This is a genomic window from Amycolatopsis sp. NPDC051373, from assembly GCF_040689465.1.
Lineage (GTDB): Bacteria > Actinomycetota > Actinomycetes > Mycobacteriales > Pseudonocardiaceae > Amycolatopsis.
Genome location: NZ_JBFBAE010000006.1, coordinates 291,184 through 346,502, shown reverse-complemented (window position 1 = coordinate 346,502; position 55,319 = coordinate 291,184). Strand labels below are relative to the sequence as shown.

67 protein-coding genes (1 of these 67 running past the window's edge) are annotated in these 55,319 nt (G+C 69.0%); 56 read left to right on the top strand and 11 right to left on the bottom strand.

Annotated elements, in window-relative coordinates:
- From AB0383_RS14180 to AB0383_RS14160, 5 genes are all read right to left on the bottom strand, one after another.
- Positions 1-636, bottom strand: the 5' portion of a protein-coding gene (locus AB0383_RS14180) for a hypothetical protein (RefSeq protein ID WP_366187304.1). The gene continues 864 nt to the left of window position 1, outside the view; only the first 636 of its 1,500 coding nucleotides appear in the window; the start codon lies at positions 634-636; the stop codon falls past the left edge of the window.
- On the bottom strand, positions 637-1,794 hold the full coding sequence (locus AB0383_RS14175; protein WP_366187302.1) for a hypothetical protein: 1,158 nt from the start codon (positions 1,792-1,794) through the stop codon (positions 637-639).
- Between the two features lie 16 nt (positions 1,795-1,810).
- The gene (locus AB0383_RS14170) at positions 1,811-2,134 is read right to left on the bottom strand and encodes a hypothetical protein (protein WP_364183412.1); all 324 of its coding nucleotides are present in this window, start codon (positions 2,132-2,134) and stop codon (positions 1,811-1,813) included.
- A complete protein-coding gene (locus tag AB0383_RS14165; RefSeq protein WP_366187299.1) occupies positions 2,131-2,697 on the bottom strand; it encodes a YbaB/EbfC family nucleoid-associated protein in 567 nt (188 codons plus the stop codon). Before AB0383_RS14165 ends, AB0383_RS14170 begins: the two co-directional genes overlap by 4 nt.
- 182 nt (positions 2,698-2,879) lie before the next feature.
- A complete protein-coding gene (locus AB0383_RS14160) occupies positions 2,880-3,368 on the bottom strand; it encodes a GNAT family N-acetyltransferase (protein WP_366187297.1) in 489 nt (162 codons plus the stop codon).
- A 141-nt stretch (positions 3,369-3,509) separates the two neighbouring features.
- Here AB0383_RS14160 and AB0383_RS14155 point away from each other — a divergent pair, with 141 nt between their 5' ends.
- The 40 genes from AB0383_RS14155 to AB0383_RS13960 all read left to right on the top strand — a co-directional run bounded on the left by AB0383_RS14155 (position 3,510) and on the right by AB0383_RS13960 (position 28,406).
- On the top strand, positions 3,510-3,668 hold the full coding sequence (locus AB0383_RS14155) for a hypothetical protein (RefSeq protein WP_220246074.1): 159 nt from the start codon (positions 3,510-3,512) through the stop codon (positions 3,666-3,668).
- Positions 3,669-4,038: 370 nt separating this feature from the next.
- The gene (rpsL, locus tag AB0383_RS14150; protein WP_003102113.1) at positions 4,039-4,413 is read left to right on the top strand and encodes a 30S ribosomal protein S12; all 375 of its coding nucleotides are present in this window, start codon (positions 4,039-4,041) and stop codon (positions 4,411-4,413) included.
- Positions 4,413-4,883, top strand: coding sequence for a 30S ribosomal protein S7 (gene rpsG / locus AB0383_RS14145; protein WP_220246075.1), 471 nt, complete (start codon positions 4,413-4,415; stop codon positions 4,881-4,883). The genes rpsL and rpsG overlap by 1 nt, the downstream gene beginning before the upstream one ends.
- 63 nt (positions 4,884-4,946) lie before the next feature.
- Entirely contained in the window at positions 4,947-7,046 is a 2,100-nt protein-coding gene (gene fusA, locus AB0383_RS14140; RefSeq protein WP_364183403.1) for an elongation factor G, read from the top strand.
- Positions 7,047-7,172: 126 nt separating this feature from the next.
- On the top strand, positions 7,173-8,366 hold the full coding sequence (tuf, locus tag AB0383_RS14135) for an elongation factor Tu (protein ID WP_086675505.1): 1,194 nt from the start codon (positions 7,173-7,175) through the stop codon (positions 8,364-8,366).
- Positions 8,367-8,789: 423 nt separating this feature from the next.
- Entirely contained in the window at positions 8,790-9,095 is a 306-nt protein-coding gene (rpsJ, locus tag AB0383_RS14130; RefSeq protein ID WP_003102098.1) for a 30S ribosomal protein S10, read from the top strand.
- A gap of 31 nt (positions 9,096-9,126) precedes the next feature.
- On the top strand, positions 9,127-9,783 hold the full coding sequence (rplC, locus tag AB0383_RS14125; protein WP_220246078.1) for a 50S ribosomal protein L3: 657 nt from the start codon (positions 9,127-9,129) through the stop codon (positions 9,781-9,783).
- Positions 9,780-10,469, top strand: coding sequence for a 50S ribosomal protein L4 (gene rplD, locus AB0383_RS14120; RefSeq protein WP_220246079.1), 690 nt, complete (start codon positions 9,780-9,782; stop codon positions 10,467-10,469). Before rplC ends, rplD begins: the two co-directional genes overlap by 4 nt.
- Complete coding sequence (rplW, locus tag AB0383_RS14115) at positions 10,466-10,777, top strand: 50S ribosomal protein L23 (protein WP_220246080.1); 312 nt, start codon at positions 10,466-10,468, stop codon at positions 10,775-10,777. Before rplD ends, rplW begins: the two co-directional genes overlap by 4 nt.
- Before the next feature lie 15 nt (positions 10,778-10,792).
- The gene (gene rplB, locus AB0383_RS14110; protein WP_354878480.1) at positions 10,793-11,629 is read left to right on the top strand and encodes a 50S ribosomal protein L2; all 837 of its coding nucleotides are present in this window, start codon (positions 10,793-10,795) and stop codon (positions 11,627-11,629) included.
- 18 nt (positions 11,630-11,647) lie between these two features.
- Positions 11,648-11,929, top strand: a complete 282-nt coding sequence (gene rpsS / locus AB0383_RS14105) for a 30S ribosomal protein S19 (RefSeq protein ID WP_153035997.1) — start codon at positions 11,648-11,650, stop codon at positions 11,927-11,929.
- A 31-nt stretch (positions 11,930-11,960) separates the two neighbouring features.
- Positions 11,961-12,380 carry a 50S ribosomal protein L22 gene (gene rplV / locus AB0383_RS14100; RefSeq protein ID WP_220246082.1) on the top strand — a complete coding sequence of 140 codons (420 nt, stop codon included), beginning with the start codon at positions 11,961-11,963 and terminating at the stop codon, positions 12,378-12,380.
- On the top strand, positions 12,380-13,234 hold the full coding sequence (gene rpsC, locus AB0383_RS14095; RefSeq protein ID WP_220246083.1) for a 30S ribosomal protein S3: 855 nt from the start codon (positions 12,380-12,382) through the stop codon (positions 13,232-13,234). Before rplV ends, rpsC begins: the two co-directional genes overlap by 1 nt.
- 3 nt (positions 13,235-13,237) lie before the next feature.
- A complete protein-coding gene (gene rplP / locus AB0383_RS14090) occupies positions 13,238-13,657 on the top strand; it encodes a 50S ribosomal protein L16 (RefSeq protein WP_004558864.1) in 420 nt (139 codons plus the stop codon).
- Positions 13,657-13,902: a 50S ribosomal protein L29 gene (rpmC, locus tag AB0383_RS14085; RefSeq protein WP_220246084.1), complete on the top strand. Its 246-nt coding sequence runs from the start codon at positions 13,657-13,659 to the stop codon at positions 13,900-13,902. The genes rplP and rpmC overlap by 1 nt, the downstream gene beginning before the upstream one ends.
- Complete coding sequence (gene rpsQ / locus AB0383_RS14080) at positions 13,899-14,177, top strand: 30S ribosomal protein S17 (RefSeq protein ID WP_220246085.1); 279 nt, start codon at positions 13,899-13,901, stop codon at positions 14,175-14,177. The genes rpmC and rpsQ overlap by 4 nt, the downstream gene beginning before the upstream one ends.
- A 73-nt stretch (positions 14,178-14,250) precedes the next feature.
- Positions 14,251-14,619, top strand: a complete 369-nt coding sequence (gene rplN / locus AB0383_RS14075; protein WP_004558867.1) for a 50S ribosomal protein L14 — start codon at positions 14,251-14,253, stop codon at positions 14,617-14,619.
- 3 nt (positions 14,620-14,622) lie between these two features.
- Positions 14,623-14,937: a 50S ribosomal protein L24 gene (gene rplX, locus AB0383_RS14070; RefSeq protein WP_204091700.1), complete on the top strand. Its 315-nt coding sequence runs from the start codon at positions 14,623-14,625 to the stop codon at positions 14,935-14,937.
- A gap of 1 nt (position 14,938) precedes the next feature.
- Positions 14,939-15,502: a 50S ribosomal protein L5 gene (rplE, locus tag AB0383_RS14065; protein ID WP_220246086.1), complete on the top strand. Its 564-nt coding sequence runs from the start codon at positions 14,939-14,941 to the stop codon at positions 15,500-15,502.
- 4 nt (positions 15,503-15,506) lie between these two features.
- A complete protein-coding gene (locus tag AB0383_RS14060; protein ID WP_220246087.1) occupies positions 15,507-15,692 on the top strand; it encodes a type Z 30S ribosomal protein S14 in 186 nt (61 codons plus the stop codon).
- 82 nt (positions 15,693-15,774) lie between these two features.
- A complete protein-coding gene (rpsH, locus tag AB0383_RS14055) occupies positions 15,775-16,173 on the top strand; it encodes a 30S ribosomal protein S8 (protein WP_220246088.1) in 399 nt (132 codons plus the stop codon).
- Between the two features lie 16 nt (positions 16,174-16,189).
- Positions 16,190-16,729 (top strand): 50S ribosomal protein L6, encoded by a 540-nt coding sequence (gene rplF / locus AB0383_RS14050; protein WP_220246089.1) that lies wholly within the window; start codon positions 16,190-16,192, stop codon positions 16,727-16,729.
- Positions 16,726-17,133, top strand: coding sequence for a 50S ribosomal protein L18 (gene rplR, locus AB0383_RS14045; RefSeq protein WP_364183395.1), 408 nt, complete (start codon positions 16,726-16,728; stop codon positions 17,131-17,133). The genes rplF and rplR overlap by 4 nt, the downstream gene beginning before the upstream one ends.
- Positions 17,134-17,164: 31 nt before the next feature.
- Positions 17,165-17,812, top strand: coding sequence for a 30S ribosomal protein S5 (gene rpsE, locus AB0383_RS14040; protein ID WP_155548876.1), 648 nt, complete (start codon positions 17,165-17,167; stop codon positions 17,810-17,812).
- A 1-nt stretch (position 17,813) separates the two neighbouring features.
- On the top strand, positions 17,814-17,999 hold the full coding sequence (gene rpmD, locus AB0383_RS14035) for a 50S ribosomal protein L30 (RefSeq protein WP_364183392.1): 186 nt from the start codon (positions 17,814-17,816) through the stop codon (positions 17,997-17,999).
- Positions 17,996-18,442, top strand: coding sequence for a 50S ribosomal protein L15 (gene rplO, locus AB0383_RS14030; protein WP_354878493.1), 447 nt, complete (start codon positions 17,996-17,998; stop codon positions 18,440-18,442). The genes rpmD and rplO overlap by 4 nt, the downstream gene beginning before the upstream one ends.
- Before the next feature lie 618 nt (positions 18,443-19,060).
- Complete coding sequence (gene secY / locus AB0383_RS14025) at positions 19,061-20,368, top strand: preprotein translocase subunit SecY (RefSeq protein ID WP_220247338.1); 1,308 nt, start codon at positions 19,061-19,063, stop codon at positions 20,366-20,368.
- Entirely contained in the window at positions 20,365-20,919 is a 555-nt protein-coding gene (locus AB0383_RS14020) for an adenylate kinase (protein ID WP_364183388.1), read from the top strand. The genes secY and AB0383_RS14020 overlap by 4 nt, the downstream gene beginning before the upstream one ends.
- Positions 20,920-20,963: 44 nt before the next feature.
- A complete protein-coding gene (gene map / locus AB0383_RS14015) occupies positions 20,964-21,740 on the top strand; it encodes a type I methionyl aminopeptidase (RefSeq protein ID WP_366187286.1) in 777 nt (258 codons plus the stop codon).
- A gap of 329 nt (positions 21,741-22,069) precedes the next feature.
- Positions 22,070-22,291, top strand: coding sequence for a translation initiation factor IF-1 (gene infA / locus AB0383_RS14010; RefSeq protein ID WP_004558881.1), 222 nt, complete (start codon positions 22,070-22,072; stop codon positions 22,289-22,291).
- 38 nt (positions 22,292-22,329) lie between these two features.
- Positions 22,330-22,443, top strand: coding sequence for a 50S ribosomal protein L36 (rpmJ, locus tag AB0383_RS14005; RefSeq protein ID WP_004558882.1), 114 nt, complete (start codon positions 22,330-22,332; stop codon positions 22,441-22,443).
- A gap of 204 nt (positions 22,444-22,647) precedes the next feature.
- Positions 22,648-23,028 (top strand): 30S ribosomal protein S13, encoded by a 381-nt coding sequence (rpsM, locus tag AB0383_RS14000; RefSeq protein WP_204091690.1) that lies wholly within the window; start codon positions 22,648-22,650, stop codon positions 23,026-23,028.
- Positions 23,025-23,210 carry a hypothetical protein gene (locus AB0383_RS13995; protein WP_354878502.1) on the top strand — a complete coding sequence of 62 codons (186 nt, stop codon included), beginning with the start codon at positions 23,025-23,027 and terminating at the stop codon, positions 23,208-23,210. Before rpsM ends, AB0383_RS13995 begins: the two co-directional genes overlap by 4 nt.
- 18 nt (positions 23,211-23,228) lie before the next feature.
- Positions 23,229-23,636 (top strand): 30S ribosomal protein S11, encoded by a 408-nt coding sequence (rpsK, locus tag AB0383_RS13990; protein ID WP_004558885.1) that lies wholly within the window; start codon positions 23,229-23,231, stop codon positions 23,634-23,636.
- Positions 23,637-23,659: 23 nt separating this feature from the next.
- On the top strand, positions 23,660-24,265 hold the full coding sequence (gene rpsD / locus AB0383_RS13985) for a 30S ribosomal protein S4 (protein ID WP_326568113.1): 606 nt from the start codon (positions 23,660-23,662) through the stop codon (positions 24,263-24,265).
- 107 nt (positions 24,266-24,372) lie between these two features.
- Complete coding sequence (locus AB0383_RS13980) at positions 24,373-25,446, top strand: DNA-directed RNA polymerase subunit alpha (RefSeq protein ID WP_220246098.1); 1,074 nt, start codon at positions 24,373-24,375, stop codon at positions 25,444-25,446.
- 43 nt (positions 25,447-25,489) lie between these two features.
- Entirely contained in the window at positions 25,490-26,059 is a 570-nt protein-coding gene (gene rplQ / locus AB0383_RS13975; RefSeq protein WP_366187281.1) for a 50S ribosomal protein L17, read from the top strand.
- A gap of 73 nt (positions 26,060-26,132) precedes the next feature.
- On the top strand, positions 26,133-26,969 hold the full coding sequence (truA, locus tag AB0383_RS13970) for a tRNA pseudouridine(38-40) synthase TruA (RefSeq protein ID WP_366187279.1): 837 nt from the start codon (positions 26,133-26,135) through the stop codon (positions 26,967-26,969).
- 11 nt (positions 26,970-26,980) lie between these two features.
- On the top strand, positions 26,981-27,619 hold the full coding sequence (locus AB0383_RS13965; RefSeq protein ID WP_366187277.1) for a class I SAM-dependent methyltransferase: 639 nt from the start codon (positions 26,981-26,983) through the stop codon (positions 27,617-27,619).
- A gap of 112 nt (positions 27,620-27,731) precedes the next feature.
- A complete protein-coding gene (locus tag AB0383_RS13960; protein WP_366187275.1) occupies positions 27,732-28,406 on the top strand; it encodes an alpha/beta hydrolase family protein in 675 nt (224 codons plus the stop codon).
- Between the two features lie 58 nt (positions 28,407-28,464).
- Here the strand turns inward: AB0383_RS13960 and AB0383_RS13955 are convergent, their stop codons facing one another.
- Positions 28,465-29,184, bottom strand: coding sequence for a hypothetical protein (locus AB0383_RS13955; RefSeq protein ID WP_220246102.1), 720 nt, complete (start codon positions 29,182-29,184; stop codon positions 28,465-28,467).
- Positions 29,181-30,419, bottom strand: a complete 1,239-nt coding sequence (eccE, locus tag AB0383_RS13950) for a type VII secretion protein EccE (RefSeq protein WP_366187272.1) — start codon at positions 30,417-30,419, stop codon at positions 29,181-29,183. The genes AB0383_RS13955 and eccE overlap by 4 nt, the downstream gene beginning before the upstream one ends.
- 534 nt (positions 30,420-30,953) lie before the next feature.
- Between eccE and eccB the strand changes: the two genes are divergently transcribed.
- Genes eccB through AB0383_RS13935 form a run of 3 tightly spaced genes read left to right on the top strand, consistent with a single transcriptional unit; the run spans position 30,954 to position 34,090 of the window.
- Positions 30,954-32,594: a type VII secretion protein EccB gene (gene eccB / locus AB0383_RS13945; protein WP_364183366.1), complete on the top strand. Its 1,641-nt coding sequence runs from the start codon at positions 30,954-30,956 to the stop codon at positions 32,592-32,594.
- A 54-nt stretch (positions 32,595-32,648) separates the two neighbouring features.
- Positions 32,649-32,978, top strand: coding sequence for a hypothetical protein (locus tag AB0383_RS13940; protein WP_364183364.1), 330 nt, complete (start codon positions 32,649-32,651; stop codon positions 32,976-32,978).
- Positions 32,975-34,090 carry a WXG100 family type VII secretion target gene (locus AB0383_RS13935; RefSeq protein ID WP_366187269.1) on the top strand — a complete coding sequence of 372 codons (1,116 nt, stop codon included), beginning with the start codon at positions 32,975-32,977 and terminating at the stop codon, positions 34,088-34,090. The genes AB0383_RS13940 and AB0383_RS13935 overlap by 4 nt, the downstream gene beginning before the upstream one ends.
- 67 nt (positions 34,091-34,157) lie before the next feature.
- On the opposite strand, the gene AB0383_RS13930 is transcribed toward AB0383_RS13935, so the two are convergent.
- Positions 34,158-35,819, bottom strand: coding sequence for a S8 family serine peptidase (locus AB0383_RS13930; protein WP_364183359.1), 1,662 nt, complete (start codon positions 35,817-35,819; stop codon positions 34,158-34,160).
- Positions 35,820-35,827: 8 nt separating this feature from the next.
- Positions 35,828-37,195 (bottom strand): type VII secretion integral membrane protein EccD, encoded by a 1,368-nt coding sequence (eccD, locus tag AB0383_RS13925; RefSeq protein WP_364183356.1) that lies wholly within the window; start codon positions 37,193-37,195, stop codon positions 35,828-35,830.
- A gap of 404 nt (positions 37,196-37,599) precedes the next feature.
- Here eccD and eccCa point away from each other — a divergent pair, with 404 nt between their 5' ends.
- The 5 genes from eccCa (at position 37,600) to AB0383_RS13900 (ending at position 45,004) form a co-directional block, all read left to right on the top strand.
- Positions 37,600-41,610, top strand: a complete 4,011-nt coding sequence (gene eccCa / locus AB0383_RS13920; protein ID WP_364183353.1) for a type VII secretion protein EccCa — start codon at positions 37,600-37,602, stop codon at positions 41,608-41,610.
- A 58-nt stretch (positions 41,611-41,668) separates the two neighbouring features.
- Positions 41,669-43,717, top strand: a complete 2,049-nt coding sequence (locus AB0383_RS13915) for a type VII secretion-associated protein (protein ID WP_366187266.1) — start codon at positions 41,669-41,671, stop codon at positions 43,715-43,717.
- Between the two features lie 10 nt (positions 43,718-43,727).
- Positions 43,728-44,093 (top strand): hypothetical protein, encoded by a 366-nt coding sequence (locus AB0383_RS13910; RefSeq protein ID WP_220246109.1) that lies wholly within the window; start codon positions 43,728-43,730, stop codon positions 44,091-44,093.
- Between the two features lie 244 nt (positions 44,094-44,337).
- Positions 44,338-44,661, top strand: coding sequence for a WXG100 family type VII secretion target (locus AB0383_RS13905; protein WP_220246110.1), 324 nt, complete (start codon positions 44,338-44,340; stop codon positions 44,659-44,661).
- Positions 44,662-44,719: 58 nt separating this feature from the next.
- Positions 44,720-45,004: a WXG100 family type VII secretion target gene (locus tag AB0383_RS13900; RefSeq protein ID WP_364183346.1), complete on the top strand. Its 285-nt coding sequence runs from the start codon at positions 44,720-44,722 to the stop codon at positions 45,002-45,004.
- Between the two features lie 149 nt (positions 45,005-45,153).
- On the opposite strand, the gene AB0383_RS13895 is transcribed toward AB0383_RS13900, so the two are convergent.
- A complete protein-coding gene (locus AB0383_RS13895) occupies positions 45,154-45,984 on the bottom strand; it encodes a DUF4333 domain-containing protein (RefSeq protein ID WP_366187263.1) in 831 nt (276 codons plus the stop codon).
- A gap of 22 nt (positions 45,985-46,006) precedes the next feature.
- Positions 46,007-46,897, bottom strand: coding sequence for a hypothetical protein (locus AB0383_RS13890; RefSeq protein ID WP_366187261.1), 891 nt, complete (start codon positions 46,895-46,897; stop codon positions 46,007-46,009).
- A gap of 269 nt (positions 46,898-47,166) precedes the next feature.
- Here AB0383_RS13890 and rplM point away from each other — a divergent pair, with 269 nt between their 5' ends.
- From rplM to AB0383_RS13850, 8 genes are all read left to right on the top strand, one after another.
- Positions 47,167-47,619 (top strand): 50S ribosomal protein L13, encoded by a 453-nt coding sequence (rplM, locus tag AB0383_RS13885; protein WP_220246114.1) that lies wholly within the window; start codon positions 47,167-47,169, stop codon positions 47,617-47,619.
- 50 nt (positions 47,620-47,669) lie between these two features.
- The gene (gene rpsI, locus AB0383_RS13880) at positions 47,670-48,140 is read left to right on the top strand and encodes a 30S ribosomal protein S9 (protein ID WP_364183552.1); all 471 of its coding nucleotides are present in this window, start codon (positions 47,670-47,672) and stop codon (positions 48,138-48,140) included.
- 442 nt (positions 48,141-48,582) lie between these two features.
- Complete coding sequence (glmM, locus tag AB0383_RS13875) at positions 48,583-49,920, top strand: phosphoglucosamine mutase (RefSeq protein ID WP_364183337.1); 1,338 nt, start codon at positions 48,583-48,585, stop codon at positions 49,918-49,920.
- A gap of 134 nt (positions 49,921-50,054) precedes the next feature.
- Positions 50,055-50,366, top strand: a complete 312-nt coding sequence (locus AB0383_RS13870; protein WP_364183334.1) for a hypothetical protein — start codon at positions 50,055-50,057, stop codon at positions 50,364-50,366.
- On the top strand, positions 50,363-52,975 hold the full coding sequence (locus AB0383_RS13865; RefSeq protein ID WP_366187258.1) for a hypothetical protein: 2,613 nt from the start codon (positions 50,363-50,365) through the stop codon (positions 52,973-52,975). The genes AB0383_RS13870 and AB0383_RS13865 overlap by 4 nt, the downstream gene beginning before the upstream one ends.
- A 23-nt stretch (positions 52,976-52,998) precedes the next feature.
- Positions 52,999-53,457, top strand: coding sequence for a hypothetical protein (locus AB0383_RS13860; protein ID WP_364183328.1), 459 nt, complete (start codon positions 52,999-53,001; stop codon positions 53,455-53,457).
- Positions 53,458-53,579: 122 nt separating this feature from the next.
- Positions 53,580-53,879 (top strand): hypothetical protein, encoded by a 300-nt coding sequence (locus AB0383_RS13855; protein WP_364183325.1) that lies wholly within the window; start codon positions 53,580-53,582, stop codon positions 53,877-53,879.
- Positions 53,876-55,261: a hypothetical protein gene (locus AB0383_RS13850; RefSeq protein WP_366187255.1), complete on the top strand. Its 1,386-nt coding sequence runs from the start codon at positions 53,876-53,878 to the stop codon at positions 55,259-55,261. Before AB0383_RS13855 ends, AB0383_RS13850 begins: the two co-directional genes overlap by 4 nt.
- The last annotated feature ends 58 nt before the right edge of the window (positions 55,262-55,319 follow it).

Sequence of the window (55,319 nt, the reverse complement as noted above, 5' to 3'; positions counted from 1 at the left end):
CAGCCCGAGGTCGGGCTTCAGCCAGCCGAACGAGTTCCGGGTGATCCGGGCGTCTTCCAGAGGAGTGAAGTGCTCCGGCTCGGACGCCCCGGTCCGCGGCGAGATCACCAGCGCCGGCACCTTCGGGATCCGCAGCTGCACCGATGAGTTGATCGAGTCGATCTGCTCGGCCACCTTGGCGATCGCGGCGCCCCGCTCGTTCGGGTCGACCGGGTCGCTCGAGTACTCGCTACCCAGGACCCGGTGGCCCTGCTGGTCGAACTCGACCGTCGTGCGCACGGGACCGGGGTCCGGGTGGTCGAGCGCCACTCCGCGGCCGCGGTGGGGGAGCACGCCGAACGTCTGCTTCCTGGTCGAGCCCGCGATCCGGGCGATCCACGTGCGCTGCCGCCAGCCTCGCCACACCACCAGGGCGGCGAACGCGACCGGGAACGCGATCCAGACCAGCTGGGGCACGAAGCTGCCGGTGCCCGCGGAAAGCCAGTACAGCGCCGTTGCGGAGAACGTCACGCCGCACAGGGCGTACAGCACGGTCGCGGCCACGCCGCTGCGCCGTTCAAGCCGGCCGGCGAGCCACAGCAGCACGAAACCCAGCACGAAACCGCCGACGACGAACCACGGTTCGAACAGGTCCATCTACTGGTCCATGTCCAGGTTCTCGCGGGTGTCCTCTTCGGAGTGGTAGCCGGCCGCGTCGCTCCCGCCGCGGGACTTCAGGATGTCGCGGGTGTTGTCGACCGCCTTGTTGACGAAGTCGAAGCCGGCCTTGCCGCTGTAGGCCGAGCCCTTGTCGAGATCGCCGAGCTTTACGCCGGTCACCCCCTTGAGGGCCTCTTCGCCACCGGCCTTGAGCGAGTCCTTCAGCGCCTCGACCGTTGCCATGCCGCGGGAGTTCGTCGCCGAGGCGATCGCGCCGGTGGCGGCCTTCTCCATGCCGGGCGTCATGCCGGGGGCGCCCGACGGGGTGAGCTTGCGGCCCTGCTTGATCAGGTCGTCGGTCCACTTCGAGAGAAAGGTCATGAACTTCTGGAGCAGCTCGCCCAGCTTCCCCAGTTTCGAGGTGATCCTGGTGAACGCACTGGCCGCTTTGGCGATCGAGGCGGTCATCGCGGCGGCGACCGACGAGCCGAGGCTCACGATCGAGGCGGCCAGCGCCGGCAGCCAGATGTAGATCAGCCAGCTGACCAGCTCGCTGATGATCGCCTTCACGACCTCTTCGATGACGGTCATGACCATCGACCACATCTGGAGCGTCTCGCCGACCCCGCCCGTGGTCGAGCCGATGCCCTTGATGCCCTCGGAGAACTGGTCCAGCGAACTGCGGGCCGCGTTGCCGCCGTCGCCCTGCCAGGTCCGCAGCTCTTCCTTGCCCTTCTTGGCGAAGTCGTCGCCGAGCTTGACGAAACCGACACCGATCTCGCTGAAGTTGCCGGCCGCCTCCTTGAGCGCCGGGCCGTCGCCCGTCACGAAGTGCAGCGCGTCCTGCAGCGGCGAGATCAGCTCCAGGAGCATGTTCAGGCCGTTGCTGACCAGCCAGCCGACGGGGTCGAGCGCGAAGCTCGCCACGTCCACCGCGGCGCCGGCGACGAAGCCCGCGCCGTCCTGGAGCATCTGCCCGGTGGCCGCCGCGAACTCGCCGGCGTCGTCGGCTTCGCTGAAGCCCTTGATGCCTCGTTCGACGCCCTCGACCCCCTTGCCGATGATCGGCGCCTTCTTGGCGGCTTCGTTGGCGTCGTGGAGGAAACCCTCGTCCTCGTGTTCCAGCTTGACGCCGTCGGCGATGCTGTCGGCCATTTCGGTCTCCCCCTGCTCAGAGCGGTCCGTCGATGTTCGCCTTGAACTTGCCGAAGGTCACGACGGTGTCCTTCTCGTGGCCGTCGTAGATCTCCGCGGCCTGGTTCACTTTCCCGCCCAGCGTGTCGACGCCGGTTTTCATCAGTTCGAGCATCTGGCGGAGGTCCTCGAGCTTGCTCGTGTACGTCTGCTTCACCGCCAGCCCGATCAGGCCCCACGACTTGTCCGTGACGTCGGCCTGGCTGACGAGATTGCCGAACTTCGTCGCCTCGTCCTTGTAGTGCGGCAACGTGCCGGAGGCGTAGGTCTTCAGGATCTGGGGGTCTACGTCGTGGCTCATCGGTCCTCCTCGTGGTCCCACAGGCGCCGGACGCCGTCTTCGGCGGGGCGGACCGGGGGAGGCGGCGGGGCCGCGGCCGGGGGCTCGTCGCGGCGCAGGATGTCGCCGTGTTCGAGGTCTTCGTCCGTGAGCCGGCGCGGGGCCGGCTGCGCCTCCGCGGCTTTGGACTTCAGATCTTCGGCCGTGGTTCCCATGGCTTCGGCCTGGGCTTCGAGGACCTGGCCGGACACGTCGAGGCCGAAGGCGGCGCCCACGTGCGCGTCGACGATGCCGGCCTGCTTCAGCGTGGCGTCGGCGACGGCGCGGTGCAGCGTCGCCAGGATGGCCGACGCCAGCTGCTGGGGCTGTTGCTTGAGGGCGTCGGCGGTGAGCCGGATGTCCTTCACCGAGCCGCCGGCGCCCGCGACGACCGTGATGGCGCGGTCGGGCGACATGGCGGTGGCCTCGAGGGCGGTCACCTCGTCCTGCATGTCGCCGACTTTGGCGAAGCTCGCCTCGGCCTGTTTGATCTTGCTCTGGAACTTCTCGAACTCGGCGACGAGACGATCCATCTCAGCCGACACGGCGGCCCCCTCACGTGCACGACGGGTGTGCGGACGTGCGGATTATGCCGCTTCTGTCGCGTTCGCGCTGCGGAGTCGTGAATGTTTTCCCAAAAGGGACGACGGCGTCGTCCTTGTGCCCGGCTGCCCGTAGTGGTCCGTTGTGGATGAACAAGATCCAGTGTGGACGGAGCGGAACCGTTTCACCCCAGCGACTTCGAGAACCAGTGCTCCGCGTACTTGTCGTCGTTGAACGGCTCGACCTCGACGTAGCCCACCCGCGCGTACAGCGCCCGCGCCTCGACGAGGTCGTGGCGGGTGTCGAGCCGCAGCACCTCGGCGCCCAGCGCCCGTGCCGCCTCCTCGGCCGCCGCGACGAGGCGCGCGCCGCCGCCCCGGCCGCGGTGGGCCGGGCGCACGTACACCTTCGTGAGTTCGTTCAGCCCCGGCCGCACCACGCGGGTGCCGGCACAGCCGGTCACGGTGCCGTTCGGCAGGCGGGCGACGAGGAACGCGCCGGTCGGGGCCACGAGGTCGTCGCTGGGCGCCTCGGCCAGCGCCTGGTCGACCTCGGCGTCGGTGGCCGGGCGGCCCCAGTAGCGGCTCGCGACGTCCGTGAGGTATTCGCGCAGGATCGCGCGCGCGTCGAAGTCGTCGACGGAGATTCGCGTGATGGTCCAGTTCGCGGTCACCGAATCATCGTGACCTGTTCGTCCACTGGTTAACCGGCAAGTCGATCACCTCCGGAAAGCGACGTTCGGTCCCCGTGTGTCACCCGTTCGTGGAAATGGGTAGCGTGCGAGCCGCAGGGAAACCGACTTGAGGAGTGCGTGATGGACGGCAACGGCACCGCCGACCGGCCTGAAGAGGGGCAGAAGGACACTAAGGGGAGCCACGCCGCGCCTGAGGGGGCCGGCGTTCACCCGCTGATCGATTTGTCGCGCGACCCCCACCCGGGGCGGCCCGACCACGCGAAGCCGGACGAGGAATAGCCGAGGAATAGGGGGGACGTCTGTCACGTTGTGGATGATGGGTCTTCCGCGCGGCTCTGGCCGCAGAGCCCTCATCTGGGGTTACGATGGGCGGTCACCGTCAGTTCGGACCCCCCGCCCGGACCGGTCGTCAAGTGGCCGGGTATCTTTGGAGACCGTGCCCGGCAGGCGTCGGGCCGCTCCGCGTGCCGTACGGCATGAGCGGGGTGCTCGCGCACCCGGTTCACCGGCCTCGTCCACGTGGGGTTCCGACGGAAAACCCCTTCGGGAAAGTACCGGTCGAGAGACCGTGACGCGGGCCGACACGCCCGACCGCGGGGGCCGGTGAAGACACGAAGAAGCAGCAAGAACGCGACAGAAAGCTGGTCCATTGCCCACGATCCAGCAGCTGGTCCGCAAGGGCCGCCAGGACAAGGCTGCCAAGCAGAAGACCGCGGCCCTCAAGGGGAGCCCGCAGCGTCGTGGCGTGTGCACCCGCGTGTACACCACGACCCCGAAGAAGCCGAACTCGGCGCTGCGCAAGGTTGCGCGTGTGAAGCTGACGAGCGGCATCGAGGTCACGGCGTACATCCCCGGTGAGGGCCACAACCTGCAGGAGCACTCGATGGTGCTCGTGCGCGGTGGTCGGGTGAAGGACCTGCCGGGCGTTCGCTACAAGATCATCCGCGGTTCGCTCGACACCCAGGGTGTGAAGAACCGCAAGCAGGCGCGCAGCCGCTACGGCGCGAAGAAGGAGAAGAGCTAATGCCCCGCAAGGGTCCGGCCCCGAAGCGGCCGCTGATCTCCGACCCGGTCTACGCCTCCCCGCTGGTCACCCAGCTGGTGAACAAGGTGCTGAAGGACGGGAAGCGGTCGCTGGCCGAGCGCATCGTGTACGGCGCGCTGGAAGGCGCTCGCGAGAAGACCGGCACCGACCCGGTCGTCACGCTGAAGCGCGCGCTCGACAACGTGAAGCCCACCATCGAGGTGAAGAGCCGCCGGGTCGGTGGCGCCACCTACCAGGTGCCGATCGAAGTCAAGCCCAACCGCTCCACCACGCTGGCGCTGCGTTGGCTGGTCTCCTTCTCGCAGGCTCGCCGCGAGAAGACCATGATCGAGCGGCTGCAGAACGAGCTGCTCGACGCGAGCAACGGTCTTGGCGCCAGCGTCAAGCGCCGTGAAGACACGCACAAGATGGCCGAGTCCAACAAGGCCTTCGCGCACTACCGCTGGTGATGACCGCCCGGCTGCCGATCCAAGCCATGCCGGGCCCCACGTTCGAGACAGGGGAACACTCTCGTGGCACGTGAAGTGCTGACCGACCTGAACAAGGTCCGCAACATCGGGATCATGGCGCACATCGACGCCGGTAAGACCACCACCACCGAGCGGATCCTGTTCTACACCGGGATCAACTACAAGATCGGTGAAGTCCACGACGGCGCCGCCACCATGGACTGGATGGAGGAGGAGCAGAAGCGGGGTATCACCATCACCTCGGCTGCCACCACCACGTTCTGGGCCGATCACCAGATCAACATCATCGACACCCCCGGGCACGTCGACTTCACCGTCGAGGTGGAGCGCTCGCTCCGCGTGCTCGACGGCGCCGTGGCCGTCTTCGACGGCAAGGAAGGTGTCGAGCCGCAGTCCGAGCAGGTCTGGCGGCAGGCGGACAAGTACGAAGTTCCGCGCATCTGCTTCGTCAACAAGATGGACAAGCTGGGTGCCGACTTCTACTTCACCGTGCGCACCATCGAGGAGCGCCTCGGTGCCCGGCCGCTGGTCATCCAGCTGCCGATCGGCGCCGAGAACGACTTCGAGGGTGTCGTCGACCTGGTCCGCATGAAGGCGCTGACCTGGCGTGGCGAGGTGAGCAAGGGCGAGGACTACTCGGTCGAGGAGATCCCGGCCGAGCTGGCCGACCGCGCTGCGGAGTACCGCGAGAAGCTCGTCGAGGCCGTCGCCGAGACCGACGACGCCATGATGGAGAAGTTCCTCGAGGGCGAGCAGCTCACGGAAGCCGAGATCAAGGCCGGCATCCGCAAGCTCACCGTCGCGCGCGAGGCGTACCCGGTGCTCACCGGCTCCGCCTTCAAGAACAAGGGCGTGCAGCCGATGCTGGACGCGGTCATCGACTACCTGCCGTCCCCGCTGGACGTGCCGGCCGTCGAGGGCACGCTGCCGGACGGCGAGACCCCGGTCCTGCGCAAGCCGTCGGTCGACGAGCCGTTCGCGGCCCTCGCCTTCAAGATCGCCGCGCACCCGTTCTTCGGCAAGCTGACCTACATCCGGGTCTACTCGGGCAAGGTCTCCGCGGGCACCCAGGTCGTCAACGCGACCAAGGAGCGCAAGGAGCGCATCGGCAAGCTCTTCCAGATGCACTCCAACAAGGAGAACCCGGTCGAGGAGGCCCAGGCCGGCCACATCTACGCGGTCATCGGCCTGAAGGACACCACGACCGGTGACACGCTGGCCGACCCGCAGAGCCCGGTCGTGCTCGAGTCGATGACCTTCCCGGATCCCGTTATCCGCGTGGCCATCGAGCCGAAGACGAAGGCCGACCAGGAGAAGCTGTCGCTCGCGATCCAGAAGCTGGCCGAGGAAGACCCCACCTTCCAGGTCCAGCTCGACGAGGACACGGGCCAGACGATCATCGCGGGCATGGGCGAGCTGCACCTCGAGGTGCTGGTGAACCGCATGAAGTCCGACTACAAGGTCGAGGCGAACATCGGTAAGCCGCAGGTCGCCTACCGCGAGACGATCAAGAAGACGGTCGACAAGCTCGACTACGTGCACAAGAAGCAGACCGGTGGTTCCGGCCAGTTCGCGAAGGTCATCGTGAAGCTGGAGCCGCTCGAGACGACCGACGGTGCACTCTACGAGTTCGACAACAAGGTCTCCGGCGGCCGCGTGCCGCGGGAGTACATCCCGTCGGTCGACGCGGGCGGGCAGGACGCCATGCAGTACGGCGTGCTGGCCGGCTACCCGCTCGTCGGGTTGAAGTTCACCTTGTTGGACGGCGCGTACCACGAGGTCGACTCTTCGGAGATGGCGTTCAAGATCGCCGGTTCCATGGCGATGAAGGAAGCCGCGAAGAAGGCCGGCCCGGTCATCCTCGAGCCGATGATGGCCGTCGAGGTCACGACTCCCGAGGACTACATGGGTGACGTGATCGGTGACCTCAACTCCCGCCGTGGCCAGATCCAGGCCATGGAGGAGCGCGCCGGTACCCGTGTCGTCAAGGCAGTGGTACCGCTGTCGGAGATGTTCGGTTACGTGGGCGACCTGCGGTCTCGCACCCAGGGTCGCGCGAACTACTCCATGGTGTTCGACTCCTACGCCGAGGTTCCCGCGAACGTCGCGAAGGAAATCATCGCGAAGGCGACGGGGGAGTAGTTCCCCCGCGCTCGCGGGCATAAGGAACACTCCTGAACGTCCGCAGCAAAGACGAGAAACAATCAGCGGTTGGCAGCCACGCCGGCCGGTGAGCACAAAGCGAAATCAGTCCAGGAGGACATTCCAGTGGCGAAGGCGAAGTTCGAGCGGAGCAAGCCGCACGTCAACATCGGGACCATCGGTCACGTCGACCACGGCAAGACCACGCTGACCGCGGCGATCACCAAGGTTCTGCACGACAAGTACCCGGAGCTCAACGAGTCGCGTGCGTTCGACCAGATCGACAACGCGCCCGAAGAGCGCCAGCGCGGTATTACGATCAACATCTCGCACGTCGAGTACCAGACCGAGAAGCGTCACTACGCGCACGTCGACGCCCCCGGTCACGCGGACTACATCAAGAACATGATCACCGGTGCCGCCCAGATGGACGGCGCGATCCTGGTCGTGGCCGCCACCGACGGCCCGATGCCGCAGACCCGCGAGCACGTGCTGCTCGCCCGCCAGGTCGGCGTGCCCTACATCGTGGTCGCGCTGAACAAGGCCGACATGGTCGACGACGAGGAAATCCTCGAGCTCGTCGAGCTGGAGGTCCGCGAGCTGCTGTCCTCGCAGGAGTTCCCGGGCGACGACGCGCCGGTCGTGCGCGTGTCGGGCCTGAAGGCTCTCGAGGGTGACGAGAAGTGGGCCGAGGCTGTCCTCGAGCTCATGACCGCTGTCGACGACAACGTGCCGGACCCGGTGCGCGAGCTCGACAAGCCGTTCCTCATGCCGATCGAGGACGTCTTCACGATCACCGGTCGCGGCACTGTCGTGACCGGCCGCGTCGAGCGTGGCGTGGTCAACGTGAACGAAGAGGTCGAGATCGTCGGCATCAAGGAGAAGTCGACCAAGACGACTGTCACCGGTGTCGAGATGTTCCGCAAGCTGCTGGACCAGGGCCAGGCGGGCGACAACGTCGGCCTCCTCGTCCGCGGTATCAAGCGCGAGGACGTCGAGCGCGGCCAGGTCGTCGTGAAGCCGGGTACCACCACCCCGCACACCGACTTCGAGGGCCGGGTCTACATCCTGTCGAAGGACGAGGGTGGTCGTCACACCCCGTTCTTCAACAACTACCGCCCGCAGTTCTACTTCCGCACCACCGACGTGACCGGCGTCGTGACCCTCCCCGAGGGCACCGAGATGGTCATGCCGGGCGACAACACCGACATCTCGGTGGCGCTGATCCAGCCCGTCGCCATGGACGTGAACCTGCGCTTCGCGATTCGCGAGGGCGGCCGCACCGTGGGTGCGGGTCAGGTCACCAAGATCATCAAGTGATGTCGACGCCCTTGACCGGGCTACTACACCCCCCGGTCAAGGGCGTCAACTCACGTGTGCGACACTATTCAGGTTGCTCGTCCCGGGGCGGCCGAATCCTCGAGTTGTTCGATTGACTCACGGGGTTCCGGCCGCCCCTGTACGAGTGGCCACGGTCCGTCCAGCTCTTCCTTCGGGGTGCGGCTAGCGGGCAAAGGCCAAGTGGTCGGCGGTGCTTGCAGTTGATGCGGCGCGGCGGGCTCGCGGCCTCCTCACGTTGAGGAAGACCAGGCAGGACGATCCCACGGGATCCGTCTGTGCGTCGGGCGCGACACGCCCGACCGCGTGGACCGGGGACAGGGCCGTTGAACTGCTGAAACCGGGGCTCAGGCCCGGGTTGACGAGACAAAGCGGCACGAGACGACGAAGGAACGAGCAGCCACCATGGCGGGACAGAAGATCCGCATCCGGCTCAAGGCCTACGACCACGAGGCGATCGACACCTCGGCGCGCAAGATCGTGGAGACGGTCACGCGCACCGGCGCCCGTGTTGTCGGGCCGGTGCCGCTGCCCACCGAGAAGAACGTTTACTGCGTCATCCGCTCGCCGCACAAGTACAAGGACTCGCGCGAGCACTTCGAGATGCGCACGCACAAGCGTCTGATCGACATCCTCGACCCGACGCCGAAGACGGTCGACGCGCTCATGCGCATCGACCTGCCGGCGAGCGTCGACGTCAACATCCAGTAGCGGCTGGCGAGCGGCGGAGAGTAAGAGACTCATGTCTGACAGGCAGATGAAGGGCATCCTGGGCACCAAGCTCGGCATGACCCAGGTCTTCGACGAGCAGAACCGGGTTGTCCCGGTCACCGTCGTGAAGGCCGGTCCGAACGTGGTCACCCAGGTTCGGACCCAGGACAAGGACGGCTATGCGGCCGTGCAGCTGGCTTTCGGTGCGGTCGACCCGCGCCGGGTGAACAAGCCGCGCACCGGCCACTTCGACAAGGCGGGCGTGACCCCGCGGCGCTTCCTCGCCGAGCTGCGTACCACCGACGCGGACACCTACGAGGTCGGTCAGGAGATCACCGCCGAGGTGTTCGCCGCCGGCGTCGAGGTCGACGTGACGGGTACCAGCAAGGGCAAGGGCTACGCCGGTGTCATGAAGCGCCACGGCTTCAAGGGCCAGGGCGCGAGCCACGGTGCCCAGGCCGTGCACCGCAAGCCGGGTTCCATCGGTGGCTGTGCCACCCCCGGCCGCGTCTTCAAGGGCCTGCGCATGGCGGGCCGGATGGGCTCCGACCGGGTCACCACGCAGGGTCTGACCGTGCACGCGGTGCGTGCCGAAGACGGCCTGCTGCTGATCAAGGGCGCGGTGCCCGGTCCCAAGGGCGGCCTGCTGTTCGTGCGCAGCGCCGCGAAGGGTGGTAACTCCGAATGACAAGCGTCGAGCTGAAGACCCCGGCCGGTAAAGCCGACGGCACGGTCGACCTCCCCGCGGAGATCTTCGACGTGCAGGCCAACATCGCGCTGATGCACCAGGTCGTGATCGGCCAGCTGGCCGCCGCGCGCCAGGGCACGCACGACACGAAGACCCGTGGTGAGGTCTCCGGTGGCGGCAAGAAGCCGTACCGGCAGAAGGGCACCGGTCGTGCCCGCCAGGGTTCGACCCGCGCGCCGCAGTTCGCCGGCGGTGGCGTCGTCCACGGCCCCACGCCGCGTGACTACACGCAGCGCACCCCGAAGAAGATGAAGGCCGCCGCTCTGCGTGGCGCCCTCTCCGACCGGGCTCGCGCCGGCCAGCTGCACGTCGTGACCGAACTGGTCACCGGCGAGAAGCCGTCGACCAAGGCCGCCAAGACCGCGATCGCCGCCGTGACGCAGGCGAAGCGCGTGCTCGTGGTGCTGCACCGGGCCGACGAGCTCAGCTGGGTCTCCCTGCGGAACCTCCCCGAGATCCACATCCTCTGGGCGGACCAGCTCAACACCTACGACGTGCTGGTCAACGACGACGTCGTGTTCACCAAGGCCGCGTACGACGCGTTCGTCGCAGGCCCCGCCAGTGGCAAGGCCGTCAAGGCCTCCGCTCGGTCGGGCGAAGTTTCGGAAGGGAGTGACGAGAAGTGAGCTCGGTCGCCATTCCGGACCACCGCGACATCCTGCTCGCGCCGGTCATCTCCGAGAAGTCCTACGGGCTGCTCGAGGACCACAAGTACACGTTCATCGTCCGCCCGGACGCCAACAAGACCCAGATCAAGATCGCGGTCGAGAAGGTGTTCGGTGTCAAGGTGGTCAGCGTCAACACGGCCAACCGTCAGGGCAAGCGGAAGCGGACTCGCGCAGGCTTCGGCAAGCGCAAGGACACCAAGCGCGCCATCGTGACTCTTTCGCCTGAGAGCAAGGCGATCGAGATCTTCGGCGGACCCACCGCGTAAAGGACTGAGCTGACAATGGGCATCCGCAAGTACAAGCCGACGACCCCGGGTCGTCGCGGTTCGAGCGTCTCGGACTTCGCCGAGATCACCCGGTCCACGCCGGAGAAGTCGCTGCTGCGTCCGCTGAGCGGTTCGGGCGGTCGCAACTCGTCGGGCAAGATCACCACCCGTCACAAGGGTGGTGGCCACAAGCGCGCCTACCGCGTCATCGACTTCCGTCGTAACGACAAGGACGGCGTGCCGGCCAAGGTCGCGCACATCGAGTACGACCCCAACCGCACCGCGCGCATCGCGCTCCTGCACTACGCCGACGGCGAGAAGCGCTACATCATCGCGCCGGACAAGCTGAAGCAGGGCGACACCGTCGAGAACGGCCCTCGCGCCGACATCAAGCCGGGCAACAACCTGCCGCTGCGCAACATCCCGGTCGGCACCGTGGTCCACGCGATCGAGCTCCGCCCCGGTGGCGGCGCGAAGATGGCGCGCTCCGCCGGCGCCAAGGTGCAGCTGGTGGCCAAGGACGGGCCTTACGCCCAGCTCCGGCTGCCCTCGGGTGAGATCCGCAACGTCGACGTGCGCAACCGCGCGACCGTCGGCGAGGTGGGCAACTCCGAGCACGCGAACATCAACTGGGGCAAGGCGGGTCGTAACCGCTGGCGCGGCAAGCGCCCCACCGTCCGTGGTGTCGTCATGAACCCGGTCGACCACCCGCACGGTGGTGGTGAGGGTAAGACCTCCGGTGGTCGCCACCCGGTGAACCCGAACGGTAAGCCCGAGGGCCGCACGCGTCGCCGCAAGGCAAGTGACGCGATGATCGTCCGCCGCCGCCGTACCGGCAAGAACAAGCGCTGAGCAGGGAGGTAGAAGAACATGCCACGCAGCCTTAAGAAGGGGCCCTTCGTGGACGACCACCTGCTCAAGAAGGTGGACGCGCTCAACGAGGCCAACAAGAAGACCGTGATCAAGACCTGGTCGCGTCGCTCGACGATCATCCCGGATTTCCTGGGTCACACGATCGCCGTGCACGACGGCCGCAAGCACGTCCCGGTGTTCGTCACCGAGGCCATGGTGGGTCACAAGCTGGGCGAGTTCGCCCCGACGCGGACCTTCAAGGGTCACATCAAGGACGACCGCAAGTCGCGCCGCCGCTGAGCGGGCACGAAACAAGACAAGGGAAGTAGCGATGAACGCCCAGAACGACGCGACGGTCGAGGCTCTGCCTACGGCTTACGCGCGGGCTCGCTTCGTCCGGGACTCGCCGACCAAGGTGCGCCGGGTGATCGAGCTCATCAAGGGACGTAGCGCCGCCGACGCCTTGGCCGTGCTCCGGTTCGCCCCCCAGGCGGCCAGCGAGCCGGTCGCGAAGGTGCTCGCCAGTGCCGTGGCCAACGCCGAGAACAACCTTCAGCTCGACCCGGAGACGCTCTGGGTCAAGAACGCGTACGCCGACGAGGGCCCGACCCTCAAGCGCATCCGCCCGCGGGCCCAGGGCCGCGCGTACCGGATCCGCAAGCGGACCAGCCACATCACCGTCGAGGTGGAGTCGCGTCCGAAGGCCGACGTGAAGAAGGCGCAGAGCAAGAAGAAGGCAGGTGGCCGGTAGTGGGCCAGAAGATCAACCCGCACGGCTTCCGCCTGGGTATCACCACGGACTGGAAGTCGCGCTGGTACGCCGACAAGCAGTACTCGGAGTACGTGGCCGAGGACGTGAAGATCCGCAAGCTGCTGTCCACGGGCATGGAGCGCGCCGGCATCTCCAAGGTCGAGATCGAGCGCACCCGTGACCGCGTTCGCGTCGACATCCACACCGCCCGGCCGGGCATCGTCATCGGCCGTCGTGGTGCGGAGGCCGACCGGATCCGTGGCGCGCTGGAGAAGCTGACCGCCAAGCAGGTCCAGCTCAACATCCTCGAGGTCAAGAACCCCGAGTCCGACGCCCAGCTCGTTGCGCAGGGTGTCGCGGAGCAGCTGAGCAACCGCGTGGCGTTCCGCCGTGCGATGCGCAAGGCGATCCAGACCTCCATGCGTTCGCCGCAGGTCAAGGGCATTCGCGTGCAGTGCGGCGGTCGTCTCGGCGGTGCCGAGATGTCCCGCTCCGAGCACTACCGCGACGGCCGGGTTCCGCTGCACACGCTGCGTGCCGACATCGACTACGGCTTCTTCGAGGCCAAGACGACGTTCGGTCGCATCGGCGTGAAGGTGTGGATCTACAAGGGCGAGCTGGTGGGTGGCCTCAAGGCCCGCGAGGCGCGCGACGCCGCCGCGGCCGCCGAGCGGGCCCCGCGCCGCGACCGCGGTGACCGTCCGTCCCGCCCGCGCCGCTCCGGCGCCTCGGGCACGACGGCGACCTCGACCGAAGCCGGTCGCGCTGCTGCCGCCGCGAAGAACGAAGACGCGGCACCCGTGGCGACCGAGGCGGCCCCGGCTGCCGAGACCGCAGAAAAGACGGAGGGCTGAGACGTGCTCATCCCGCGCAGGGTCAAGCACCGGAAGCAGCACTCCCCGAAGCGCCACGGCGCCGCCAAGGGCGGTACGAAGGTCAGCTTCGGCGAGTACGGCATCCAGGCGCTTGAGCACAGCTACGTGACGAACCGGCAGATCGAGTCCGCTCGTATCGCCATGACCCGTCACATCAAGCGTGGCGGCAAGGTGTGGACGACCATCTACCCGGACCGCCCGCTGACCAAGAAGCCGGCTGAAACCCGCATGGGTTCCGGTAAGGGTTCGCCCGAGTGGTGGATCGCCAACGTGAAGCCGGGTCGCGTGATGTTCGAGATCTCGTTCCCGAACGAGGAGACCGCCCGCGAGGCGCTCCGTCGCGCGATCCACAAGCTGCCCATGAAGTGCCGCATCGTGACCCGTGAAGGTGGTGAGTTCTGATGGCCAACGGCGCCGCCCAGGCTTCGGAGCTTCGTGAGCTCACCGCGGAAGAGCTCGTGCTGCGTCTGAAGGAATACAAGGAGGAGCTCTTCAACCTCCGCTTCCAGATGGCGACCGGGCAGCTGGACAACAACCGTCGGCTGCGCACCGTCCGCACGGACATCGCGCGGATCTACACGGTCATGCGCGAGCGTGAGCTCGGCCTGTCCGTGGCCCCCGACAGCGAGAGTGAAGGTGCCGCATGAGCGAGCCCACCACCGAGAAGCTCGCGCGTAACTACCGCAAGGTGCGCGAGGGCTACGTCGTCTCGGACAAGATGGACAAGACGATCGTGGTCGAGCTCGAGGACCGCAAGAAGCACCCGCGCTACTCGAAGGTTCTGCGCAGCACCACCAAGGTCAAGGTGCACGACGAGAACAACGAGGCGGGCGTGGGCGACCGGGTCACCCTGATGGAGACCCGGCCGCTGTCGGCGACGAAGCGCTGGCGCCTCGTGCAGGTCGTGGAGAAGGCCAAGTAAGCAGGGCTCTTCGGAGTCCTTGGTTCCGCAAGGCTCGCGCGAGCGAGAACCAGCGCGACATACAGGAGTTGACGTGATCCAGCAGGAGTCGCGGCTTCGGGTTGCCGACAACACCGGTGCTAAGGAGATCCTTTGCATCCGTGTTCTCGGTGGCTCCGGGCGGCGCTACGCGGGCATCGGTGACATCATCGTCGCCACCGTGAAGGACGCCATCCCGGCTGCCGGGGTGAAGAAGGGCGATGTCGTCAAGGCGGTCATCGTCCGCACGGTGAAGGAGCGTCGTCGTCCGGACGGTTCCTACATCCGCTTCGACGAGAACGCCGCCGTGCTCATCAAGAACGACAACGAGCCTCGCGGCACCCGCATCTTCGGCCCGGTGGGCCGCGAGCTGCGCGACCGAAAGTTCATGAAGATCATTTCGCTCGCGCCGGAGGTGTTGTAAGCCATGAAGGTGAAGAAGGGCGACACGGTCGTCGTCATCGCCGGCAAGGACAAGGGCGCCAAGGGCAAGGTCATCCAGGCCTACCCGGAGCGCGATCGCGTGCTGGTCGAGGGCGTGAACCGGATCAAGAAGCACACCCGGATCACCCAGACCCAGCGTGGTGCGCAGTCCGGTGGCATCGTGACCCAGGAAGCGCCCATCCACGTGTCGAACGTGATGGTCGTGGACTCGGACGGCAAGCCGACCCGCGTGGGCTACCGCATCGGCGAGGACGGCAAGAAGGTCCGGGTCTCGCGCCGGAACGGCAAGGACATCTGACATGACCACCGCAGAGAAGATGGTGCCGCGTCTGAAGACCCGGTACCGCGAAGAGATCAAGGGCGAACTCCAGAAGGAGTTCTCCATCCCCAACGTGCACCAGATTCCCGGCGTCGTGAAGGTCGTCGTGAACATGGGTGTGGGTGACGCGGCCCGCGACAGCAAGCTCATCGAGGGTGCTGTCCGCGACCTGTCGCTGATCACCGGCCAGAAGCCGGAAGTCCGGAAGGCCCGCAAGTCCATCGCGCAGTTCAAGCTGCGTGAAGGCCAGCCGATCGGTGCGCGCGTGACGCTGCGCGGCGACCGGATGTGGGAGTTCCTCGACCGGCTGCTCACCATCGCGCTGCCCCGTATCCGCGACTTCCGCGGTCTGTCCGGCAAGCAGTTCGACGGCAACGGCAACTACACGTTCGGTCTCAACGAGCAGTCGATGTTCCACGAGATCGACCCCGACGCCATCGACCGTCCGCGCGGCATGGATGTCACGGTCGTCACCACCGCCACCACCGACGACGAGGGCCGGGCGCTGCTGCGCAAGCTCGGCTTCCCGTTCAAGGAGAACTGAGCCGATGGCCAAGAAAGCTCTGGTCCACAAGGCCGCCAAGAAGCCGAAGTTCGCCGTGCGGGGTTACACCCGTTGCAACCGTTGTGGTCGGCCGCACTCGGTGTACCGCAAGTTCGGGCTCTGCCGGATCTGTCTCCGGGAGATGGCGCACGCGGGCGAGCTGCCCGGCGTCCGCAAGTCCAGCTGGTAAGAGGCTCGAAACTATTTCCCAGTTCGCCACAGGCCCCGCCCGAGAGGGCGGGGAACCAGGCGAGAAAGGTTGACAGGTCACCATGACGATGACCGACCCCATCGCAGACTTCTTGACTCGTCTGCGTAACGCGAACTCGGCGTACCACGACGAGGTCGTGCTTCCCCACTCGAAGATCAAGGCGAACATCGCCGAGATCCTCAAGCGCGAGGGCTACATCGCGGGCTACCGCGACGAGCCGGGCGAGAAGCACAAGAACCTCATCGTGGAGCTGAAGTACGGCCCCAACCGCGAGCGCAGCATCGCCGGCCTCCGGCGCGTGTCCAAGCCGGGTCTGCGGGTGTACGCAAAATCGACCGAACTGCCGTCCGTGCTGGGTGGCCTCGGCGTCGCGATCATCTCGACGTCCGGTGGCCTGCAGACCGACCGTCAGGCCAAGCGCAACAACGTGGGCGGCGAAGTCCTCGCCTACGTCTGGTAAGGAAGGGGGCACAGACATGTCACGCATCGGAAAGCTGCCGGTCGCCGTCCCCTCCGGGGTCGACGTGACCATCAACGGTCAGCACATTCAGGTCAAGGGGCCCAAGGGCACCCTCGAGCACACCCTCGCGGAGCCCATCACCGTCGAGCGCGGTGAAGACGGCACCCTGCAGGTGAAGCGCCCGGACGACGAGCGCACCTCCAAGGCGCTGCACGGTCTCACCCGCACGCTGGTGAACAACCTCGTCGTCGGCGTCACCGCCGGCTACGAGAAGAAGATGGAAATCCACGGCGTTGGTTACCGTGTGCAGGCCAAGGGTTCGGACCTCGAGTTCGCCCTCGGCTACAGCCACCCGGTGAAGATCGAGGCGCCGGAGGGCATCACCTTCAAGGTGGAGACGCCCACCCGGTTCTCGGTGTCCGGCATCGACAAGCAGAAGGTCGGCCAGATCGCCGCGGTCATCCGCAAGTTGCGCCGTCCCGACCCGTACAAGGGCAAGGGCCTGCGCTACGAGGGTGAGAAGATCCGCCGCAAGGTCGGAAAGACGGGTAAGTGATCATGAGCGACACGACTACCACGAAGCGCAAGCCGGTCGGCAAGGACATCTCGACCCGCCGCCGCGTCGCGAAGACCCGTCGGCACTTCCGCCTGCGCAAGAAGGTCAGTGGCACGCCGGTTCGTCCGCGCCTGGTCGTCAAGCGGTCCTCGCGGCACATCGCCGTGCAGCTGATCGACGACCTCGCCGGCCACACCCTGGCGTCGGCGTCCACCCTCGAGGCGGACGTCCGGGCGACCGACGGCGACAAGAAGGCCAAGGCCGCGAAGGTCGGCGAGCTCGTCGCCGCGCGCGCCAAGGCGGCCGGGATCTCGGCTGTGGTGTTCGACCGTGGCGGCAACGCCTACCACGGCCGCATCGCCGCGCTCGCCGACGCCGCCCGTGAGGCGGGGTTGGAGTTCTGATGCAGATGCTCGTCAATGGAAGGAAAGCCTGATGCCGGGACGTACGCGGCAATTCGGCGGCGGCCAGGGCGGACCGGGCGGTCAGGGCGGCAACGACCGCAATGATCGCCGCGGTGGCGGCCGGGACCGGCGCGACAGCGGCCGTGGCGGGGCCGGCCAGGATAAGACCCCGCACCTCGAGAAGGTCGTGACGATCAACCGCGTCGCCAAGGTCGTCAAGGGTGGTCGTCGCTTCAGCTTCACCGCTCTCGTCGTCGTCGGCGACGGTGACGGCCAGGTCGGCGTCGGCTACGGCAAGGCGAAGGAAGTTCCCGCGGCCATCGCCAAGGGCGTCGAGGAAGCGAAGAAGAACTTCTTCCGCGTGCCTCGCGTCGGCGGCACCATTCCCCACCCGATCCAGGGTGAGGAAGCCGCCGGTGTCGTGCTGCTGCGTCCGGCTTCGGCCGGTACCGGTGTCATCGCCGGTGGCCCGGTGCGCGCGGTGCTGGAGTGCGCCGGTGTCCACGACGTGCTGTCGAAGTCGCTCGGCTCCGACAACGCGATCAACATCGTGCACGCGACCGTGGCGGCCCTGAAGGGTCTGCAGCGTCCCGAAGAGGTCGCGGCCCGCCGCGGTCTCCCGCTCGAGGACGTCGCTCCGGCCCGGATGCTGCGCCAGCGCGCGGGCCAGGGGGTCTGACATGGCTCAGCTGAAGGTCACCCAGATCAAGAGCAAGATCGGCACGAAGCATGCTCACCGCGAGTCGCTGCGCACCCTCGGGCTGCGCAAGATCCGCCAGAGCGTCGTGCGTGAAGACACCCCCCAGGTGCGCGGCCTGATTCTCACCGTCCGCCACCTGGTGGAGGTCGAGGAGGTCCAGGCATGACGGCCATCAAGATCCACCACCTGCGCCCGGCTCCGGGCTCGAAGCGCGAGAAGATGCGCGTCGGCCGTGGTGAAGGTTCGAAGGGCAAGACGGCCGGTCGCGGCACGAAGGGCACCAAGGCCCGCAAGAACGTGCCCGCCGGCTTCGAGGGTGGGCAGATGCCCATCCACATGCGGCTGCCGAAGCTGCGTGGCTTCAAGAACCGCTTCCGCACCGAGTACCAGCCGGTGAACGTGGGCGACATCGCCCGCGTCTTCCCGGACGGTGGCACGGTCGGCGTTGAGGAGCTCGTCGCGGCGGGTCTCGTTCGCAAGGGCAGCCTCGTGAAGGTTCTCGGCAACGGTGACCTCAACGGCGTGAAGCTGGACGTCACCGCGGACGGTTTCTCCGGCTCTGCCAAGGAGAAGCTCGAAGCCGCCGGTGGCACCGCCACCGCCAACTGAGGCGACTGAGGCAACTCAAGCACCGGTAAACGACTCGGGCCCACCCAGCGAACAGCTGAGTGGGCCCGAGTCGTTTCTGCCTGTGTGGCCCGGCGGCGCGCTTCCACAGCGCGGCTCCACAACGTGCCTCTGCCCCCGCGGCGGAGGCAAACCCCCGCCCTCCCAGGGGGGCGTCCCCGATCCCATTCTACCGGCGAGCACTGACAAAACCGGCCGTGCGCCCGAGCTGTCCACAGGCGAGCCGAGTTGTGGACAACTGCGAGCACGAAGGCGGGATCCGTTGCGCGCCAACGAAGCAACCCTCGTCGTGCCCGTACGTCCTCGGTGTAGCGACCACCGGGAACCTACCGACGACCGGGGCCGAACAGGTGATCATTTCGCCTGCGAACGGTCCAACCTGCGACGTCGTCTCAGGGCTTCGAGGGCAGGCTGAGACGGAAAACGCACACGCGCTGCGGACACGCCCTGTGAAGCTGTTAGAGTCGGCGACACGCTTCGGGACCACTGTGCCCTGAGGCGTTCCTGGCTTGCCTGCCAGTGAGCTGTGTTCCCGCCGGCCCCGTGCCGGCCAAGCCGATCGTCGGTAGGACAGCCGACGACGCCGAGGAGGTCCCCCGCGTGCTCAGCGCCTTCCGCTCGGCTCTCGCGACGCCGGATCTACGCAAGAAGATCCTGTTCACGCTAGCCATCGTCGCGGTCTACCGGATCGGTGCCGCCATCCCGGCCCCGGGGATCTCGTTCTCCGCTGTGCAGGCCTGTAGCTCTCAGGCCGACCAGCAGGGCGTCTACCAGCTGCTGAACCTGTTCAGCGGTGGTGCGCTGCTCCAGCTGTCGCTGTTCTCGACCGGCATCATGCCGTACATCACGGCGAGCATCATCATCCAGCTGCTGACCGTGGTGATCCCGCGGTTCGAGGAGCTGAAGAAGGAAGGCCAGGCCGGCCAGAACAAGCTCACGCAGTACACCCGGTACCTCACGATCGCCCTGGCGATCCTGCAGGCCACCGGCGTCGTCGCGCTGGCCGACCGCGGCACCCTCTTCCAGGGCTGCCAGCAGCAGATCATCCCGGACAACAGCGTCTACTCGCTGGCCCTGATCGTCTGCACGATGACCGCGGGCACCGCCGTCATGATGTGGCTGGGCGAGCTCATCACCGAGCGCGGCGTCGGCAACGGCATGTCGGTCCTGATCTTCCTGAACATCGCGGCCCGCATCCCCACCGAGGGCGCCAACATCATGAGCAACGGCGGCGCGGTCGCCCTGGTCATGATCTGCGTGTTCGGTTTGGTGATCATCGCGAGCGTCATCTTCGTGGAGCAAGGGCAGCGCCGGATCCCGGTGCAGTACGCCAAGCGCATGATCGGGCGCCGGATGTACGGCGGCACGTCCACGTACCTGCCGATCAAGGTGAACCAGGCCGGTGTCATCCCGGTCATCTTCGCGTCGTCGCTGCTGTACTTGCCGCAGCTGCTCAGCCAGCTCATCGGCGACCCGAACAGCAACTCCGGCTGGCAGTCCTTCATCCAGAACTACCTGGTCAACCAGAGCAGCTGGGTGCACATCCTCGCGTACTTCGCGTTGATCATCTTCTTCACGTACTTCTACATCACGATCACGTTCAACGTCGACGAGCGTGCGGACGAGATGAAGAAGTTCGGTGGCTTCATCCCGGGTATCCGCCCGGGCCGCCCCACCGCCGAATACCTGAGCTACGTCCTCGGCCGCATCACGCTGCCGGGCTCGCTGTACCTGGGCATCATCGCGATCCTCCCGAACTTCTTCCTGTCCCTCACCGGCAGCGGGAACAACCAGAACTTCCCGTTCGGTGGCACGGCTGTGCTGATCATGGTGGGTGTCGGCCTCGACACCGTGAAGCAGATCGAAAGCCAGCTGATGCAGCGCAACTACGAAGGGTTCTTGAAGTGACGCGTGTGGTTCTCGTCGGCCCGCCCGGCGCGGGTAAAGGTACGCAGGCGGTGGCCCTGTCGGAGCAGCTGCGGGTTCCGCACATCTCGACGGGCGATCTATTCCGCGCGCACGTCGGTCAGGAGACGCCGCTCGGCCAGGAGGCCAAGCGCTACCTCGACTCGGGTGAGCTCGTCCCCGACTCGGTGACCAACGAGATGGTCCGCGAACGGCTCGCCGAGCCCGACGCGAAGGCCGGCTTCCTGCTCGACGGCTTCCCCCGCAACACGAAGCAGGCCGAGGTCCTCGGCGAGATGCTGAAGGAAGCCGACTGCGCGCTCGAGTCCGTGATCCAGCTTCAGGTGCCTGAAGACGTCGTCGTGTCCCGGCTGATGGCCCGTGGCCGCGCCGACGACACCGAAGAGGTCATCCGCCGCCGGCAGCAGATCTACTGGTCCGAGACGGCCCCGCTGCTGGAGTACTACGCCGACATCCTGGTGGCTGTCGACGGCGTGGGCGACGTGCAGGAGATCTCGGACCGCGTGCTGAAAGCGCTGCGCGACCGCACGTGAATCACGGAGGGTTGCGTGTTCTGCAAGTGCTCCGCCGTGGGCGCATGATCGAGGTCAAGACGCCGGGCGAGCTGCAGGCGATGCGGGCGGCCGGGCTGGTCGTCGCGAGGACGCTGGCCGCCGTGCGCGAGCGTGCGCAGGTGGGTGTCAGCACCGCCGAGCTCGACGAGCTGGCCGAGCAGACGATCCGCGACGCGGGGGCCGTGCCGTCCTTCAAGGGCTACCACGGGTTCCCCGCGTCGATCTGCGCGTCGGTGAACGAGCAGATCGTCCACGGCATCCCGTCGAGCCGGCAGGTGCTGGCCGACGGTGACCTGATCTCGGTCGACTGCGGCGCCATCCTCGACGGCTGGCACGGCGACTCCGCCGTGACGCTGGCGATCGGCGCCGTCAGCGAGAAAGACCTCGCGCTGTCCGCCGCCACGGAGAAGTCCATGTGGGCCGGCATCGAGACCGTGCACGCGGGCGGCCGGCTCACCGACATCTCGTTCGCCGTGCAGACCGCGGCCGAGAAGGCGGGCCGCGACAACGGCGTCGAGTACGGGATGATCCTCGAGTACGGCGGCCACGGCATCGGCCGCCAGATGCACATGGACCCGTTCCTGCCCAACGTCGGCAAGCCCGGCAAGGGCCCGCGGCTCAAGGTCGGCATGGCGCTCGCGATCGAGCCCATGCTCACCGGGGGCGGCGGGGAGACCTTGGAGCTCGAGGACGGCTGGACCGTGGTCACGGCCGACGGCTCCCGCGCGTCGCACTGGGAGCACACCGTCGCCATCACCGAGGACGGTCCCTGGGTGCTCACCGCGCCCGAAGAGGGCTGACGAGGGCTGACACTGCCGCTCACCCGGCTGGCAAAGTTCACCTGACCAGGCGATTCTCGCAGGTCGGCTCGCTTTCAGGCATACTGGAACCCTGGCGCCCGACCGCCGGCTTGTAGCACAGTTACCCCCCGTTTGGGGGTCGCGACACGAGTTGCGTACACTGACAAGTCGGCGTACTTATCGCGCCGGTTCCTGCGCGCTCGTGAACTCTCGCGAACACTCGGAGTCGGGGTGGAGTGTGCCGGAGCAGCACCCCAGTAAGCAAGGGACTCAAGCTCAAACCGATCACGCTGTGTGCATCAAGCGTGCATTCAGGGATTGCGGAGGACATGGCTAAGAAAGACGGGGCCATCGAGGTCGAAGGCCGCGTGGTCGAGCCGCTCCCCAACGCGATGTTCCGCGTCGAGTTGGAGAACGGCCACAAAGTTCTTGCCCACATCAGCGGCAAGATGCGGCAGCACTACATCCGCATCCTGCCCGAGGACAGGGTCGTCGTGGAGCTTTCGCCCTACGACTTGTCTCGTGGTCGCATCGTCTACCGCTACAAGTGATCACGAAGAGCTGAGAAGAAGCAGGAGAGTCGACAGACGTGAAGGTCCAGCCGAGCGTCAAGAAGATCTGCGACAAGTGCAAGGTGATCCGCCGCCACGGTCGGATCATGGTGATCTGCGAGAACCTGCGTCACAAGCAGCGTCAGGGCTGAGCACCGCACTCCAGCAGAGCGGATTGACGGCTACACACCCTCCCCGCACCTGCCGGGCCGCGTGAGCGGTCCGGTGCACCCCCGGACTTCAGGCCGGGGCCGGGACACCCGCAGCGCAAGCGGCGGGCACGACAGGCGAGTCGGTTCCGGAACCGGACGGGGAGAAGACCTGAAGACGAAATCGAAGAAGGAGCTATAGCGCCCATGGCACGACTCGCTGGCGTAGACCTCCCCCGCGAAAAGCGGTTGGAGATCGCGCTGACTTACATCTACGGCATCGGCCGTACGCGCTCGAAGCAGATGATCGCTGCTGCCGAGCTCAACGCGGACACCCGTGTGAAGGACCTCAGCGATGAGGACCTCATCAAGCTTCGTGACTACATCGACGAGAACTTCAAGGTCGAGGGTGACCTGCGTCGCGAGGTGAACGCCGACATCCGTCGCAAGATCGAGATCGGCACCTACCAGGGCCTGCGCTGGCGTCGTGGTCTGCCCGTCCGCGGTCAGCGGACCAAGACCAACGCCCGCACCCGCAAGGGTCCGAAGAAGACGGTCGCCGGCAAGAAGAAGGCTGGCAAGAAGTGAGCCTCAAGGGCAAGAAGGTCGTGCAGATGGGCGGCGGGAACCGTCGCGGCACGGCTTGTGTCTCGCCCAAGGCGCTCTACGCCCGCCCGATGGCGCTGCGCAACCTGTACACCGACGCCGGGTCGATCATCCGGCGCGGACAGGCCGAAGCGGCTGCCGCTCACCAAGAGAACGCGCGCTAACAGGAGAACCCTCAGAACATGCCACCGAAGTCTCGTACTGCGGCGGGGGCCAAGAAGGTCCGCCGCAAGGAAAAGAAGAACGTTGCGCACGGTCACGCGCACATCAAGAGCACGTTCAACAACACCATCGTCTCGATCACGGACCCCACGGGCGCTGTGATCGCGTGGGCGTCAAGTGGTCACGTGGGCTTCAAGGGCTCGCGCAAGTCCACCCCGTTCGCCGCGCAGATGGCCGCCGAGAACGCCGCCCGCAAGGCTGCCGAGCACGGCATGAAGAAGGTCGACGTCTTCGTGAAGGGCCCGGGTTCGGGCCGCGAGACGGCGATCCGCTCGCTGCAGGCCGCCGGTCTCGAGGTCGGCACCATCCAGGACGTGACCCCGCAGCCTCACAACGGCTGCCGCCCGCCCAAGCGGCGCCGGGTCTGAGGAACGGGGAGGAGTAAGAAGAAATGGCTCGTTACACCGGCCCCGCGACGCGTATTTCGCGTCGCCTCAAGGTTGACCTCATCGGCGGCGACCAGGCTTTCGAGCGTCGCCCCTACCCGCCGGGCCAGCACGGCCGCGGGCGCATCAAGGAGTCCGAGTACCTCCTGCAGTCGCAGGAGAAGCAGAAGGCTCGCTACACCTACGGCGTTCTCGAGCGCCAGTTCGTCCGGTACTACAAGGAAGCCGTCCGGCGTCCCGGTAAGACCGGTGAGAACCTGCTGCAGATCCTCGAGTCCCGGCTGGACAACGTGATCTACCGCGCCGGCATCGCCCGCACGCGCCGCCAGGCGCGCCAGCTGGTGAGCCACGGCCACTTCCTGGTCAACGGCGTGAAGGTCAACGTCCCGTCCTTCCAGGTCTCCAAGTGGGACATCATCGACGTGCGGCCGAAGTCGTTCTCGATGCTGCCCTTCGTGGTGGCGAAGGAGTCCTTCGGCGAGCGCCCCATCCCGGCGTGGCTGCAGGTCGTCCAGTCCAACCTCCGCGTGCTGGTCCACCAGCTGCCGGAGCGTGCGCAGATCGACGTTCCGGTTCAGGAACAGCTGATCGTCGAGCTCTACTCCAAGTAACACAGCTTCCGGGCTGAGTTACGGGCGGCGGCGCCCGAAGTGCGCCGCCGCCGCGCCATCCCTTCGACGTCATATGGCGGGCGTCGTCTGGAAAGGAATTAGGAAAAATGCTGATTTCCCAGCGGCCGGCTCTCGGCGAAGAGACGGTCAACGAGACCCGCTCCCGGTTCACCATCGAACCGCTGGAGCCCGGCTTCGGCTACACGCTCGGCAACTCGCTGCGGCGCACGCTGCTGTCGTCCATTCCGGGCGCGGCCGTGACGAGCATCCGCATCGACGGCGTGCTGCACGAGTTCACCACCGTTCCCGGGGTGAAGGAAGACGTCACCGACATCATCCTGAACCTCAAGGAGCTCGTGGTGTCCTCGGAAGAGGACGAGCCGGTCACCATGTACCTGCGCAAGCAGGGCCCCGGTGAGGTCACGGCTGCCGACATCGTGCCCCCGGCCGGCGTCACCGTGCACAACCCGGACCTTCACATCGCGGCGCTGAACGGCAAGGGCAAGCTCGAGATCGAGCTCGTCGTCGAGCGCGGCCGCGGTTACGTTCCGGCCCTGCAGAACAAGCAGGCCGGCGCCGAGATCGGCCGCATCCCGGTCGACTCGATCTACTCGCCGGTGCTGAAGGTGACGTACAAGGTCGAGGCCACTCGTGTCGAGCAGCGCACCGACTTCGACAAGCTGATCCTGGACGTCGAGACCAAGCCGTCGATCACGCCGCGCGACGCGGTCGCGTCGGCGGGCAAGACGCTGGTGGAGCTGTTCGGTCTCGCTCGCGAGCTGAACGTCGACGCCGAGGGCATCGAGATCGGCCCGTCGCCGCAGGAAGCGGACACCATCGCCGCCTACGCGATGCCGATCGAGGACCTGGACCTCACCGTCCGGTCGTACAACTGCCTCAAGCGCGAAGGCATCCACACGGTGGGCGAGCTCGTCTCGCGCAGCGAGGCGGACCTGCTCGACATCCGCAACTTCGGTGCGAAGTCGATCGACGAGGTCAAGCTGAAGCTGGTCGGTCTCGGCCTGGCGCTCAAGGACAGCCCGCCCGGGTTCGACCCGACCGCGGCTGCCGCCAGCTACGACGGTGAGGGCTGGTCGGGAAGCGTCGCCGGCATCGGCGGCGGGATTTCGGACGAGGGCCACGACGATGGCCAGGACTACGCAGAGACGGAGCAGCTGTAAGGCCGCGTAGGCCTGGAGCTGTGCAGCTGAACTAGGAGAACCAATGCCCACCCCTACCAAGGGAGCCCGGCTCGGCGGCTCGTCCGCGCACGAGCGGCTGATCCTGGCCAACCTGGCCTCGCAGCTGTTCGAGCACGGCAAGATCACCACGACCGAGGCGAAGGCCCGCCGGGTGCGCCCGCTGGCCGAGAAGCTGATCACCAAGGCGAAGCGGGGCGACCTGCACAACCGTCGCCAGGTGCAGAAGGTCGTGCGTGACAAGGACGTCGTGCACAAGCTCTTCGCCGAGATCGGTCCGCACTTCGCGGAGCGCGCCGGCGGTTACACCCGCATCACCAAGACGATGCCGCGCAAGGGCGACAACGCCGCCATGGCCGTCATCGAACTGGTCGCGGAGAAGACCGTGACGTCGGAAGCCGAGCGGGCTCGCAAGACGAAGTTCGCGAAGGACGAGAAGCCGGCCGAGGCTGCCGTGGTCGAAGAGACCACGTCGGAAGAAGCCGTCGCCGAGGCTCCGGCCGAGGAGACCACCGAGGCCGCGGCTTCGGAGGAGGCTTCGGCCACGTCGGACTCGGACGAGGCCGCTGACGACGCGGACGCCAAGAAGGACTGAAGTCCTGACGGCACAGTCGACACCGGACGAGCCCGCCACTCCCTCTGGGGAGGGCGGGCTCGTTCGTCTGCGCTTGGACGTGTCCTACGACGGCACGGACTTCTCCGGCTGGGCCCGCCAGCCCGGTCGGCGCACCGTGCAGGCCGAGTTGGAAGCGGCCCTGCAGCGCCAGCCTCCGGGCGCGTCCGTGCCCAAGTCCGTGGTCGTCGCGGGCCGTACGGATGCCGGGGTGCACGCGACGGGTCAGGTCGTGCACGTCGACGTCGTCCCGCTGGAGCCCGGTGCTCCCGGCCGCGTGCCGGTTGACGCGCAAGGCATCCCGGACCTCACGCGCATGACGGGCCGCTGGAACAAGCTGATGCCCGCGGACGTGCGCGTGCTCCGCGCCCGAGTCGCCCCTGCGGGCTTCGACGCCCGCTTCTCGGCCATCCGCCGCCACTACCGCTACCGCGTCTCAGACGCGCCGTGGGGCGTTGATCCACTGCGCCGCAACGACACCCTCGCCTGGGGCCGTCCACTGTCGACGGATGCGATGAACGAGGCCGCCGCGGACATGCTCGGCCTGCAGGACTTCGCCGCCTACTGCAAGCAGCGCGAGGGTGGCACCACGATCCGCGAGCTGCAGCAGCTGGAGTGGACCCGGCTCGATGAGCACCTGCTGGAAGTCCGCGTCTCCGCCGACGCGTTCTGCCACTCCATGGTCCGCAGCCTCGTCGGCGTGCTGCTGATGGTCGGCGACGGCCGCCGCCCCCGCTCCTGGCCCGCCGAGGTCCTCGCCAGCGGCACGCGGGACAGCGCCGTCGCCCCGGCCCACGGCCTCACGCTCACTGTCGTGGACTACCCGCCGGACGCAGAACTCGCCGCGCGCGCCGAGCAGACGCGCAACGTCCGCTCCGCCGAAGACCTGTAGCTTCTCTCCGCGTGGGAGACGCGGCGGAGCACCAGGACCAGACCAGGGCGGCCTACGACGGCGTCGTCGAGCTGTACGCGTCGCTCTTCGCCGACCGGCAGTTGGAGACGATGCCGTTCACGCGGACCATGGTCCGCACCTTCGCCGAGCTGGTCGCCGCGACGGGCAACTCGCGCGTGGCCGACATCGGCTGCGGTCCCGGGCACATCACCGCGTTTCTGGCCGACCGGGGGCTGGCCGCCCGCGGTCTCGACCTTTCCCCGGGCATGGTCGAGCACGCCCGGAAGTCCTTCCCGGCCCTGCACTTCGACGAGGCCCGCACGGAAGCCCTGCCTCTCGACGACGGCTCCCTCGGCGGCGTGGTGGCCCACTACTCGCTGATCCACACCCCGCCGGCGGAAGTGCCCGCGCTGCTCGCCGAGCTGACGCGTGTCCTGGCCCCGGGCGGCCTGGCGCTGATCTCGTTCTTCGCGACCGACGCCCCGGAGCCGATCCGCTTCGACCACAAGGTCGCACCCGCCTACAGCTGGCCGGTGGACCGCTTCGCCGAGCTGCTCGCCGACGCCGGCCTCGCCGAGTCCGCCCGCCTCGCCCACGATCCGCGGTCCGAGCGGGGTTTCCTCGACGCGCACCTGCTGGCCCGCCGCTAGCGGACTCGTGGCGGCGAATGGGCATCAGGGGGCGGCCTATCGGTGGTGAGCCACGCCCCGGGGGTGATGACCTGGTGTGGTCCTCCCTCGCGAGCCAAGAAGGAGATTTGCCATGGTGACGTTCGTCCTCGTGCCCGGTGCGTGGCACGGTTCCTGGACGTTCGAGTCGGTCATCCCGCTGCTGGAGCGTGCCGGTCACACCGTCCACGCCCTGACCCTGACGGGATTGCGGCCCGACGATGACGACGCGACGGTTGCGAGCGCCAACCTCGACACCCACGCCGGCGACGTCGTGAGCCTTCTCGAGCGCGCCCGGATCACCGACGTGACGTTGGTGGGGCACAGCTACGGCGGGATGGTGATCTCCGCCGCTGCCGACCGTGCGGGCGGCCGCGTCTCCCGGCTGGTTCACCTCGACGCCTATGTTCCGCGCGACGGCGAGTCGTGCTGGTCGTTGACCACGGAGGCCTACCGGCAGTCCTTCGTGGCCGGTGCGGCTGACACGGGCCACGCCGTCCGTCCGCCGTTCCGCGCCCCGCACGGCGGCGATCCCCGCCGCCGTCCCCATCCGCTGGCCTCCCTCGTGCAGACGATCCGGCTCACCGGCGTCGTCGATCGGGTGCCCCGGCGCGACTTCGTCTACTGCTCCGGCTGGGAAGACGGCACGCCCTTCGCCGGACTCCGCGCCCGGCTCGAAGCCGATCCGGGCTGGCGCGTCCATGACCTCCCCACCGCCCACAACGCGATGCGGGAGGCCCCGGGTGCCGTTGCCGAGCTCCTGATCTGAACACAGCGAAGGCCTCCTCGAACGCGTCGAGGAGGCCTTCACCACAAGCGAAACCGGCTCAGTCGCCCCGGCGCACCGGGCCGAGCAGCTGCTGTTCCTTCTGTGTCGTCACCAGGCGCAGCGGCCGCCACAGGTTGCGGCCCAGTGCCACGACCTGGTCGTCCTTCAGCGTGGTCAGCTGGCGCATCATCTGCGGCGGCAGGCGCCAGATGCGGGCCGCCAGCTCGGCTTGGCCGGCGGGCAGGCGCTGCATCAGCACGAGGTCCGCGGCGTTGGCCGTCGCGCCGGCCTGCGGGTGCAGGTACGGCAGGACGTAGACGGTCGTCTGCCACGGCGAACGCGGCGGGAAGAGATCCTGCGGGGTCGGGCCGCCGTCCGTGACCACCAGCAGCGGCGCGTCCTCCGACGGGCGCGGCAGCTCGACCGGCGACAGGCGCCGGATCTGCACCAGGGGGGAGGGCCGTCCGTCGCGGTTGCCGGCGGCCTGGGAGAGCACCTGCCAGGCCGCGGGACGCCCGGTGGCCACCACCACCCACGCACCGACCGCCATCGCGCGCAGCGCCACCTGACGGGCCAGGTACAGCCCGCCCACGAGCACGATGCGCGTCGGCGTGGAGCGCAGGGCGGAGATGGTGAGGGGTTCGCCCTTCAGGCCCGAGCCGAGGACGATGCCGCCACGGTCGCCCGAGGGGCTGATCGCGTCGAGCATCGCGGGGTCCACGGTGAACTCCGGGGCCACGCCGGGGTTCTGCCCGGCGTCGCGAAGGCGGGTGCTCATGCCGTACCTCCGATCGGCAGGGTCGCGGCGAACGCGGAGATCTGCAGGCCCCGCAACGGCGTCAGGTCGACGTCGAGCCGCTCCGAAATGGACTTGAGCCGCTGGTCGGCGGCTTCGAGCTCACGCGGGTTGCGGGCGCTCACGCGCACCACGCCGCGCAGGCCGATGCGGCCCTCGTCCGCGGCGGGGGAAATCGACATGGCGACCGTGGCCGACAGGGCGCGCACGCTGGTGAGCGCGTCGAGGCTGCCGGTGATCTTGCCCTTGGGCCAGCTCGTGATCGCGTAGCTGGAGTGCCCGATGCCGGCCGCCGTGACGCCCGTCCAGCTCTCCTGCAGCGTGACCTTCGTCGACGAACCCGCCACGGCCGTGAGCTCCGCGGCGGAGATGCTGGCACGCAGCAGCTCGTCCGGGTCCAGCGGCCGCGTCGGCACGCCCTGCGACTCCAGCGCGTTACGCACGCGCGACAGCGCACCGATCAGCGCGCGGTGGGCGCCGACGACACCGCCACCGCGTTCCCGGATCGCCTCCGGGCAGCGGCGCGGGTCGAGGCGGATCGCGATCCACGTGGTGCGCCGGGCCGCCGCGGGCAGCGGGCCGAGCACCTCCATGTACGAGCTGAGCGCCGGCGAGTCCGACGGCAGCGCCGCGGAACCCGGGTAGCTGTGCCAGATCATCTGGATGGAGTCGAGCACCACACCGCGGTCCTCGAGGCACGGCGCGAGCGCCGACAGCGGCAGACTCGGCGCGCCGCCGGCCTGGGTGATCAGCGCGGGCGTCGGCTCCACGAGGAGCACCGCCGTCCACGTGCCGTCGTTCCAGGCGAGGCCGACCTGCTGGCGCTCGTGGTCGACGCCGTGCGCCACCACGAGGTCCGGCACGGCCAGGCGCAGGAGGTTCACACGCGCGTCGTCCGGGCCCGTCACCGTGGTGTTCTCCGCGGCCAGCTCTTCGAGGCTGCTGGGCGGCGGCGGGGTCGCGACGCGGTCGTGCGAACGGAAGCGGTAGCGCAGCGTGAGACCGAGCCACTGGGTGAACCAGCGCCCGCCCCAGCGCAGGAACGCGAAGATGAGGAAAACGGCGGCGACGCCGATGGCGATGTACTTCAGCTGCTCCATGTTGATCGCGAGCAGCACGAGTCCGATCGTGACACCCACTTCGAGGAGCACGAGGTTCGACACGGGCAGCGGGCCGAGGTTGATGCCGCCGGACCGCTGACGCGAAGGCGGGGCCATGCGCGTCGCGGTCGCGGTGCCACCGCTCTGCGGCGAGCCACCGGAACCGGGGCCGTCAGGACCGGGTCCGCCGGAACCGCCGCCAGGCCCGCCAGGTCCCCCCGGACCTCCAGGGCCACCGGGTCCTCCGGGCCCACCTGGGCCGCCAGGTCCTCCGGGACCACCCGGGCCGCCGCCACGGGGGCCGGGTCCGCCGGGTCCGCCCGGGCCACCGGGTCCACGCGGGACTCCGCCGGGTCCGCCAGGACCGCCCGGCACGCCACCGGGTCCGCCCGGTCCGCCTGCTCTGCCCGGCCGCTGCGGCGGGCCCGGAGGACGTCCTCCGGGCGGCGGTGGCCCGGGGGGCCCTGGCGGACGTGGAGGCGTGGTGACGGACATCCGCGCGTTCTCTTCCCCTCGTGAGTGCTACGTTCCCGGAAAGCCGGTCCCGAGGTGTCCGACCCTAGCTTGAGTTGGTAGAAACCCCACACCAGACGGTCCCCGTACGGCTATCCTGCGGAACCGTACCGCGACGGGGAGGACTGTAGGTCGAGAATGCCATCAACACCCACGACTAAGAGTCAGGTTCAGGCCTACAAGTTCGTCATGCGCCGGATGCAGTCGGCGCTCGTCCGCCGCGACGCGGTGATGCTCCACGACCCGATGCGCACACACTCGCGGGCGACCGTCGTCGGGGTGATCCTCGGTGTGCTCGGCGCGGTGGTTTTCGTGCTGATCGCCCTGCTCAGCCCGGCCCCGGCGGTTCCCGCGTCGGGCGGCATCGTGATCGGTGAGCAGTCCGGCACCGTTTACGTGGTCACGGGCAATCCGCAGAAACTGATTCCGACGTTCAACCTCGCTTCCGCGCGCCTGATCCTGCTCGCGCAGTCGCAGCAGCAGACGCAAGGCGCAGAAGGCGGAGCGCAACCCGCGGCTAATGCCGCGCCGGCCGCGGCGGTGAATCCGACCGTCGTCTCCGATGAACAGCTCAAGAATATTCCGCGCGAGAAGCTGACCGGCATTCCCGACGGGCCACAACTTCTGCCCGATTTGACCCAGCGCATTTCCCCCAACTGGGCGGTGTGCGACCAGGTGGCGCTCGACCCGCGGCTGCCGCTACCCGACAGCGTGGACCGCACCGACACCACGGTGATCGGCGGCGTCGCGAACGTCGGCACCGAGCTCGCCAAAGGCCAGGCGCTGCTCGGCCGCGCGGAGGACGGCAAGACCTACCTGATCTACCGCCTGCAGGCCACGCAGGCGCGGCCCGACGCCAACACCGTGCGCGCCGAGGTCGACCTCGGCGACAACGACCCGGTGCGGGCGGCGCTGCAGCTGCCGGCCAAGGCGCGCAAGGCTTCCCAGGCGTTCCTCAACGCGATCCCCGACGTCGGCAAGCTGGTGCCGCCGGCGGTCGACGGTGCCGGTGAAGCGCCGCAGCAGGACTTCGACGGCCTCACCGTCGGCGACGTGTTCTCCACGAGCCCGTCCGGGGCTGCGACGGACTTCTGGCTGATCACCCGCAACGGCATCCAGAAGGTGTCGTCCGCGGTCGCCGACATCGTCCGCACAGCGAAGAACGGCGGCGGGACCAAGATCACCGACCTCGGCCTGGAGAAGATCAACAACGTCCCGCGGCTCCAGCCCACCGACCCCGGGTTCGTGAAGGTCGACAACTACCCCGAGCAGACCCCGACCGTGCTCGACGCCACCCAGGGCTCGCCGGTGGCGTGCCTCGGCTGGTCGTTCGACGGCAAGAACACGGCCCACACGTCGGTGTACGTGAGCAAGGGCCTGCCGGCCGAGACGACGAACGCCGACGGATCGAGCAAGGTCCAGAGCGTCAGCAACACCGGGCCGAACGGCCTGCCGATCACCGGCTTCTACATGCCGCCGGGCTTCGGCGCCGTGGTGCAGTCGGCCACCGAGTCGAGCGCCACGTTCAAGAAAGGCCCGATCCAGCTGATCAGCGACCGCGGCCTCCGGTACGGCGTGCCGGACCAGGCGACGGCCGCCGCGCTCGGCCTGACCGACGCGCAGCCGGCGCCGGAGTCGATCATCGGCCTGCTCCCCACGGGTTCGTCGCTGAACACGCAGGACGTGATGAAGCAGTTCGACTCGGTGCCGATCGACCCGAACGCGGGTTCGTTCCAGGCGCCGGCGAACCAGCAAGCCGGCCAGCCGGCCGGGAACTGAGGCGGGTCCGCGTCCGTCACACTCGAAGACAAGTCGGGTGAGCGGAGGGATGTCGTGGCAGCGGGGAACAACGCGCTGAACATCGACGGCGAAATCGTCGGCGGCTACGCGACCAAGGTCGCGGTGGCCGCCGACGAGCTGGACACGGCCGCGGCCGTCGTCGGTGCGGGAGCGATCACGGTCGAGGCGTACGGAGAGCTCGGTGGCCGACTCGGTCTGGACCAGTCGTACGCGCGAGCGTCCGGGGCGTTGCGGCAGCAGCTGCAGGCAGGCGCGGCTGCGCTGCGGTCGGCTGCGGAGGCACTGGACCAGCTCACCGCCGGCCACGCGCAGCGTGACGCCGATGCGGCCGAGCAGATCAAGCGTGCCGGGGGGTTGTCGTGACCGAGCCGTCGCTGACGTTCGTGTCGGAGCTCGCGGGTGAGCTCGGCGTGACCGACCCAGTCGAGACGTACTACCGGCCGCTCGTCGGCCGCTGGGCCGAGCTCGACGAAGAAGCGCAGCGCCTGCGCACCGCGGCGAAGACGGCGGGCGGTGTCTCCGCCGACCTGGCCGACGAGCTGGGCCGGCTCGACGCGTCGTGGTCCGGGGAGGACGCCGACGCGTTTGTCACCTATCTGAGTGAAATCCGGTCCGCGAGCGAAGGCGTCGAAGACGCGCTGGACGAGCTGGCGGGCGCGCTGGAGGAACTGGCCGGATCGCTGCGCAAGATCGTGGGCGACGCCACCGACGTGCTCGTGGACTCGGCCGACCTGCTGTCGGAGTCAGCGATGCTGCCTGTCGGGGGCGTCAGCCGCTCGCGCACGCAGCTGCGCGAGACCGAGCAGTCGGTGAAGTCGTTGTACGACGCGGCGGAAGACGTGCTGCAGCACTTCGCCCAGCTCTGCGACGGCGTGGACGCGCCGGCGGGGGAGCAGTCGAGCATCGCGGTGCGGCAGCACTACCCGCAGGAGCAGTTCCGGCTGCACGAAAGCGATTTCGCGCCGGCGCAGCCGCCCTCGGTGGTCACCGCGGGGCCGTCCACATCGGAGCAACCGACGCACGACGACGCGGCTCAGCAGGCCGCGACTCACACCGGCGTGGCCCAGACCGAAGCCGCGACCGCGCCGACCCACACCGACACCACGACACCGTCGGCCGACGACTCCGTCACCGCGTCCGCGGCCGAAGAACCCCACCAGGGCAAGGAAACCGGCGCCGACCCGCGCCTCACGCAGGGGCAGGCGGGCGCGCTGCCGATCGGACCCGAGGGCCTCGCCCCGGCGCCGGCGCCGGCCGCCCAGAGCGAGTCCGGCGGCATGTCGATGATGCCCATGATGCCGATGGGCGGCATGGGCAGCGGCGGGATGGGCGGCGGTGGTGGCGGCTCGCGCCAGGCCAAGAACCGCACGCCCGCCAAGCCTTCCGAGCTCCTCGGCGATCCCGCCCCGGTCACGCCACCCGTGATCGGCGAGGACCCTCAGAAGCCCGCCAAGGCCAAGAAACCCCAGAACTGACAGAAGGGGCCGTCCACCGCTTTTCCGCGGTGTACGGCCCCCTTCAGCGTCTTCGGGCGGGTATCGCTCAGCTCGGCGGGCCGGTCGGGCGGTTGCGCCTGATCGTGTGCATCACGAAGAGCGTGATCAGCAGCGCCACGATGCCACCGCCGGTGCCGGCCAGCGCCACGATCATCGGCGTCGAGCTCATCGAGTCGGCTGGCGGCAGCACCGCCGTCTGTACCACGGGTTTCGGCTTCGCGAGCTCGCCGACGTCGTTCGGCAGGTTCGCGGTGAGCGCGGCCACGGGGTCGATCACGCCGTAGCCCACGAAGTCATCGCGCCCGCCCGGTGCGGCCGGGTGCTGCGCGGTGGTTTCGATGCGCTGGATCACCTGGCGGGCGTTGAGCTGCGGGTACATCTGACGCACGAGCGCGGCCACCCCGGCCACGTACGGCGAGGCGAAGCTCGTGCCCTGGATGGCCGACTGCTGGGTGCCCTCGATCGTCAGGTTGGCCAGGCCCGTCGACCCCTCGGCCGGGTCGAGCGAAATGATGTTGGTGCCCGGCGCGGCGACGCCGACCCACGGTCCGTGCACGCTGAACGACGCGACGCCGCCCGTTTCGTCGATCGCACCGACCGACAGCACGTCGTCGGCGAACCACGGCGGCGTGACGATCGAGCGCGGCTTGTTCGGGTCGGCCTGGTCGTTCTGCGGGCAGTCGTCGGAGACGTTGCCCGCGGCGGCGACGACCACCACGTTGTGGTCGGCCGCGAACTTCACCGCGGCCTGCACCTGCTGTTCGCCCTTCTGGATGCTGCCGGTCCCGTCGGCCGCGCGGCAGTGGTCCACCGACATGTTGATCACGCTGGCTTCGCCCCGCTCGGCGATGCCGTGGATGATCTCGGCCAGCGTCTGCAGCGTGCCCGCGGTGCCTTCCTTCTGCAGCTGACGGGTGTCGCCCTTGTCGTCCTGCTGGGGAGCGGTACCGGCCTGCTCACCGCCGACCTGGCCGCCACCGCCGCCGTTGCCCGGGAGCTGACCGCCGTTCTGGCCACTGGGCGGGGTGCTGCCGTTCTGGTTGCCGGGCGGAGTGCCGGTGTCGCCACCGGGCTGCCCGGTATTGGTCGAGGCGTTCTGGTCGACGGCGTAGTTCGAGCTCAGCTGCCGGTACGACACGATCGTGGCGTCGGGGGCGACGCCGATGAAGCCGACCTTCGGGTCCTGCGGGTTGCCCGCGATGATGCCGGCCACCTCGGTGCCGTGGCCGTCGCAGTCTTGCAGGCCGCCGGGCTGGCCGTTGTCCGGTTTCGCGACGTACTCACCGCCGCTTTCGACCCGGCCCTCGAACCACGGGTGCGGCGTGACGCCGGTGTCGACCACCGCGACCTTGATGCCCCCGCCGACGGTGCCCTTGGCCGCGCGCACGATCTGCTGCGCCTTGTCCAACTGCAGGTAGCTCTGGCCCCACGGGATCGTGTTGATCTCGACGTTCTGCCCGAGGCTGCGCTTCACGCACTCGATCTTCTTCTGGTAGGTCTTGTCCGGTTTACGCTCGTCGGGCGGCAGCGTGTTCAGGTCGACCTGCGGCGGCGTGGCCCAAGTGCCCGCGGCACCCGTGTCCTGCTGCGCCGAAGCGGGCGAGACGAGCGCGAATGGCGACAGCACCCCGAGCCCGGCCGCGAGCAGGACCACACCTGTGCGGCCGCCGAGCCCGAGCCGCCGGACGATCGGACGTCGTGCACGCATCTGCTGCCTCACTTGAGGTTCAGGTGGCGCAGCGTCGTGTAGAGGTCCATCACGCCGAGCGCGAGTGGTAGCACGACCGCGATGCAGATCGCCTCGAGGATCTCCACGGTGCGCCGCAGCGGCGGCGAGAAGCGCTGGTTCGGGAAGATCACGCCGACCACGAGCGAGCCCGCGGCGACCACGATAAGGGCGCCGAACACGTACAGCAGCCGGAACTCCGCCGTGGTGGCGAAGAGCCAGCCGACGAGGATGCCGGCCGCGGACACCATGCCGGTGGTGAGCAGCGCGATGGCCTGCGCGCCATTGGCGTACGCGCGGGCGCGCAGCAGCAGCACCAGCGTGGCGATCACACCGAGGATCACCCCGAAGTAGCCCGGTGCGGTCGCGGCGAACACGGCGGAGATCGCCGTGGTGGCGCCGCAGCCGATCATCAGACCGGTCATGTAGTCGTGGGCGACCGCGGTGCGCTGCTCGATGGCCTCGTAGTCCGGGAAACCGGAGTCTTCCTTCAGCTCCTCCGCGGTGCTGGGCACGTGCGGCAGCGGGAGCTTCGCAAGCCAGATCGTGGCGCGCGGCAGGATCGAGATGCAGGCGAGTGACACGGCGACCGCACCGGCGCCCACGCCCGCAGGGGTCGCGCTGGGCACGAGCGTGGCGACGAGGAACGCGATCGCGCCGAACGCGCCGGCCGTGGCGGCGGCGATGAAGACGCGGATGCCGGCGCCGATGATGAGGATGCAGACCGCCGAGACGATCAGCACGAGCACCGCGCCCAGCAGCAGGTTCGCCCGCACCGAAAGGCCGGGCACGATGTAGAAGCCGCTCACGAACGCCAGCGGCAGGCCGCCCGCGGCGGCGATCAGCACGCCGGTGGCTTCGGCCTGGTAGCCCTTCGCGAGCGTCGCGCCGACCGCCACGCAGGCGATCGCGCCGAGGCCGCCGGCGATGGCCGCGCCGAGCGCGCTGCCGCCGTAGAGCGAGCCGCTCATGAACAGCGCCAGCGCGGAAATGAACAGCGCGAGGCCGCCGGCGACGTGGCCGAAGCGGCGCGCCGTCTCCTTGGTCCACGGGCGGAAGCTGTCGGGCGTCGACTCGGCGATGGCGTCGACCACGTCGTCGTACAGCGGCGGCGGCGGGTTCTCGTTGCGCTTGCGCAGCTGCAGCAGTTCGCCGTCCACGACGCCGAGCGACGCCAGCGTGCGGCTCGGGTCGAGCGGGGCGTCGCCGAGCTTGGCCAGTGCCCAGCCGCCGTGGCGCGCGCCGCCGTCGGGCGAGGTCTCCTTGGCCATCTCCAGCAGCATCGGCAGCAGGTCGGCCACCGCGACGTCGGCCGGTAGCGCGACGTCGATCCGGGTGTTCGGTGCGACCACCGTCACCCTGCTGAATACCGTCGTGCCCGTTGCCACTAGATGCCCCCGCTCTGAAGAGTCAACTCCCGGGGCAACTTATACCGAACCCGGGAGCCGGGATCATCGACTGTCCGAAAATCCTTGGCGAAAGTACACCGGCCGGACGACGGACGGGCGGCGCGACCAGGTGGGATCGGCCGATTCGGGTCCTTGCTGTCGGTGGTGGGCCGTACACTCCGGGGATCAGAGGAAACGGGTTGGCGGGCGAGATGCCGGACGTGCCGGTGTCCGTCAGTATCCGATGAGGGGGCAAGCTCGGTGCACTTCCGGGCGTTGGCCGGAATTCCCCGGCGACGTTCGATAGGTTGTCACGCGCGCCCGAGCGCAGGAGCCGGCCGGCATTCGTCGAGTTGGAATAGAGGGGTCCTTCGATGAGCACGCTTCAGTTCAAGAAGTCGCCACGGCTGGCGGCGCCGCGCCCGCCGGGCGGCGAGGTGCACCTCGAACCCCCACCCGAAGTACCCCGCACGATCCCGGGCAACATCGTCGCGAAGGCGATTCCGGGGGTCATGATCTTCGCCTCGCTCGGGATGATGGTCTTCATGTTCACGGCGGGTGGGAAGAACCCGACCACGATCATGATGAGCGGCATGATGCTGATGGGCACCGTCGGCATGCTCGCCGGTGGTGGCGGCAAAGGCGGCGGGGCCAAGAAGGCCGAGATGGACGAGGACCGCAAGGACTACCTGCGGTACCTGGGCCAGATGCGCGACCGCGCCCGCGAGGCGATGGTCGACCAGCGCGCCGCGCTCGAATGGGTGCACCCCGACCCGCAGTCGCTGTGGTCGCTCGCGGCCAGCCGCCGCATGTGGGAACGCCGGCAGAACGACCAGGACTTCCTGCACCTGCGCGTCGGCCGCAGCTCCCACCGCCTGGCCACGCGGCTCGTGCCGCCGCAGACCGGCCCGGTCGACGAGCTGGAGCCGATCGCCACCCTCGCGCTGCGCCGGTTCGTGCGGGCGCACTCGATCGTGCCCGACCTGCCCACGCAGATCACCCTGCGCGGGTTCGCCGCGGTGAGCATGCAGGGCGAGCGCTCGCTCACGCGTGGCCTCACCCGCGCGATGCTCGCGCAGCTGGTCGCCTTCCACAGCCCCGACGACGTGATGATCGCGATCGCCACCGCGGGCCGCGCGAAGGAGGAGTGGGAGTGGGCGAAGTGGCTCCCGCACGTCCAGCACCCCACGATGTCCGACGGCATCGGCCAGCTCCGCATGATGGCCGGCTCGCTCGCCCAGATCGAGCAGTGGCTCGACGAGGAGCTGCGTGACCGGCAGCGGTTCTCCCGCAACGCCACGCCGGCGCCCGACCAGCCGCACGTCGTGATCATCATCGACGACGCCGAGGTCACGCGCGAAGAGCAGATCATCCTCGAGGAGGGCTTGGTCGGCGTCACGCTGGTCGACCTGTCCGACACCCTCGGGAACCTGTCGGCCCGCCGCGGGCTGCGGCTCGTGGCCGAGCCCGACCGCCTCGGCGCGCGCAGCGCCGGCGGCGTCGAGTGGTTCGGCCGGCCGGACACGCTGTCGGTGGTCGAGGCCGAGGCGCTCGCCCGCCTGATCGCGCCGTACCGCGTCGGAGGCGGTGGCGGCACGGAGGCGTCGGACGACGAGCCGTTGCTCTCGAACCCCACGCTGCTGGAGCTGCTCGGCATCCCGGGCGACCCGATGACGTTCGACGTGCAGGGCGCCTGGCGCCCGCGGCCGGTGCGCGACCGCTACCGCGTGCCGTTCGGCGTCGGTGAGTACGGCCAGGCCGTCGAGCTGGACATCAAGGAAGCGGCGATGGAGGGCATGGGCCCCCACGGCCTGTGCATCGGGGCGACCGGTTCCGGTAAGTCGGAGTTCCTCCGCACGCTGGTGCTGGGCCTGCTCGCCACGCACTCGAGCACGTCGCTCAACATGATTCTCGTCGACTTCAAGGGTGGTGCGACGTTCCTCGGCCTGGACAAGGCCCCGCACGTCGCCGCCACGATCACCAACCTCGCGGGCGACCTCACGCTGGTCGACCGCATGAAGGACGCCATCGCGGGCGAGGTGTCCCGGCGCCAGGAAGTGCTGGCGAAGGGCAACTACAAGAACGTGTGGGACTACGAGAAAGCGCGCGAGAACGGCGCCGACCTCGACCCGCTGCCCGCGCTGTTCATCTGCATCGATGAGTTCTCCGAAATGCTCACGGCGAAGCCGGACTTCATCGACATCTTCCTCCAGATCGGCCGTGTCGGCCGGTCGCTGCAGATGCACATGCTGCTCGCGTCGCAGCGGCTGGAGGAGGGCAAGCTGCGTGGTCTGGACACCTACCTGTCCTACCGGATCGGTCTGAAGACCTTCTCGGCCGCGGAGTCGCGCGCGGCGATCGGCGTGCCGGACGCGTTCGAGCTGCCGTCGATCCCGGGTTCGGGCTACCTCAAGTACGACACGTCCACGATGGTGCGGTTCAAGGCGTCGTACGTGTCGGGCCCGTACCGCCCCGCCGGTATCAAGGCGGCCGGGCCGGTGGCCACGGTCGTGCGCGCGGACAAGCGCCCGCAGCTGTTCGTGCCCGACTTCGTCGAGCTGCCGCCCGAGCCGGAGCCGCAGTTCGAACCGGTCGAAGAGGTGGCGAAGCCGAAGGAGTCGGAGGAGGCCACCGAACCGAGTGAGCTCGAGGTGATGGTCGACCGGTTCATCGGCCAGGGCCCGCCCGCGCACGAGGTGTGGCTGCCGCCGTTGGACGAGTCCAACTCGCTCGACACGATGCTGCCTAACCTCAACCCCACCGACGACCGCGGCCTCTCCCCGGTCGGGTTCTTCGGCAACGGTCGGCTGCAGGTGCCGCTGGGCATCGTCGACCGGCCGTTCGAGCAGCGGCGCGACCTGCTGTGGGCCGACTTCTCCGGTGCCGCCGGTCACGCGGTGATCGCCGGTGGTCCGCAGGCCGGCAAGTCGACCATGCTCCGCACGCTGATCATGTCGATGGCGCTCACGCACACGCCCGATGAGGTGCAGTTCTACGCACTCGACCTCGGTGGTGGCACGCTCGCCGGCCTTGCCGATCTGCCGCACGTCGGTGGCGTGGCCGTGGCCCGGCGCGAGCCTGACAAGGCCCGCCGGATCGTGGCCGAGCTGACCACGCTCATGACCGAGCGCGAAGGCCGGTTCGGCGCGCTGGGCATCGACTCGATGACCGAGTTCCGCAACCGCAAGCGCCGCGGCGAGATCCCCGCCGAGCAGGACCCGTTCGGCGACGCGTTCTTGATCGTGGACAACTGGCGTGCGATCCGCGACGACTTCGACGAACTCGAGGCGTCGATCACGCGGCTGGCCCAGCAGGGTCTGTCATACGGCATCCACGTGGTCATCTCCGCCAACCGGTGGGCCGACCTGCGCCCGGCGATCAAGGACATGCTGGGCACCCGGTTCGAGCTGCGCCTCGGTGACCCGACCGAGTCGGACATCGACCGCCGCATCGCGGTCAACATCCCGGCCGGGCGTCCCGGCCGTGGTCTGACCCGCGACAAGCTGCACATGCTCACGGGACTGCCGCGCATCGACGGCTCCAGCGACGCCGAGTCGCTGGCCGCGGGTGTGGCCGACGCCGTCGCGAAGATCCGCGGCGCCTGGCGTGGCCGCACCGCACCGCAGGTCCGCCTGCTGCCCGAGATGATCACCTACGAAGAAGTCCTCAAGATCGACGCCAACCGCAACACGAAGCTGGTGCCCTTCGGCGTCAACGAGGACAACCTTGCTCCGGTCTACCTCGACTTCGACGCCGAGCCGCACTTCTTCGCGTTCGCCGACGGCGAGTCGGGCAAGACGAACCTGCTGCGCCAGATCGGCCGCGGGATCGCCGAGCGGTACTCGCCGCAGGAGGGCGTGATCCTCCTGGTCGACTACCGGCGCACGATGCTCGGCTTCCTCGAGGGTGACTCGCTGCTCGGGTACGCCGTGTCGTCGAACCAGCTGGACAGCATGGTCAAGGACGTGCACGGGTCGATGACCCGGCGCCTGCCTGGCCCGGACGTCACGCAGGACCAGCTGCGCAACCGGTCGTGGTGGACCGGACCGGAGCTGTTCATCCTGGTCGACGACTACGACCTGGTGGCCACGCAGACGTCCAACCCGCTCAAGCCGCTGGCCGACTTCCTCGCCCAGGCGAAGGACGTCGGCCTGCACCTGATCATCGTGCGCCGCACCGGTGGTGCGTCGAGGGCCTCCTACGACCCGGTCATCGGCAAGCTCAAGGAGATCGCGGCGCCGGGCATGGTCATGAACGGCTCGAAGGACGAGGGCGTGCTGATCGGCAACATCCGGCCCGCCGCGATGCCGCCGGGCCGGGGCGTGATGCTCAGCCGCAAGAACGGCCGGCAGCTCGTGCAGGTGTCGTGGATCCAGCCCGACTGATTTCGGTGGCCGGCCGCGGCGTGCGCGGCCGGTGCCCGGGCGACGGCAGGAGTGACGGGTGACGGTGCGGGTCGCGGTGGACTTCGGGACCACCAGCACCTGCGTCGTCGCCTCCGTCAACGGCCGCGAGCCGCAGGTCGTGGTGATCGACGGCCAGCCGTTGATGTCGTCGGCGGTCTTCGCGGCCGCCGACGGCACGCTGTTCGTCGGCCAGGAGGCCGAGCGGCAGGCGGCCGTCGACCCGTCGCGCTACGAACCGAACCCGAAGCGGCGCATCGACGAGGGTGACCTGCTGCTCGGCGACTCCGTGCTGCGGGTCACCGACGTCGTCCACGCCGTGCTCGGCCGGGCGGTGGCCGAGGCGCGCCGCATCGCGGGCGACGCCGAGGTCGACCTCCTCGTGCTCACGCATCCTGCAGACTGGGGTGCGATCCGCACCCGGCTGCTGCGGCAGGCCGCGGGCGGGCTGGCGCGCGAGGTCGCGCTGGTGCCCGAACCGGTGGCCGCGGCCGTGTACCACGCGGCCACCTTCGCGCCCGTCGCGCAGCCGGACGGGCGGACCGTGGAGTTCAGCGGCCGCCGCGGCGAAGCGCTCGCGGTGCTCGATCTCGGGGGCGGCACGGTCGACGTCAGCGTCGTGCGGCGGCTGCCCGAGGCCGGGCGTGGGCCGGGCGCTCGTGGCGGCTTCCAGGTACTCGCGACCCGTGGCGACCCGAGCTTCGGTGGTGCCGACATCGACCAGGCCCTGCTGGAGCACATCGGCTCGCTCGTGTCGGGCGCCGATCCGGACGCGTGGCAGCAGCTGGTCACGGGCCGCGAGCTCGCCGACCGGCGCCGTCGCCGCGTGCTGCGCCAGGACGTGCGCGGTGCGAAGGAGACGCTGTCGCGCCACACGTACACCGACGTGCCGATGCCGCCGCCGTTCGCCGACGCGCACGTGACGCGCGAGGACCTCGAGAAGCTCATCGCGGCGCCGCTCGGGCGCACGGTGGAGCTGACCAGCGCGGCGATCGCCGACGCCGGGCTGCGGCCCAAGCAGCTCACCGCGATCTTCCTCGTCGGCGGTTCGAGCCGGATCCCGATGATCTCCCGCCTGGTCCACGAGCGCACCGGCGTGGTGCCCACGAGCCTCGACCAGCCGGAGACGGTGGTGGCGCGCGGCGCGCTGCGGGCGGTGCTCGTGGACCCCGACCGCACGGGCGCGCTGCCCGGCGCTTCGGTGGGGCGCCGGGCCGGTGCGCCCGGCGGCGTTCCGGCGGCCGAGCAGCGCACCGAAGTCGTGCGCCCCGGCGGCGAGCTGCCGAGCGCGCAGGCCGACGGTGACGGCCGCACCGAGCTGTTGTCGCGGCCGGCTGCGCCACGGGTTCAGCCGAGGCCCCAGTCCGTGCCTCAGTCCGTGCCTCAGTCAGGGTCGCCGGTTCCGGTCGTCCGGCCGACGCCGGGCCGAGGTTTCGCCGGACCTGCGCCAGGTGGGCCGCGTCCCGCTCAGCCGGGTGGTCCAGGCCGCCCGCCGGGACAGCCGTGGCCGCCGGAGAGCGGCGGCACCGGCAAGAGCGCCGGCCGGAAGCGGCTGTGGGGGATCGGCGCGGTCGTGGCGGTGGTCGTGGTCGTCGCCGCGGTGGTGCTGTTCGTGGTGAACCAGGGCAGCGGTGACGACCCGGCGGGGCTGCCGGGCAAGACGTTCGTCCAGTACGACTTCAGCGTCAGCGCGCCCCAGGACTGGGTCCAGACCTCCGACCAGGTCGCCGAGCGCCAGGTGATCCTGCACCCGCAGGACGCGTCGGCCGGCAACGACCTCGTGGTCGCCCAGGAGTTCGTGATGGACTACGACGCGACCGTCGACCGCGCGCAGCTCGTGAACTCTTTGCAAGCGCAGGCGGCCAGGGACCCGAACTACAGCGCCTTCGATCCGAACCTGACGTACGGTGGCCGCACCGTGATCGGGTACCACCAGCGCAAGAGCGACCAGCTCACCGTGAGCTGGTACGTGGTGGTGCAGGGGAAGATCCGGGTGCACGTGGGGTGCCAGTACGAAGCCCCCGCGTTGCGGCAACGCGTCGACACGGCCTGCGAGCAGATCGTGTCGACGCTGAAGATCACCAGCTGAAGGAGTGCCCGTGCCGTCGGAACCCGAGTCCGCCGCGGCGGCTTTCACGCGAGCGGGGCAGGACGCGGTCACGCACGCGCGCCGGGTCGCCGGCACCGCGCTCGCCCGCAACGTCCGCCACCGCGAGGACAACCGGGAACTGATGAAGGCCTACGCCCGCCACCGGCTCGCGGGCGGCGGCGCCGTCGAACCGACTCCGCGGGTGCTGCGCGGTGCCGCCGCCCGGTTCCGCGCGGCGTGCGGCCTGCCGATGCCGCACCTGCCGACGGAGGCCGAATTGGTCCGGTCCGAGCCCGAAGTTCCCTCGCCGGCCGCACGAACGAGTGATGACGAAGAGGACTTTTCGCAGTTGCGAATCATGAGCCGGGAACCGTGAAACTGGTTCATTCCGGCTGTGCGTGTGCTAATTGCCCAGTAGGCCAAGGGTTTTGCGACTTTTCCCGGCGGCGTCGCGCTCGGCTCGGCGGCGTCGGTTCCCCCGAGTGGCGTTCACGCAAGCAACTACTTGGGAAATCTCGCACCAAGGGTGAACCGAACCTGGCACTGTCTTCGTCGTAGGGGTGTACGGCGGAAACAGGACGCCGGTACGCACGACCAATGAGATGAAGGGGGTAGTTCCCATGGCGGCTGGCGGCTTTGAAGGAACTCCGGAAGAGTTCACCAACGCTGAGAACCAGGTCACCGATGTTCGCGTCGCGATGGACCAGCGGCTCTCCACGCTGCAGGGCGAGATCGAAGCCACCCGCGCGGGCTGGGACGGCGAAGCGGCTCAGGCGTTCAACAACGTCATGCAGCGCTTCGACGAGTCGGGCAAGAAGCTGAACCAGTCGCTCCAGCGCATTGCGGACCTGCTGCAGGAAGCCGGCTCCAAGTACCAGCGCACTGAAGCCGAGCAGAACGAAATCGTGAGCAGCTTCAACAAGGGCTTCGGCGTCCTCGGCTGAGTCGAGCGTCAACGTTCAGTTCATCCATTCCACACCCCGACTTTGACAGGAGTACGACATGGCACGCATCCTCGTTGACCCGGCCACGATCCACCGGGCGGCTGACGACTGCAACTCGACCACCAAGGACCTGAAGTCCTCGTTCGACCGGCTCAAGGAAGACCTGAGCAAGCTCACGAACACCTGGACCGGTGCGGCCAAGGACAACTACCTGAAGGCCCAGGCCGACTGGGACAACAGCTTCAACGACCTCACCCAGCTGCTGGCGCAGATCGCCATCGCGCTGCCCGAGATCGCCGACGGTTACACCAAGACCGACAAGGACGTCGAGAACCTCTTCTGATTCTCGGGTTCTGACGAAACCACGGCGGGCTCCGCACTTCGGTGCGGGCCCGCCGTTTTCGTTGTGGCGCAATCGTGTGCGGGGCAAGTTTTCGTGTGTGGGAAAGGCGATTCGCCGCGTCCGGTGTGGACTGGCGCGTCCCCGGGCACTCAGTGCGGCGCGCCGACCTCGTACTCGGGCTTGTCGTTGAGCACCCGCACAGTGACCTTGCGCGGCTGCCCACCGAGCTGCAGCGTGCAGTCGAAGGTGGTGCCGTTCTGCGTGGACTCACCCGAAGGGCAGGCCACGTTCTTCACGTCGGGTTCGCCGTAGTTCTCGGCGAGCACGCGGGAAACGCCGTCCTGCAACGACTTCTGGTCGAGCGTGTCCCCTTGGAACGCGCCAAGCAGCCACGCCGCGCCGCCGCCGATGATCACCACGGCCACGGCCGCGCCAGCGATCACCCACGGCCGCTTCGAGCGCGGGGCCTTCTTCACGGCTTCGGCGGAGAACGCGCCGAGTCCGCCGTACGTCGTCGGCTGGAACCCGCCGCCGAACGCCGCGCCCGGCTGCTGCGGCGGCACGCCCGGCACCTGCTGCGCCTGCTGTCCGGTGGCGTAGGGCTGCTGCTGCGGTCCGCTCGCCGGGTTCGCGTACGGCTGTAGACCATTCGCCGCATACTGCTGCGGGGCGACACCGGGGTACGACTGCTCTCCCGGGTTCACGTACTGCTGGGGATTGGCGTACGGCTGCCCGCCGGTGTTGGGGTACTGCGCCGGCGTTCCCTGCGACCACGGGTTTTGCTGCTGCGGCGGGTTTTGCGGCTGCTGCCACGCACCCTGCTGAGCGCCACCTTGCTGCATCGGGCCTTGCTGCGTCGGGCCCTGCTGCCACTGGCCGGCGTACTGGGCTTCCTGCGCACCGGGGCCGCCGGCTGCGGGCGCCGCGGGGGGTTGCCACCACTGCTGTGGTTGCCGGTGCTGCTCGGGCGGCTGGGTCATCGGAGGTCACCTCGGGTGCTCATCAGTTGCCCTGCAGCTGGGCGAGCCGGTTGTAGAAATCCTGCTTCGCGGCGTCGTCCGGCAGTGCGGTGATCTGGCTCGCGTCCGGCAGCTTCGGCAGGTCCTGCGCGGTCGCCTTGCCGGTGAAGCGGAAGTCGTAGTTGAGCTCGATGTTGTGGCCGTCGCCGGAGAACTTGGCGGCCATCACGAACTCGGCGAGCGAACCGTCCGGCTTGAGCTTGATCGTGGTGGGGATCACGGACTTGTTCAGCTGCGGCCCCACCTCCTTGAGCAGCGAGTCGGGCAGCAGCTCCACGCGTTTGTCGAGGAACTGCGAGAAGGGGACGTTCACGGTCAGCTCCGCCGAGCCGTCGGCCGAGCTCTTCGCGCCGCGTACGGCCTTCTTGTCGGCGTTGTACGAGTCGTCTACGGCGTTGGCCATCTTGCAGGCCGTGAGCACGCCACCCCACGCGCACGGCTGGATCAGCCCGGCCTCGGGCTTCGGCATCGACACCCACGCCGTCGGCTCGAGCGACTTGTACGTGGGGCCGAGGTAGACGTACTCGAGCGTCCCGTCGGCGGGGGTGAACGTGTCGATGATCTCGTCGGGGTTCTTCTGCGACCGGTTGTGGACCACGCGGCTCTCGGGGCTGCCGGTGCGGGCCGAGGTGATCACGCTGTGGATCCACTTGTCGTCGAACTTGAAGTAGGCGTCGGCGGAGTTGGTGACGTCGCGCGCGTCGAGGATGGAGTTCTCGAGCTTCGACATCGCCTTCTCGAACTTGGCGCCGACGTAGGCCGAGGCCTGGTCGCCGTTGGGCAGCGCGGTGCCGGCGCGAGCCTGCCCGCACGCGGTCGCGAGCACCAGCACGGCGCCCAGGGCGAGCGCCGCTTGGCGTGCCCGTTTCGTCATCGCTTTCCCCCGGGGATGTTCGGCTGTCCGCGCGGATCGTCTCATCTTGACGGGTCATGCGGGCCCGCGTGGGTGGTTCCGTGACCTCGGCCGCTAGAATCATCGGTGCGGTCCGAGGTGCCCGGTTTCGGGGGTCTCGACCGGCGGGCACCCCCCGCTGCACGGGTCACGTAAGCAGAGGCGTATCTTCATATGTCGTTGTGCGTTGCGGCGCGTCAGCGCTAGGCCCGCACAGAACCCACACGCAATGTTGACGACGAGGTAGACCCTTGCCCACGTACAGCCCCAAGCCCGGCGACGTCACTCGTGCCTGGCACGTGATCGACGCCGAGGATGTCGTGCTCGGCCGGCTCGCGACCGAGGTCGCCACGCTGCTGCGCGGCAAGCACAAGCCGACTTATGCCCCGCACGTGGACACCGGCGACTTCGTCGTCATCGTCAACGCCGAGAAGGTCGCGCTCACTGGTAACAAGCGCGACCAGAAGTTCGCGTATCGCCACAGTGGCTACCCCGGTGGTCTGCGCAAGCGTTCCTTCGGCGAGCTGCTCGACACCAAGCCCGAGCACCTTGTCGAAAAGGTCGTGAAGGGCATGCTGCCGAAGAACAAGCTCGGCCGCGCCATGGCCAAGAAGCTGAAGGTGTACGCCGGCCCGCAGCACCCGCACGCCGCGCAGCAGCCGCAGGCGCGCGAGATCACCAAGATCGCGCAGGTCGCGCAGTGAGTGAGGAACAGTCTGTGACCAGCACCGAGACCGAGGCCGTCGAGGCCGTTGTGGCCACGTCGGAGACCCCCGCGGTCGGCGACGCTGTCGCGACCAGCGAGACGCCCGCCGCCCCGCGCCCGTCGCGTGCCGCGGGTGGCAACGCCCAGACCGTCGGCCGTCGCAAGGAGGCCGTGGTCCGCGTCCGCGTCGTCCCCGGTACCGGTGAGTTCAAGCTCAACGGCCGCACCCTCGCGGAGTACTTCCCGAACAAGGTGCACCAGCAGCTCATCCGTGAGCCCCTGGTCACGGTCGACAAGCCGGACTCGTTCGACATCTTCGCCAACCTCCACGGCGGCGGCATCTCGGGCCAGGCCGGCGCTCTGCGCCTCGCCATCGCCCGCGCCCTGGTCGAGGTCGACGCCGACGACCGCCCGGCCCTCAAGAAGGCCGGCTTCCTGACTCGTGACGCGCGCGCCACGGAGCGGAAGAAGTACGGCCTCAAGAAGGCCCGTAAGGCTCCGCAGTACTCGAAGCGCTGATGGCGTAGGTGGTCGTGGGGGAGTCTGCGGCTTCGTTCGCAGGTGAGCCATGCTCACGCCTGGCGGCGCTTCGCCGGGGCTCTCTCCACGATCACATCGGGGGTCGAACCCCCAAACCCCCGCCAGGGGGCAAGCCCCCTGGACCCCCAGTGGGTCGCGCTGGCTTGGTGCGTTGCCGGCCGCGCGGGGTCTGAAGTGCTTGGCCACGTGAGAGGCAACCTCGGGAGCGCCCATCCGTCCACCGGATGGGCGCTCTCGTGCTTTCCGCAGTGGTCAAGAATGCTGTCTGAACGTGTTCTCTGGGACCTCATGCGTCCCATCCGCCCCACAGTGATGCATTTCGCGCGCGGTCCGCGACATTCCTGGGGTGGGGGCAGGGCCCGGCCGGGTCGCAGCCGCCGCTAGGTTGTCGTGGTCGATTTGGACCTAGGAGGTCGTGGAGATGGCCCGACTGTTCGGCACCGACGGGGTACGAGGCGTGGCCAACGCCGAGCTGACCCCCGAGCTGGCGCTTTCGCTCGCGGCCAGCGCCGCGCGTGTGCTCGCCGCGCACGACCGTTCGCACCGCCCGGTGGCCGTGGTCGGCCGCGACCCGCGCGCCAGCGGCGAGATGCTGGAGGCCGCCGTGGTGGCGGGACTCGCGTCGGCCGGCGCTGACGTGCTGCGTCTCGGCGTGCTGCCGACGCCCGCCGTCGCGTACCTCGTGGGCGCGCTGGAGGCCGATCTCGGCGTGATGATCTCGGCTTCGCACAACCCCATGCCGGACAACGGCATCAAGCTCTTCGCCGCGGGCGGGCACAAGCTCCCCGACAGCATCGAGGACGAGATCGAGGCCGGCCTCGGCGGCGCCGACGTCGTCCGCCCGACGGGCTCGGGCGTCGGCCGCGTGTCCGACGTCTCCGACGCGCTCGACCTGTACGTCGACCACCTGGTCTCGGCCACGCCGCACCCCCTCGACGGCCTGAAGGTCGTGGTGGACTGCGCCAACGGCGCGTCCGCCGTCGCCGCCCCCGAGGCCTACCGCCGCGCCGGCGCCGAGGTCGTCGCCCTCCACGCGGAGCCCGACGGCATCAACATCAACGAGCACTGCGGTTCGAACCACCCCGACCTGCTCCGCGCCGCCGTCGTCGAGCACGGCGCCGACCTGGGCATCGCCCACGACGGCGACGCCGACCGCTGCGTCGCCGTGGACGCCTCGGGCGAGCTCGTGGACGGCGACCAGATCATGGCCGTGCTGGCCCTCGCGCTGGCCGAGGACGGCGAGCTGGTGAAGGACACGCTCGTCGCCACCGTGATGAGCAACCTGGGCCTGCACCTCGCGATGAAGGCCCACGGCATCACGGTCATCACCACGTCCGTCGGCGACCGCTACGTGCTCGAAGAGCTCCGCGCCTCCGGCCTCGCCCTCGGCGGCGAACAGTCGGGCCACGTGGTCCTCCCCGCCCACGCCACCACCGGCGACGGCCTGCTGACCGCCCTGCGCCTCATGTCCCGCATGGCCGCCACCGGCAAGAAGCTCGCCGAGCTGGCGTCCGTGATGAACCGCCTGCCCCAGGTCCTCGTGAACGTCCCCGTCGCGGACAAGGCAGCCGTCGCGGGCTCCTCCGAAGTCCGCGACGCCGTCGGCGAGGTCGAAGCCGAACTCGGCGAAGAGGGCCGCGTCCTCCTGCGCCCCTCGGGCACCGAACAGCTCGTCCGCGTCATGGTCGAGGCCCCGGCCCACTCCACGGCCCAAGCGGCGGCGGACCGGCTGGCCGGTGTGGTGTCCGCGGTCTCCTGATCGTCCCGGATCGCCGAATCGCTGCGCCCGTCGTCACAGCCCGGGTACATTCCGTGTGCGAGTGCGATGGCACCGGGGGCGGGTTCCGTGCGTCCTAGAGTGCTGGAACACAGGTGCTCTAGGGAGGGCGAGTGATGGCGGGCGGCCACAAGGTCGATACTGAGGCGCTGACGAGGGCCGCGAAAGCCGTGAGCGAAATGCCGCGGAACACGCTGCAACAACCTCTCGCGGCGGTCAAGGACGTGCAGATCGTGGCCGCCGACTTCGGTGAAGCGCACGGCACCAACTTCAGTCCGTACCACTCGGGTGTCCTCCGGTTGGCTGGAATGGCCGACGCCTATCTGAAGGCCTCCGATGCCTTCGCCCAGAAGCTCAACTCGGCGGGCGGCCACTACCAGGTCAATGAGGACGCTTCCGGCTCCGCGGTGAAGGCGGCGGGCAAGTGAGCGCCGGCGAGGGCGACGACGTTCCGTCCCGCCAGGAAGTCGAGCAGATCCTCTACGACCACGATCTCGGGAAAACCCAGGCGGGCTCGGATCTGGCCTGGAAATACCTCACCTACCTCGACGGTGCCGATCCCACCAAATACGGGTTCAAGGACCAGCACGAGTTCGAGCAGTGGCGCGACCGGATCAAGCGGGACATGGGGTTGTCCGCCGATCCGCCGTCGGACGTCAACACGCACCACAGCAACAGCGACGTCTACAAGGCCTATTCGCAGGCGAAGGGCGACTACGACAAGAACCAGTCGGACGCGCGGGCGGCGGACAAGAAGGCCGCCGACGACGCCAAGGGCAAGCTCGACGCCCAAGCCGCGAAGGCTTCGCCGACGAACGCCGGCGCAAACACCTCCGACGAGATCCTCGAACTGGGCCTGCCCGGGATGAAGACATTCGACATCTGGGTGCCGCTGTTCAACCGCGCCGTCGCAGTGGTCGGGACCTACCAGCCCGCCGGCAAGGACGACCTCTACAAGCTCTACAACGAGCAGCGGAAGATCCCGTTCACGAAGTTCATGACGGGTGCCGACGAGTTCACGGCCTTGAGCGGGGCCGTGGTCAACGCCTCGACGGACGTCGAGGGCCAGCTGTCGACCAACCTCGCGGACTGGCACGGCAGCGCGGCCGACTCAGCGGGTAACTTCCGCAAGAACTACACGGCCGACGCGAAGATCGTGTCCGATTCCGCCACGCACGCGGCCGAAGCGATGAAGTCGGCCTGCGGGTCGGTCGGCAAGGCCTGCCGCGACAAGGCGAACTGGATGATCAAGTACCGGGTGGAGTCGCTCGGCCAGGTCACCGCACAGGACCTCGACCGGATCACCCGGATCGCCGAGCTGCGCAGCAACGCCAGCCAGGACGACTTCAAGCACTGCGCGAAGTTCCTGGACCAGGAATCGCAGCGGATGATCGACGACGACTCGTGCGACCTCAACGACGACACGATCAACCACATCGTCGACCAGTGCAACATCTACCTGAAGGACAACTTCGGGAAGTTCTTCGACGGGTACATCCGCGATTTCAAGACGATGTGCACCAACACGCACACCGCGGTCGACGGTGCCTGGCGCGCGCTCACCGACTTCTTCGCGCAGCTGCCGCAGGATCCGTTCTCGAACGTCGACCAGGCCGCGCCGCCGGACCCGGGCAGCACCCAGCCGTCCAGCAGCAGTGGCGGCGGTGGTGGCGGAGGCAACGGTGGCGGCGGGATGCCCTCGGCCGGTGGCGGCGGTGGGACGCCGGCGATGCCGAAGGTCGACCTGCCGAAGACGCCGGACGCGACCGACCCGGCCCTCAACCCGGTCACGCACCAGCCGCTCGAGACCGACCCCGCCACGGGCAAGCCGTACCCGATCGACCCGCGCACCGGCGAGGCGATCAAGACGGCCGAGCCCGAGACGATGACCGTCGAGCAGGGCGACCACAAGATCGCGATGACCGAGCCGGACTCCGACGGCCGCATGGGCATCACCGTCGACGACGGCACCGGGCACCCCAAGCAGTACAACCTGGACTTCGACGATCCGAAGGACGGTGCTGCCGCGGTTCCCGGGCAGCCGGGCCAGCCGGGCCAGCCGGGTCAGCTCGGTCAGCCGGGTCAACCGGTCCACTCAGGTCAGCCCGTCCAGCCGGGTCTTCCCGGCCAGCCCGGTCCGCCTGGCCAAACCACTCCCGGCTTCGGCCCCCAGGGTCACGATGGCGCTCAGCTCACCGACGCGTCCGGCAAGACCTACGAGCCAGGCCCGGACGGCAAGATCCACATCGAGGACGGCGGCCTCAAGATCACCGCGGAACAGCCGTCGGGGCCGGACGGGCCGACCGTGGTGACCGTCGACGACGGCAGCGGCGAGCCCGTCAAGTACACCCTCGGCGACGATGACAAGCCGGACGCGCTCGTGGGTGCCGACCCGACGGGCACCGCTGCGCCGGGCACCACGGCGCAGCACGGGCTGCCGGATGTGCCGGGCGCCTCCCACTCGGGCGACCTGGGCGGCCCGCAGGACGGGGCGGGCCACTCGGCCGGCACCGGCGGTGGGCTCGGCGGCCAGGACTCGCCGGCGCCCTCGAACGGGCAGGAAGCCGTCCCGCTCCACGCGGCGGACGGCGGCCCGCAGCACGCCGCGGACGTTCCGCAGCCGGCCGGCTTCACCGCCGACGCGGCGAGCCACACCGGGCAGGACGGACCCGCGGCGGTCGACGACTCGACCACCGCTCAGTCGCTGACCAACCCGCTCGACAGTCACAGCGGTTTCGAGGCCCCGGACGACTCGCTCGGGACGAGCCCGGACGCGAGCGCGCCCCTGGGCGGTGGCGCGGCCGACCCGTCGACGTCGCCGCTCGGCGCCGCGCCGACCATGGGCGACCACCCGGGCCAGCAGTCCTCCTCGATGGGGATGATGGGCGGCGGCATGATGGGCGGCGCGGGCGGAGGCGGCCAGGACCAGGAGCGGTCTTCGAGCGCGTACCGAGTCGACCGCGGGCTGTTCGAATCGACGAAGTCCGGCAACCGCATCAGCGGTTCGCTCGACGATGACCCCGTGATGGGCCGCTAGCCGGAGTCGGGAAGGGGAGTCCGATGAGTTCGCAGGACGCGCTGGCCGCGATGCGTGCCAAGCTCGCGACGTTGGAGGCCGAGAACAGCGCCCGGTCGGCCTTACTCGACCGCAACCGCGCCGAGGCGGTGGTTGAGAGCAAGGAGAAGCTCGAGAAGCAGGGCAAGATCCAGGGCGAGGTGTTCGTCCGGCTGCAGGAGCGCAACCGTCGCGCGAACGCGGCCGGCGGCTGGGCGACGGAGAAAACCGTCGGGAACCGGGCCGACGACGAGAACGACTACGGGTTCGAGGAAGACGAGACCGAGAACGAGCGCCGCGCCGGGTTCCGCACCGCCGACGATCCCGAGGTCCGCTACGGCAGGCGGCCCGCGGCTCCGGCGCCCGCGGAACAGCCGGCCGAGCCGTCCGGGCGGCATCGGCGGGCCGCGCACGCCGTCGACGACGACACCGACTTCGCCGAGACCAACTGGCTCGCGAACTGAGCTCTTTGTCGACGTCGACTCGAGCCTTCTGACTCGCTAGATTTCCGGTGCACGGACAGCGGCACCGGGCGCCGTCGGCGTGCGTCGGAGTGGGTGCGGGTCGGCGGAGTGAGGGGGTGGCCATGCCGGAGGGCAGCCACCGGGCGGACGCGGAGGCGATGCGCGCCGCGAAGGGCGCGCTCGAGGCCGCGGCGGGGCGGGTGTCCGGGGTGGCGTCGCAGGTGGTCGAGGCGGATTTCGGGCGCGGGCACGGCGGGGCGTTTGCCGCGTACCGCAACGGGTTCGCCGCGCTGGGTGACGCCGTCCAGGCTTACGCGGGCGAGCTCGCGTCGTTCGGCAGCAGCGTCGAAGTGGCGGCGGGGCGTTACGCGTCCGTCGAGGGCGAGCACGTCGACACCGCGCGGAACACGGCGAGCCGATGACCGGCGCGCTGCGTGGACCCGAGCCCGGTGGCGTCGGGGTGGTGACGTCCGACGAGGTGCTCGCGCTCGCCGCGCCGGCGCTGGATTATTTCGCGCAGTGGGCCACGGTCTGGAACGCGTTCGCGGCCACGAAGATCGATGTGGACAAGGACATCCGGGACAAGTTCCAGGACAGCGCCGGCCTCGACTTCCGCAAGTTCCTCGCCGACGCCGACGCGCTGGCCCACACACGCGACACCCTCGACTCCACCCACACCGACGCGACCACCGCCTCCACCACCCTCTTCCGCGACTGGCAAAGCCCCGCCGCGACGGCCGCTCAGAGTGCGTACAGCCGCCTCCACCCCGGCGCCTTGCTCGACCACCTCGCCGGCGCCGCCCAGCTCATCCCCGAGACGATGACCCACGTCTTCACGGCTCTGAAGACCAAAGTGGACGAAGCGCTGAAACTCCGCACCGACTCGATCGCGGGCGCGCCTTTTCCGGTGGCGCAACGGGTTGCCGTCGTGGCCCAAGGCGGCGCCGTCTCGAAGGACGAGCTGCTCGACCTCGCCCAGTGGCTCGACTCCACCAGCCCCGGCAACGACCTCCACAACCGCCTACGCGACTGCGACCCCGGCGACAACGACTACGCCACCCGCGCCGCCCGCCAATGGCTCAATGGTCCTTTCGCGACCGAGTTCAGCAGCCGCTACGCCGCGTTCCAGGGTCTGTGCGCGACGGCCACCTCCACCATCGACGGCCTTTTCCGTGTCTTGGCGGGATTTCTGGCTATTCCGGTTGATACGTCTACAGTGGACCCTTCGGTGGGTTCGCCCACTCGCACCCCTGGCCCGCCGACTCCCGCCCTCGGCATTCCCGCGGGCTCACCGACTCGTGCTCGGGGTCTTCCTGCGGACTCACCGACTCCCGCTCTTGGTCCTTCTGTGGGCTCGCCGACTCCCGCTCTTGGTCCTTCCGTGGACTCACCGACCCCCGCCCTTGGTCTCCGCGTGGTCCCGGCCGACTTCGACCCGTCGTCAGGCTCGACCTCGGGCCACCTGAACGTCCCAGACGACAGCACCACGGCCTCGGCCTCCCTCTCCGACCTCGGCGCCCACATCGTCGACCCGCCCCAGGACCAGCACCCCTCCGCGGAACTGGGCACGGCCCCCGGCGGCGACGTCACCTTCGACCCCCTCGGCCCCGGCCCCGACTCCCTCCCGGACGGCATGAACGGCTTCGGCGCCCTGCCCCTCCCCGGCCCGAGCGGCCTCGGCACCGCCCCCGGCGACCAAACACGCACGGCCGCCCGCCTCGGCACGGACGTCTTCGACACCCGCGGCTCGGCCGGCCGCATCAGCGGCTCCCTCGACGAGGGGCCCGGCGTTGACCGCCGCTGACCCGCCCGCCCCACGTCGGCCCTCGACCACCGTCGGCCAGCCTGGATCGCGGATTTCG

Bases quoted from the DNA above. Each gene is read 5' to 3' on its own strand.
- AB0383_RS14175 (WP_366187302.1), bottom strand. From the start codon at position 1,794: ATGGCCGACAGCATCGCCGACGGCGTCAAGCTGGAACACGAGGACGAG.
- AB0383_RS14170 (WP_364183412.1), bottom strand. From the start codon at position 2,134: ATGAGCCACGACGTAGACCCCCAGATCCTGAAGACCTACGCCTCCGGC.
- AB0383_RS14155 (WP_220246074.1), top strand. From the start codon at position 3,510: ATGGACGGCAACGGCACCGCCGACCGGCCTGAAGAGGGGCAGAAGGAC.
- rpsG (WP_220246075.1), top strand. From the start codon at position 4,413: ATGCCCCGCAAGGGTCCGGCCCCGAAGCGGCCGCTGATCTCCGACCCG.
- rpsJ (WP_003102098.1), top strand. From the start codon at position 8,790: ATGGCGGGACAGAAGATCCGCATCCGGCTCAAGGCCTACGACCACGAG.
- rplC (WP_220246078.1), top strand. From the start codon at position 9,127: ATGTCTGACAGGCAGATGAAGGGCATCCTGGGCACCAAGCTCGGCATG.
- rplD (WP_220246079.1), top strand. From the start codon at position 9,780: ATGACAAGCGTCGAGCTGAAGACCCCGGCCGGTAAAGCCGACGGCACG.
- rplB (WP_354878480.1), top strand. From the start codon at position 10,793: ATGGGCATCCGCAAGTACAAGCCGACGACCCCGGGTCGTCGCGGTTCG.
- rpsS (WP_153035997.1), top strand. From the start codon at position 11,648: ATGCCACGCAGCCTTAAGAAGGGGCCCTTCGTGGACGACCACCTGCTC.
- rplV (WP_220246082.1), top strand. From the start codon at position 11,961: ATGAACGCCCAGAACGACGCGACGGTCGAGGCTCTGCCTACGGCTTAC.
- rpmC (WP_220246084.1), top strand. From the start codon at position 13,657: ATGGCCAACGGCGCCGCCCAGGCTTCGGAGCTTCGTGAGCTCACCGCG.
- rpsQ (WP_220246085.1), top strand. From the start codon at position 13,899: ATGAGCGAGCCCACCACCGAGAAGCTCGCGCGTAACTACCGCAAGGTG.
- rplX (WP_204091700.1), top strand. From the start codon at position 14,623: ATGAAGGTGAAGAAGGGCGACACGGTCGTCGTCATCGCCGGCAAGGAC.
- rplE (WP_220246086.1), top strand. From the start codon at position 14,939: ATGACCACCGCAGAGAAGATGGTGCCGCGTCTGAAGACCCGGTACCGC.
- AB0383_RS14060 (WP_220246087.1), top strand. From the start codon at position 15,507: ATGGCCAAGAAAGCTCTGGTCCACAAGGCCGCCAAGAAGCCGAAGTTC.
- rpsH (WP_220246088.1), top strand. From the start codon at position 15,775: ATGACGATGACCGACCCCATCGCAGACTTCTTGACTCGTCTGCGTAAC.
- rplF (WP_220246089.1), top strand. From the start codon at position 16,190: ATGTCACGCATCGGAAAGCTGCCGGTCGCCGTCCCCTCCGGGGTCGAC.
- rpsE (WP_155548876.1), top strand. From the start codon at position 17,165: ATGCCGGGACGTACGCGGCAATTCGGCGGCGGCCAGGGCGGACCGGGC.
- rpmD (WP_364183392.1), top strand. From the start codon at position 17,814: ATGGCTCAGCTGAAGGTCACCCAGATCAAGAGCAAGATCGGCACGAAG.
- rplO (WP_354878493.1), top strand. From the start codon at position 17,996: ATGACGGCCATCAAGATCCACCACCTGCGCCCGGCTCCGGGCTCGAAG.
- map (WP_366187286.1), top strand. From the start codon at position 20,964: ATGATCGAGGTCAAGACGCCGGGCGAGCTGCAGGCGATGCGGGCGGCC.
- infA (WP_004558881.1), top strand. From the start codon at position 22,070: ATGGCTAAGAAAGACGGGGCCATCGAGGTCGAAGGCCGCGTGGTCGAG.
- rpsM (WP_204091690.1), top strand. From the start codon at position 22,648: ATGGCACGACTCGCTGGCGTAGACCTCCCCCGCGAAAAGCGGTTGGAG.
- rpsK (WP_004558885.1), top strand. From the start codon at position 23,229: ATGCCACCGAAGTCTCGTACTGCGGCGGGGGCCAAGAAGGTCCGCCGC.
- rpsD (WP_326568113.1), top strand. From the start codon at position 23,660: ATGGCTCGTTACACCGGCCCCGCGACGCGTATTTCGCGTCGCCTCAAG.
- AB0383_RS13980 (WP_220246098.1), top strand. From the start codon at position 24,373: ATGCTGATTTCCCAGCGGCCGGCTCTCGGCGAAGAGACGGTCAACGAG.
- rplQ (WP_366187281.1), top strand. From the start codon at position 25,490: ATGCCCACCCCTACCAAGGGAGCCCGGCTCGGCGGCTCGTCCGCGCAC.
- AB0383_RS13960 (WP_366187275.1), top strand. From the start codon at position 27,732: ATGGTGACGTTCGTCCTCGTGCCCGGTGCGTGGCACGGTTCCTGGACG.
- AB0383_RS13955 (WP_220246102.1), bottom strand. From the start codon at position 29,184: ATGAGCACCCGCCTTCGCGACGCCGGGCAGAACCCCGGCGTGGCCCCG.
- eccE (WP_366187272.1), bottom strand. From the start codon at position 30,419: ATGGCCCCGCCTTCGCGTCAGCGGTCCGGCGGCATCAACCTCGGCCCG.
- eccB (WP_364183366.1), top strand. From the start codon at position 30,954: ATGCCATCAACACCCACGACTAAGAGTCAGGTTCAGGCCTACAAGTTC.
- AB0383_RS13930 (WP_364183359.1), bottom strand. From the start codon at position 35,819: ATGCGTGCACGACGTCCGATCGTCCGGCGGCTCGGGCTCGGCGGCCGC.
- eccCa (WP_364183353.1), top strand. From the start codon at position 37,600: ATGAGCACGCTTCAGTTCAAGAAGTCGCCACGGCTGGCGGCGCCGCGC.
- AB0383_RS13905 (WP_220246110.1), top strand. From the start codon at position 44,338: ATGGCGGCTGGCGGCTTTGAAGGAACTCCGGAAGAGTTCACCAACGCT.
- AB0383_RS13900 (WP_364183346.1), top strand. From the start codon at position 44,720: ATGGCACGCATCCTCGTTGACCCGGCCACGATCCACCGGGCGGCTGAC.
- AB0383_RS13895 (WP_366187263.1), bottom strand. From the start codon at position 45,984: ATGACCCAGCCGCCCGAGCAGCACCGGCAACCACAGCAGTGGTGGCAA.
- AB0383_RS13890 (WP_366187261.1), bottom strand. From the start codon at position 46,897: ATGACGAAACGGGCACGCCAAGCGGCGCTCGCCCTGGGCGCCGTGCTG.
- glmM (WP_364183337.1), top strand. From the start codon at position 48,583: ATGGCCCGACTGTTCGGCACCGACGGGGTACGAGGCGTGGCCAACGCC.
- AB0383_RS13870 (WP_364183334.1), top strand. From the start codon at position 50,055: ATGGCGGGCGGCCACAAGGTCGATACTGAGGCGCTGACGAGGGCCGCG.
- AB0383_RS13860 (WP_364183328.1), top strand. From the start codon at position 52,999: ATGAGTTCGCAGGACGCGCTGGCCGCGATGCGTGCCAAGCTCGCGACG.
- AB0383_RS13855 (WP_364183325.1), top strand. From the start codon at position 53,580: ATGCCGGAGGGCAGCCACCGGGCGGACGCGGAGGCGATGCGCGCCGCG.
- AB0383_RS13850 (WP_366187255.1), top strand. From the start codon at position 53,876: ATGACCGGCGCGCTGCGTGGACCCGAGCCCGGTGGCGTCGGGGTGGTG.